Source organism: Agrococcus lahaulensis DSM 17612 (genome assembly GCF_000425105.1).
In the GTDB taxonomy this organism is placed as follows: Bacteria; Actinomycetota; Actinomycetes; order Actinomycetales; family Microbacteriaceae; genus Agrococcus; species Agrococcus lahaulensis.
The window spans coordinates 1-55,276 of record NZ_AULD01000016.1 but is presented as its reverse complement, the minus strand read 5'-3'; the positions used below and the strand labels follow the sequence as shown (position 1 = coordinate 55,276).

Genomic DNA, 55,276 nt, shown 5'->3' with positions numbered 1-55,276 from the left:
CCTCGTCGTTCGTGATGAGCACGGCCTCGCTCACGAGGATCGGCTCCCCGAAGACCTCGAGGCCCTGGGCCCGCAGGGTCGCACCCGTCTCGACGACGTCGGCGACCGCATCCGCCACCCCGAGCCGCACGGCCGACTCGACCGCTCCGTCGAGGCGCACGAGCTCGGCCGTGACGCCGTGCTGCGCGAGGTGCTGCTCGACGAGGCCCGTGTACGAGGACGCGACGCGCTGGCCCTCGAGGTCGCGCGCGTCGCCGAAGCGGCCGGCGGGGCCTGCGAAGCGGAACGTCGAGCGGGCGAAGCCGAGGCCCTCGATCTCGAGCGCGGGCGAGCCGGAGTCGAGCAGCAGGTCGCGGCCGGTGATGCCGACGTCGAGCGCGCCCGAGCCGACGTACGTCGCGATGTCGCGCGGGCGGAGGAAGAAGAACTCGACCTCGTTGCGGGCGTCGACGACGATGAGCTCCTTGCCGTCGCGGCGGCCGCGGTAGCCGGCCTCGTCGAGCATCTGGGCGGCCGTCTCGGCGAGCGAGCCCTTGTTGGGCACGGCGATCTTCAGCATGGGTTCCTTGCATCGTCTGACGGTCGGGGGACGGCGCGTCAGAGATGTCGGTACACGTCCTGCAGCGAGATGCCCTTCGCGAGCATGAGCACCTGGAGGTGGTACAGCAGCTGCGAGATCTCGATCGCCGCGTCCTCATCGCTCTCGTGCTCGGCGGCCATCCAGACCTCGGCGGCCTCCTCGACGATCTTCTTGCCGATCGTGTGGACGCCCGCGTCGACGGCCGCGACGGTGCCGGAGCCCGGTCGGCGCTCGGCGAGCGTCTGCTCGAGCTCGGCGTACAGCTCGTCGAAGGTCTTCACCCCTCCAGGCTACCGGCGTCGCGGAGCGCGGCGATGCGCGCGGCCACGTCGTCGTGCCCGTAGACGGCGGAACCCGCCACGAAGACGTCGGCGCCGGCCGCCGCGGCGATCGGCAGCGTGTCGGCCGTGATGCCGCCGTCGACCTGCAGCGCGAGCCCGATGCCCGCCTCGTCGGCGCGGCCGCGGAGCTCGACGAGCTTCGGCATCATGTCGGCCATGAACGACTGACCGCCGAAGCCCGGCTCGACGGTCATGACGAGCACCATGTCGAACTCGGTGAGGTGCTCGAGCACCGCGTCGACCGCGGTGCCGGGCTTGAGCGCGATCGCCGCGCGCGTGCCGCGCGCCCGCAGCTCGCGCGCGAGCGCGACGCCGTCGTTCGTCGCCTCGGCGTGGAAGGTCACCGACTCGACCCCCCGGATCGCGTACTGCGGCGCCCACGTGTCGGGGTCGTCGATCATGAGGTGCACGTCGATCGGCAGCTCGGTCACCTCGGCGATGCGCTCGACCATCGGCAACCCGAACGTGAGGTTGGGCACGAAGTGGGCGTCCATCACGTCGACGTGCACGCCGTCGGCGTCCCGGATGCGCTCGAGGTCGCGCTCGAGGTTGACGAAGTCCGCCGACAGGATGCTGGGGTGGATCCTGACCATGCCCGCCACCCTATCCGGCTCGCGAGCGGCTGGGCGGGCGCTCGGGAGCGCTACCGGGCCGTCGTGAGCAGCTGGATGAACATCGCGTCGGTGCCGTTGCGGTGCGGCCACAGCTGCACGGCGTCGCCGGTCTCGCCGAGCGCGATGCCGGGCGAGAGCTCGGCGACGACCGCGCGCGTCGGGACCGGCTCGAGGCCGAGGACGGATGCGCGCTCCACGACCGCGCGCGTCTCGGCGAGGTGGGGCGAGCACGTGACGTAGGCGACGAGCCCGCCGGGGCGCACGGCGCGCGCCGCCGCCTCGAGCAGCTCGACCTGCAGGGCCGCGAGCTCGGGCACGTCGGTCGGCTGCTTGCGCCAGCGCGCCTCGGGGCGGCGGCGCAGGGCCCCGAGGCCCGTGCACGGGGCGTCGAGGAGCACGCGGTCGAAGGCGCCCGCGGTGTCGCCGCGACCGTAGCGGCGGCCGTCGCCGACGACGACCTCGGGGCGCGGCTCGATGGCGCGCACGGCGTCGCGCACGAGCCTCGCGCGGTGCGGCGCGACCTCGTTCGCCTCGAGCCGCGCGCCGTGCACGGCGGCCTCGGCCGCGAGCAGCGCGGCCTTGCCGCCGGGCCCCGCGCACAGGTCGAGCCAGCGCTCCCCCGCCGAGACCGGCCGCGCGCGCGTGAGGGCGAGCGCCGCGAGCTGGCTGCCGGCGTCCTGCACGCGCCACGAGCCGTCGCCGACCTGCGGCACCCGCGCGGGGTCGCCGCCCGGCGCGACGCGGCCGAGCGGGCTGGCGGTCGGCGCGAGGTCCAGCTCGGTCGGGTCGGCGAGCCCGGGCAGCGCGACGAGCTGCACCGCGGGCGGATCGTTGTCGGCATGGAGGAGCGCCTCGAGCTCGCCGGCGGCGCCCTCGCGGTCGAGCGTGCGCCGCAGGGCGCGGAGCACCCACGCGGGGTGCGACGACTCGAGCGCGAGCCGCTCGTCGGCGCTGAGCCGCTCGGCGATGCGCGCGAGCCGCTGCTCCCACGGCTCCTCCGAGAGCCGGCGCAGCACCGCGTTCGCGAAGCCGAGCCGGCCCTTGTTGCGACGCCCCAGGAGCGCGACGGTCTCGTGCACGGCGGCGTGCGCCGGCACGCGCATGCGGCTGAGCTGGTGCGAGCCGATGCGGAGGGTCGCGCGCGTCTCGGGGTCGATCTCGTCGACGCGGCGACCGGCGGCATCGGCGATGAGCGCGTCGTGCTGGCCCTGCCAGCGGAGCGTGCCGTAGGCGAGCTCGGTCGCGAAACCCGCGTCGGCGGGGCTCAGCCCCGCCTCCCGGATGCGCGCGGGCAGCAGCAGGTTGGCGTAGGCGTCGTCGCGGTCGACCGCGAGCACGACGTCGCGCGCGACGAGCCGGGCGCTCATCGGCCGGCCCCCGCGGGCTCGAGCTCGAAGACGGCCGCGCCGCCGCGGCCCCGCAGCCAGTCGACGCCCGGCATGGGCCGCTTTCCCGCGGGCTGCACCTCGACGAGCTCGAGCGGCGCGCTGCCGGTGCCGACGACCGCCGAGCGCCCCGCGATCGCCGCGTGGCCGGGCGGCAGCGGCTCGGCGCCCGAGCGGGCGAGCGCGAGGAGCTTGACCCGCTGGCCGTCGACGGTGCCGTGCGCGCCCGGCTCGGGCGTCACCCCCCGCCAGCGGCTCAGCACGGCGGGCGCCGGGCTCGTCAGGTCGAGCGCGCCGTCGGCGAGCGAGAGCTTCGGCGCGAGCGTCGGGTCCCCGACCTGCTCGGTGAACGTCGCGGTGCCCGCCTCGATCTCGCGCACGGCCTCGGCGAGCTCGCCCGCGCCGAGCACCGCGAGCTCCGCGAGGAGCTCGCCCGCGGTCGCGCCCTCCGGGATGGGCGCCTCGCGCACGCGCACGAGCGGCCCGGCGTCGAGCTCGGCGACGAGCCGGAACACGCTCACGCCCGTGGTGCTGCGACCGTCGATGAGCGCTCGCTGCACCGGCGCGGCGCCGCGGTAGTCGGGCAGCACCGAGAAGTGCAGGTTGATCCAGCCGTGCCGCGGGAGCGACAGCAGCGGCTCGCGCACGAGCCCGCCGTAGGCGACGACCGCGGCGAGCTCGGGCTCGAGCGCGGCGATCCGCTCGGTCGCGACGGCGTCGAGCCGGTTCGCCTCGATGACGTCGAGGCCGAGCTCGGCCGCACGCGCCGCGACCGGCGTGGGCGTGAGCACCCGCTTGCGCCCGTGGGGCGAGGCGGCGCGCGTGACGACCGCGGCGACCTCGTGCTCGGCGGCGAGGGCCTCGAGGCTCGGCACGGCGACGGCGGGACTGCCGGCGAAGACGATGCGCATGGCTGCTTCCTGACTCGGGACGGCGCTACAGGCCGTCGAAGGGCTCGTGATCATCCAACCGGATGCGCAGCCTCGCGGGCGCGCCGGGCCGCGAGGGGCGGCGCGCGGCGGCGAGCACGCGCGCGCGCACGACGCTCGCGACGCGCGCCCCGTCGGCGTAGGCGAAGCGCGCGATCGCGCGCTCGAGCTGCTCGCCGGGGCGCGCGTCGGCGACCGGCCCGCCCGTGACCGGCACAGGGCCGAGCACGTCGAGGTGCTCGATGCCGCCCAGCGCCTCGAGCGCCTCGGCGACGGCGTCGGGGTGCCCGACGACGGATGCGGTGCGCACGGCGGGCGGGAACCGGAGCGCTCGGCGCTCGGCGAGCTCCGCCTTCGCGAACGGCACGGTCGTCGCTCCGGTGATGGCGGCGGCCGCAGGCCCCATGACGCCGGCGAGCACGACGCTCGCCCCGTCGGCGGCGAGCGCCCGAGCGGTCGCCCACTGCCGCACGGCCTCCTCGGCGACGCGGAGGCCCTCCCGCGCGAGGAGCGAGTCGCCGTCGAGCAGCAGCACCGCGCGGTAGCCGCCCTCGGCGATCGGCTCGGCGCCGCGCGTCGCGACGACGATGCGCGGCCGCGCGTCGACCTCGAGCCGCTCGTGCTCCCCGTCGGCGACGGCGACCGGGATCCCCGGCACAGCGCGCCCGAGCTCCTCGGCGATGCGGCTCGAGCCGCGGCCCACCTCGCGCAGCCGCGTGCCGCTGCACGTCGGGCACGACCACGCGGCCGCGAGCCGGCCGCAGAGCCGGCACGCCGGGGCCGAGCCGCGCGAGCGGACGCCGAGCGGGCCGCCGCACGCGCGGCAACGGGCGCGCGCGCCGCAGTCGCCGCAGCGCAGTCCCGGCGCGTGGCCGGGCCGGGCGACCTGCACGAGCACGGGTCCGTGCTGGAGCCCCTCGCGCGCGGCCGCGAACGCCGCGGCGGGCACGCGGCGGCCGTCGTCGGCGAGCGCGGCGGGCAGCACGCGCACGCGGTGCTCGCCCACGCGCTCGTGCTCGAGGAAGCCGACCTCGACGAGCCGCTCGGCGTCGGTCGAGCGCGCGTGCCCGGCGAGCACGAGCGCGGATCCCGATTGCGCCTGCCGCACGAGCGCGGCGTCGCGCGCGTGGACGCCGGGGGCGAGCGGCTCGGCGAGCAGCGGGTCGCCGTCCTCCCACACCGCGAGCAGCCCGAGCCGCTTCGCGGGAGCGTAGACCGCCGAGCGGGGGCCGATGATCGCGAGCGGCTCGTCATCGAGGCAGCGGAGGAACCCGCGGTAGCGCTCGGGGTTCTTCTGCCGCGCGTCGAGCTCGACGATGCGCTCCTCGCCGACGGCGGTGGCGAGCGCGAGCCGCAGCTGCCGCTGCTCGCGGTGATCGGGCACGACGAGGATCGCCTGCTCGCCGCGCTCGAGCGCCTGCCGGGCGAGCGCGGCGAGCGCGATCGCCCACCGCCCGATCCACGCGGTGCCGTCGCCGTCGGCGACCTCGGCGACGCCGCCCGCGCACTCGAGCGCGACGCGCCGTCGGCTCTCGACGAGACCGGGCAGCACGGCGGATGCGTCGGCGAGCGCGGGCAGGGGCGCCGGGGCGGGGCGGGCGGACCCCTCGCGCGCGAGCCACGCCTTCTCGACCCGCGCCTGGCGGCCCGGGATCGCGACGCGCAGCACGTCGGCCGCTCCACCGGCGGCGCGGTCGGCGACCGCGCGCGCGAGCGCCCACACCTCGGGCTGCAGCACCGGCACGGTCGAGACGACGTGCGCGACGTCGGCGACCTCGCCCTCCCAGTCGCGCGCATCCGTCACCTCGACGACGTAGCCCGACGCCTCGCGCTCGTTGCGGAGCGGCACGCGCACGCGCACGCCCGGCGCGACGCCCGCGAGGCCGGGGGGCACGCGGTACTCGAAGAGCCGGTCGAGCTGCGGCAGCCGCGAGTCGACGACGACCCGCGCGAAGGCGCGCGCGGGGCTCAAGGCCTCACAGCCCCGCGGCGGCGCGCAGCGCGTCGACGCGGTCGAGCCGCTCCCACGTGAACCCGGACAGCTCGCGCCCGAAGTGGCCGTACGCGGCGGTCTGGCGGTACTTCGGCTCGCGCAGCTCGAGGTCGCGCACGATCGCGCCCGGCCGCAGATCGAAGACGTCCTGGATCGCCGCGCCGATCGCGAGGTCGTCGATGACGCCCGTGCCGAACGACTCGACGTAGAGGCCGACGGGCTGCGCCATGCCGATCGCGTAGGCGGCCTGCACCTCGAGCCGCTTCGCGAGGCCCGCCGCGACGGCGTTCTTCGCGACCCACCGCAGGGCGTAGGCGGCGGAGCGGTCGACCTTCGACGGGTCCTTGCCGCTGAACGCGCCGCCGCCGTGCCGAGCGGCGCCGCCGTAGGTGTCGACGATGATCTTGCGGCCCGTGAGGCCAGCGTCGCCCTTCGGCCCGCCGGTGAGGAAGGAGCCGGAGGGGTTGACGATCGCGCGCATGCCGCTCGCGTCGAGGCCGAGCTCGCCCACGACGGGGTCGATCACGTGCTCGATGACGGCGTCGCGGATCTCGTCGTTCGTGACGCCCGGCGCGTGCTGCGTCGAGACGAGCACGGTGTCGACCGAGACGGGCGAGAAGCCGTCGTAGCCGATCGTCACCTGCGTCTTGCCGTCGGGGCGGAGGAAGGGGATCTCGGCCGAGCGCCGGGCGGCGGCGAGCCGCTCGGCGAGCCGGTGCGCGGCCCACGCGGTCGCCGGCATGAGGCTCGGCGTCTCGTCGGTCGCGAAGCCGAACATGATGCCCTGGTCGCCGGCGCCGTCGCGGTCGAGCGGGTCGACGGAGCCGCCGCGCGCCTCGACGGCGGTGTCGACGCCCGTCGCGATCTCGGGGCTCTGCTCGCCGATCGAGACGGTCACGCCGCACGAGTTGCCGTCGAACGAGACCTCGCTCGAGTCGTAGCCGATGTCGACGATGACCTTCCGCACGACCGAGGCGATGTCGACGTAGCCCGTCGTGCGCACCTCGCCCGCGACGTGCACGAGGCCCGTCGTCACGAGCGTCTCGACCGCGACGCGCGCCTCCGGGTCCTGCGCGAGCATCGCGTCGAGGATCGCGTCGGAGATCTGGTCGGAGATCTTGTCGGGGTGACCCTCGGTCACCGACTCCGACGTGAACAGCCGGAGGCTGCCCGCACTGGGGCTCACCGCACTGGGGCTCACTGGACTGGGGCTCACTGGTGCTCCTCACCTGCGCTCGCGAGGCGCTGCGCGACGCACTCGATGATCACCCGGGCCACTGACGCCTTCTGGCCCGACGCATCCGCCACGACGCCATCGGCGTCGAGCACGCGCACGCGCGTGTCGACGGCGCCGAAGCCCTCGTCGTGGCCGACGCGGTTGAGCACGAGCAGGTCGGCGCCCTTCCGCGCGAGCTTCGCGCGCCCACGCTCGACGAGGGCGTCGTCGTCGGCCTCGGTCTCGGCGCCGAAGCCGACGAGCAGGCCCTCGCGCGGCAGCCCAGCGAGCTCGGCGAGGATGTCGGGGTTGAGCTCGAGCTCGATCGTCGGCGCCTCGCCCCACGACTCCTTCGAGCGCTTCTCGTCGACGGCGCCGCGCACGCGGTAGTCGGCGACCGCCGCGGCCATCACGACGACGTCGGCGCTCGCGCGCTCGAGCATCGCCTCGCGCAGCTGCGCGGTCGTCTCGACCTCGACGAGCTCGACGCCGGAGGGGACGGGCACGTGGAGGTTGGCGCCGACGAGCGTGACGCTCGCGCCCGCCGCGCGCGCCGCGCTCGCGAGGGCGACGCCCATCGCGCCGCTCGAGCGGTTGCCGAGGAAGCGCACGGGGTCGATCGGCTCGCGCGTGCCGCCGGCCGAGACGACGACCGAGCGGCCGGCGAGCGCGCCGGAGTGGCGGCCGGCGGCCTCGAGCGCCGCCGCGACGACATCGGCGGGCTCGGCCATGCGGCCGAAGCCCTCGTCGGCGCCCGTGAGCGCACCGGCGACCGGCCCGACGATCGTCGCGCCGCGCTCGGCGAGCGCGCGCACGTTCGCCTGCACGGCCGGCTGCTCCCACATCTCGGTGTGCATCGCGGGCGCGATCACGAGCGGAGCGCGCGAGGCGAGGACGGTCGTGCCGAGCAGGTCGTCGGCGAGGCCGTGCGCGAGCTTCGCGAGCGTGTTCGCGGTCGCGGGCAGGATGACGATCAGGTCGGCCGACTGGCCGAGCGCGACGTGGCGCACGGCGGCGACGTCGTCGAAGACCTCGTCGGTGACGGGGTTGCGGCTGAGCGCCTCGAGCGTCGGGCGCCCGATGAAGCGCAGCGCCGACGCCGTCGGCACGACGTGCACGTCGTGCCCCGCCTTCACGAGCTCGCGGATGGCGAGCGCGGCCTTGTAGGCGGCGATGCCGCCGGAGATCCCGACGACGACGCGCATCAGCCCTGCGCGGTCTCGTCCTTGGTCAGGACGAGCTTGTCCTGGTGGATCTCGTGCAGCGCGACCGAGAGCGGCTTGTCCTCGACCGTGGCGTCGACGAGCGGGCCGACGTTGTCGAACATCGATCCCTCGTGGATGTCGGTGTAGTAGTCGTTGATCTGGCGCGCGCGCTTCGCGGCGAAGATCACGAGCTGGTACTTCGAGTCGACCTTCTCGAGCACCTCGTCGATCGGCGGGTTGATGATGCCCTGCGTGGCCATGCGTGCCTCCTGCGGCTGTGGTCGGTGTCGGATGCGCGGGATCGGCCCGCGGAGCTCGTGGCGCCAGTGGCGCAAGCGACCATCCTATCGCGCCGTTGCCGCGCGTGCTCGTCAGCCTGCCGGGGGGCGTGGATCCCTCTCAGCGGGCCGCTGCGGGCGCGCGCTGCGCGAGGCGCGGACGATCGACCACGCGATGAGCCCGAGCACCTGCGCGAGCAGCATGCCGACGACGACCGCCATGACGATCTGCACCGCGATCGACACACCGGTCGAGCCCAGCTCCGAGAGCAGCTCCCGCATCCTTCTCCCCCGCACGCAATCCGGCCGTGGCCGCAGCGCGCCCCGGGGTCTGGAGGGCACGGACTTCCCGAGGCTCACTCTGCGGGAGCCGGCGGGCCGGTGTCAAGCGACGGCGGTCAGCCGACGACCCGGTCGGCCGACGGCCGGTCGCCCGCGATGGAGAGCGACCGCGCGACGACGCGCTCGGCGACGTCTCGCAGGTTCAGGTTGTGGCCGCGCGCGTGCTGGCGCAGCATGCGGAAGGCCTCGTCCATGTCGACGCCGGCCGACTCGCCGAGGATCCCCTTCGCCTGCTCGATCACGATGCGGCTCTCGAGCGCGCGCTGCAGCTGCTCGGCGAGCACCGTGCTCTCACGCGTCGTCCGCTCCTGCACGATCGCGATCGTCGCGAGCGCGGCGAGCGCCTGCGCGACCGCGGCGTCGGCACCCTCGAGCTCGCCGACGCGCCGGCGGAAGAGCCCGAGGCTGCCGATCGCCTCGCCCCGCAGTCGCAGCGGCACGGCGTAGGCGGAGCCGTAGCCGCGCTGCGCTGCAGCGAGGCGGAAGTGCTCCCAATCGGCCCCGACCGCGCGCACGTCCGGCACCGAGATGACACTGCCCGTGCGGAACGAGTGGATGCACGGGCCGTCACCCGCGTTGAGCTGCATCACCTCGACGAAGTCGGCGCCCTCGCTCGTCGACGCGACGAGCTCGAGCTCGCCGTCGGCATCGACGAGCAGCAGGCCCGCCGCGTCGACCACGAGCAGCTCCACGCACTCGAGCACGATCGCGTGCAGGACCTCCACGACGTCGTAGTCGGTCGTCAGCACGTCGGCGAAGCGGATGAACGCAGCGCTCAGGGTCGCGTCGCGCTCGGCAACGCTCACGTCCGGGTCCTCCGCATGCGCGGAAGCCTACTGCCGCGGCGCGCCCTCCGCCTCCGCTGCGAGGATGCGCTCGACGACCTCGCGGGCCGCCTCTGCGACGTCGGAGTTGACGATCGTCGCGTCGAACTCGGGCTGGCTCGCAAGCTCGACCTTCGCGGTCTCGAGCCGCTTCGCCCGCTCCGCGGGCGTCTCGGTGCCCCGGCCGACGAGCCGGCGCACGAGCTCGTCCCACGACGGCGGCGCGAGGAAGAGCAGCACGGCGTCGGGGAACGACTCCCGCACCTGCCGCGCGCCCTGGAGGTCGATCTCGAGCAGCACCGACGAGCCCTCGTCGAGCGCCGCCTGCACGCTCGAGCGCGGCGTGCCGTAGCGCGAGAGGTTGTGCACCGTCGCCCACTCGAGGAACTCGCCGTCCTCGATCATGCGGTCGAAGTCGGCGTCGGAGACGAACGCGTAGTGCACGCCGTCGATCTCTCCCGGCCGCGGCGCCCTGGTCGTGGCGCTCACGGAGTGGCGGATCTGCGGGAAGTGCTCGCGCACGTACTGCGCGACGGTGCCCTTCCCGACCGCCGTCGGTCCCGCGAGCACGATGAGGCGGGGGCGGCGCGAGGGATCCACGCGGTCCAGCCAAGCGCGAACGCGCTCGCGCTGCAAACCGCCGAGCCCACCGAGCCGCTTGGAGGACGCGATCGCGAGCTCGCGCATGAGCGCCTCGACCCGCGCCGGCCCGAGCCCGCGCAGGCTGCCGAGGTACTCGGCGACGCGCAGCCGCCCCTGCGGGCTGCCCGGCTCCTGCCACGCGCGCTCGGCGACGTCGCGGGGACCGCGCTCACCGGTCGCGAGCGCGCGCTTGACCGCGGCTCGCGCGCGCCGCGCCTCGATCGCCGCCCGCCCGGCGGCACCGGGGTCGGGGATCGCCGGGCGGCTCACGGCAGCTCCCACCCGGCGGCGTCGATCGCGGCGGCGATCCCCGCCGGACCGGCCTGCAGGATGCTGCGGCTCGCGCTCGCGACCACGAGCGCATCGGCCGGGAAGAGGCGGTGCAGGTCGGCGAGCCGAGCGCCCTGCGCGCCGAAGCCCGGCGCGAGCACGGGCGTGGATGCGTCGGGCGAGAGCCCGTACGCGGCACGGTCGAGCGTCGCGCCGATCACGAGGCCGTGGCCGGCGCCCGTCGCGGCGTTGCGCGCCGCGACCTCGTCGGCGACCGCCGCCGCGACGGTGCGCCCGTCGTCGAGCCGCGCGCGCTGGATGCTCGCGCCCTCCGGGTTGGAGGTCGCGGCGAGCACGAACACGCCCTTGCCGCCGCGCTCGGCGGCCTCGAAGAGCCCGTCGAGCGCGCCGACGCCGAGATAGGGGCTCGCGGTGAGCGCGTCCGCCTCGAGCGGCGCGCCCGGCTCGAGCCACGCGGCCGCGTAGCCGAGCGTCGTCGAGCCGATGTCGCCGCGCTTCGCGTCCGCGATCGTCACGAGGCCCGCGGCGCGCGCGTCGGCGAGCACGCGCTCGAGCGCACCGAGCCCCGCGGGGCCGAGCGCCTCGAAGAGCGCCACTTGCGGCTTGACGACGCCCGCGCGCCCGGCCGCGGCCGCGACGACCGCGCGCCCGAAGCGCTCCGCGCCCGACGCATCCGCCCCGAGCCCCCACTGCGCGAGCAGCGCGGGGTGCGGGTCGATGCCGACGCACAGCGCGCCGCGCTCGGCGACCGCGGCGCGGAGGCGATCGAGGAAGGTCACGCCGACCGCCGCGCGTGGTACTCCTGCAGGCTCGTGACCTCGAACGGCTCGCGCGCCGCCTCGATCGCCGCGACCGCGGCACCGAGCTGCGCGACGGTCGTGAAGAGCGCCTTGTCGCCCGCGACCGTCGATGCCCGGATCTCGTAGCCGTCGGCGCGCGCGGTGCCGCCCGAGGGGGTGTTGACGATGATGTCGATCTCCCCCGCGTCGATGAGGTCGACGATCGACGGCTCGGCGCCGTCTCCCGCCGCCGCCTCGGAGTGCTTGCGCACGGTGCGCACGGCGATGCCGTTGCGGCCGAGCACCTCGGCGGTGCCGGTCGTCGCCACGAGGTCGAAGCCGAGCTGCTGCAGCCGGTGCATCGGCAGCACCGCCTGGCGCTTGTCGCGGTCGGAGAGCGAGACGAAGACGGTGCCGGAGGTCGGCAGCCCGCCGTAGGCGGCGGCCTGGCTCTTCGCGAACGCCGTCGGGAAGTCCCGGTCGATGCCCATCACCTCGCCCGTCGAGCGCATCTCGGGACCGAGCAGCGAGTCGACCATCCGGCCGTCGGCGGTGCGGAAGCGGCGGAACGGCAGCACGGCCTCCTTGACCGCGACCGGCGCGTCGGGGGGCAGCACGGTGCCGTCGCGCTCGGGCAGCAAGCCCTCGGCGCGGAGCTCGGCGATCGTCGCGCCCGCGAGCACGCGCGCGTTCGCCTTCGCGATCGGCGTGCCGAGCGCCTTCGCGACGAACGGCACCGTGCGGCTCGCGCGCGGGTTCGCCTCGATGACGTGGAGCACGCCCGCGCTGTACGCGAACTGCACGTTGATCGGCCCGCGCACGTCGAGGCCGGCGGCGATGCGGAGGGTCGCGCCGCGGATCTCCTCGAGCTGCGCACGGCCGAGCCCGACGGGCGGCAGCGTGCACGAGGAGTCGCCCGAGTGGATGCCGGCCTCCTCGATGTGCTCGAGGATGCCGCCGACGTAGAGCTCGTCGCCGTCGAAGATGGCGTCGACGTCGATCTCGATCGCGTCGTCGAGGAAGTGGTCGACGAGCAGCGGCGCCTGCGGGCCGACGATGCCGTGCGCCGCGATGCGCTCGAAGTAGCCGTGCAGGCCCGCCGTGTCGTAGACGATCTCCATGCCGCGGCCGCCGAGCACGAACGACGGGCGCACGAGCACGGGGTAGCCGATGCGCTCGGCGATCTCGATCGCCTCGGCCTCGGTCGTCGCGGTGCCGTTCCGGGGTGCGACGAGGCCCGCGCCGTCGAGGATCCGCTGGAACAGGCCGCGCTCCTCGGCCGCGTCGATCGCGTCGGGGGTCGTGCCGAGGATCGGCACGCCGGCCGCCTCGAGGCCGCGCGCGAGGCCGAGCGGCGTCTGCCCGCCGAGCTGCACGATGACGCCGACGAGCTCGCCCGCCGCCTGCTCGACGTGCACGATCTCGAGCACGTCCTCGAGCGTGAGCGGCTCGAAGTAGAGCCGGTCGCTCGTGTCGTAGTCGGTCGAGACCGTCTCGGGATTGCAGTTGACCATGATGGTCTCGAAGCCCGCGTCGGAGAGCGCGAACGACGCGTGCACGCACGAGTAGTCGAACTCGATGCCCTGCCCGATGCGGTTCGGGCCCGAGCCGAGGATGATGACCTTCCGGCGGTCGGAGGGCTCGACCTCCGTCTCGAGGTCGTAGCTCGAGTAGTGGTAGGGCGTCTCGGCCGGGAACTCCCCCGCGCACGTGTCGACGGTCTTGTAGACGGGGCGCACGCCGGCGGCCCAGCGCGCCTCGCGCACCTCGGCCTCGCCGATGCCGCGCAGCTGCGCGATCTGCGCGTCCGAGAAGCCGTGCTCCTTCGCGAGCCGCAGCCTGCCCTCGTCGAGGTCTCCGTCGCGGATGGCGTCGGCGACCTCGTTGATGAGCACGAGCTGGTCGAGGAACCACGGGTCGATGCCGGTCGCCTCGTGCGCCTGCTCGATCGTCGCGCCCGCGCGCAGCGCCTGCTGCAGGGTCACGATCCGGCCGTCGGTCGGCACGCTCGCCGCCTCGAGCAGCGCCGCCGCGTCGCCCGGCTCGCCCTCCCAGTGGAACGAGGAGCCGCGCTTCTCGAGCGACCGGAGGGCCTTCTGCAGGGCCTGCGCGTAGGTGCGCCCGATCGCCATGGCCTCGCCGACCGACTTCATGGTCGTCGTGAGGGTCGCATCCGCCGCCGGGAACTTCTCGAAGTTGAAGCGCGGCACCTTGACGACGACGTAGTCGAGCGCGGGCTCGAACGACGCGGGCGTCACCTTCGTGATGTCGTTCGGGATCTCGTCGAGGCGGTAGCCGAGCGCGAGCTTCGCCGCGATCTTCGCGATCGGGAAGCCCGTCGCCTTCGAGGCGAGCGCCGAGGAGCGCGAGACGCGCGGGTTCATCTCGATCACGATGATGCGGCCCGTCGCGGGGTCGACGGCGAACTGGATGTTGCAGCCGCCCGTGTCGACGCCGACGCGCCGGATGATGTCGATGCCGATGTCGCGCAGCCGCTGGAACTCGCGGTCGGTGAGCGTGAGGGCCGGGGCGACGGTGATCGAGTCGCCCGTGTGCACGCCGACGGCGTCGACGTTCTCGATCGAGCAGACGACGACCGTGTTGTCGGCCTGATCGCGCATGAGCTCGAGCTCGTACTCCTTCCACCCGAGGATCGACTCCTCGAGCAGCACCTCGCCGATCGTGGACGAGTGGATGCCGTCCCCGACGAAGCGGCGGAGCTCGGCCTCGTCGTGGGCGAAGCCCGAGCCGAGGCCGCCCATCGTGAACGACGGGCGCACGACGACCGGGTAGCCGTACTCCTCGGCGAACGCGATCGCGTCGTCGACCGAGCACGCGATCGCGCTCGAGGCGACGTCGGCGCCGGCCTCGAGCACGAGCTGCTTGAAGAGCTGCCGGTCCTCGCCGCGCTGGATCGCGTCGACCTTCGCGCCGATGAGCTCGACGCCGTGGCGCGCGAGGATGCCCTGCTCGTGCAGCGCGATCGCCGCGTTGAGGGCCGTCTGCCCGCCGAGCGTCGGCAGGATCGCGTCGGGGCGCTCCTTGACGATGATCGTCTCGATCACCTCGGGGGTGATCGGCTCAATGTAGGTCGCGTCGGCGAAGTCGGGGTCGGTCATGATCGTCGCCGGGTTGGAGTTGACGAGGATGACGCGCACGCCCTCCTCGCGCAGCACGCGGCACGCCTGGGTGCCGGAGTAGTCGAACTCGGCCGCCTGGCCGATGACGATCGGCCCGGAGCCGATGACGAGGACGGAGCGGATGTCGTCGCGCTTGGGCACTAGGCGTCCTTCTGGTCGGAGTCGGAGTCGTGGGAGGCGGCGGCGCGCACGTCGTCGGTCGCCGTGTCGGCGCCGGTCGGGCGCGCGCCGGCGCGGTGCGCGAGCACGAGCTCGCGGAAGCGGCTGAAGAGGTGGTGGGCGTCGTTGGGTCCCGCCGCGGCCTCGGGGTGGTACTGCACGCTGAAGGCAGGGATGTCGAGCGCCCGGAGACCCTCGACGACCTCGTCGTTGAGCGAGAAGTGGCTCACCTCGACGCGACCGAAGCCCGCGGGGCTCTCGAGCTGCTCGCGCAGCGGCGCGTCGACGGCGAAGCCGTGGTTTTGGCTCGTGATCTCCACCCGGCCGGTCGCGACGTCGAGCACGGGCTGGTTGATGCCGCGGTGGCCGAAGGGCAGCTTGTACGTGCCGAAGCCGAGCGCGCGGCCGAGCAGCTGGTTGCCGAAGCAGATGCCGAAGAACGGCAGGTCCTCGCGCAGCAGGCCCTGGAGCAGCTCGACCTGCGCGTCGCTCGCGGCGGGATCGCCCGGGCCGTTCGAGTAGAACGCCGCGATCGGCTCGTGCTCGAGCACCTGCTCGAGGCTCGCGCCCTGCGGCAGCACGACGAGGTCGAAGCCCTGCTGCTGCAGGTAGCGGAGCGTGGATGCCTTGACCCCGAGGTCGAGGACGGCGAGCGTGCCGATCGACTCGCCGATCGCGGGCAACCGGTACGCCTCCTCGGTCGACACGAGCTCCGCGAGGCTGCGGCCCGTCATCTCGGGGCTCTCGCGCACCGCCTCGAGCATCGCCTCGACGGACTCGAGCGCGTCGCCCGAGAAGACGCCGGCGCGCATCGCGCCCGCGTCGCGGAGGCGGCGCGTGACGGCGCGCGTGTCGACGCCGGCGATGCCGACGATGCCGTCCTCGGCGAGCTGCGCCTCGAGCGAGCCCTCGGCGCGCCAGCTCGAGACGACGCGGCTCGCGGCGCGCACGACGTAGCCTGCGGGCCACGCGCGTCGCGACTCGGCGTCCTCGGCGTTGACGCCGGTGTTGCCGATGTGCGGTGCGGTCTGCACGACGATCTGGCCGGCGTAGGAGGGGTCGGTGAGCGTCTCCTGGTAGCCGGTCATGCCGGTCGCGAAGACGGCCTCACCGAGCGCGCGGCCGGTCGCGCCGTAGGCGGTGCCGCGGTAGACGGTGCCGTCCTCGAGCACGAGGGCCGCGGGTGCGGGAGTGGTCATTGGGGTGCTCCTTCCCGGGCGAGGGCGCGCAGCGCCTCGAACGCCTCGGTGTCGTCGCCGATGATGCGGAGGTAGGTGTCGACGTCGGCGCCGAGCGAGTGGGCGATCACGATGATCCCCCCGGGCTCGACGACGCGGTCGATGGTCCAGGTGGCCCGCTCGACCGCGCGGATGCGGTCGGCGGGGATGCGCACCTCGCGCCGGTCGGCGACGAGCTGCACGCCGGTCGCGTCGATCGCGACCGTGGTGCGGCCGCGGAAGCCGAGGCCGTGGGCGAAGATGCGCTGGTAGGGATCGCCGGCGCGCGTCGTCGCGACGTAGAGCGCCTCGGCGACGAGGGTCGGCCGGGCGTCGATCCACGGCAGCGGCGGCTCGACGTCGCGCTGGCGTCGTCGGTGCGCGAGCACGCCGAGCACGGCGAGCAGCGCGATGAGCGCCACGACGCCCGCGCTCAGCAGCGCGAACGTCTCCTTCGTCATCGTCCGACCTCCTCGGTCACGATCTCCCCGGTCACGATCTCCCCGGCCGCGAGCGTGCGTCGGCCCCCGTGCCAGACGTGCAGCACGCGGCCGGGCAGCTCCCGGCCGAGGTAGGGCGAGTTGGCCGAGCGCCCCTTGAGGTGCCGCTCCTCGACGACGGCGCGCGCGGCGGGGTCGACGAGCACGACGTGCGCGGGCGAGCCGATCGCAAGCGGCGCGTCGTAGCCCGGCTCCCGGCCGATCTCGGCGGGCGCCGTCGACATCGCGCGCGCGACGCCGGCCCAGTCCATGAGCCCGGTCTCGACGCACGCCATCTGCACCACCTGCAGGGCCGTCTCGAGCCCGACCATGCCGAACGACGCATCCGCGAACGCCGCGAGCTTGGCCTCGGGCGCGTGCGGCGCGTGGTCGGTCGCGACGATGTCGATCGTGCCGTCGGCGAGCGCCTCGCGGAGCGCGCGCACGTCGGCGTCGGTGCGCAGCGGCGGGTTGACCTTGAAGCGCGCATCGTAGGAGCGCACGAGCTCCTCGGTGAGCAGCAGGTGGTGGGGCGCGACCTCGGCGGTGATCCGCGCACCGCGCGCCTTCGCCGCCCGCACGACCTCGACGGTCTCGGCGGTCGAGACGTGGCACACGTGCAGCCGTGCGCCGGCGAGCTCGGCGAGCATCGCGTCGCGCGCGACGATCGACGCCTCCGCGACCGCGGGCCAGCCGCCGAGCCCGAGCTCGGCCGAGAGCGGGCCCTCGTGCATGACGGCGCCGCGCGTGAGCGCCGGGTCCTGCGCGTGCTGCGCGACGACCGCGTCGAGCGCCGCTGCGTGCTCGAGCGCGCGCCGCATGAGCTCGGCGTCGTGCACGCAGTGCCCGTCGTCGCTGAAGACGGTGACGCGAGCGGCGCTGCGGGCGAGCATCGTCATGTCGGCGAGCCGCTCCCCCGCGAGGCCGACGGTGACGGCGCCGATGGGCCGCACGGTCGCGAGCCCGGCCTCGAGGCCGAGCCGGTGCACCTGCTCGACGACGGCGGGCGTGTCGGCGACGGGGTTCGTGTTCGCCATCGCGAAGACGCACGTGAAGCCGCCCGCGGCGGCGGCGCGCACGCCGCTCGCGACGGTCTCGGCCTGCTCGCCCCCGGGCTGCCGGAGGTGGGTGTGGAGGTCGACGAGGCCCGGGAGGGCCACGAGGCCGGATGCGTCGATCACCTCGGCGCGGTCACGGTCGATCGCGCTCGGGTCGACGAGCACGCCGTCCTCGATCGCGAGGTCGCGCGGCTCGCCGCCGAGCACGGCGGCGCCGGTGAGCAGGGTCGTCATCGGGCGCCTCCGGAGACTGAGGATGCGTGGTCTGGCGCCGGGTGGTCGGACGCGAGGAGCGCGTAGAGCACGGCCATGCGCACCGAGACGCCGGCGGTCACCTGCTCGAGGATCGCGGAGCGGTCGGAGTCGGCCGCGCGGCTCGAGAGCTCGAGGCCGCGGTTCATCGGGCCGGGGTGCAGCAGGTGAGCGTCGCCCAGCCGAGCGAGGCGCTCGTCGGTGAGCGACCAGCCGGTGATGTACTCCGCGGCGCTCGGCGCGACCTTCCCCGCCTGCCGCTCGAGCTGCACGCGCAGCAGCATCATCGCGTCCGGCCGCTCGTCGATGACGCGGTCGAGGCTCGGTTCGGCGCGCACGCCGAGCCGAGTGCCGTCGCTCGCGGCGGGCGGCAGCAGCGGCGGCGGGCCGACGAGCGTGACCTCGGCGCCGAGCGCCGGCAGCAGCAGCGCGTTCGAGCGGGCGACGCGCGAGTGGGCGATGTCGCCGACGATCGCGACGCGCACGCCGTCGAGCGCCTTGCCGCGCGCGGCGTCGCCGTGGATCCGGCGGCGGAGCGCGAAGGCGTCGAGGAGCGCTTGGGTGGGGTGCTCGTGCGTGCCGTCGCCGGCGTTCACGACGGGCCTGCCGATCCAGTCGGCGAGCAGCGCGGGAGCGCCGGAGGCGCCCGAGCGCACGACGACGCCGTCGACGCCCATCGCGGCGATCGTGAGGCCCGTGTCGCGCAGCGACTCGCCCTTCGAGACGCTCGAGCCCTTGCCCGACACGTTGATGACGTCGGCCGAGAGCCACTTTCCGGCGATCTCGAACGACGAGCGGGTGCGCGTCGAGTCCTCGAAGAAGAGGTTCACGACCGTGCGACCGCGCAGGGCCGGGAGCTTCTTGAGCTCGCGGTCCTGGATCTGGTGCATGTCCTCGGCGAGGTCGAGCAGGGCCACGGCCTCGTCGCGCGGCATCGAGGCGGTGAGGAGGTGCCTCATGCGGCGCCGTCCTCGATCGTCACGGCGTCGGCGCCGTCGACCTCCTCGAGCAGGATCCGGACGTGCTCGCTGCGCGCGCTCGGGAGGTTCTTGCCGACGAAGTCCGCGCGGATCGGCAGCTCGCGGTGGCCGCGGTCGACGAGCGCGGCGAGCCGCACGGCGCGCGGGCGGCCGAGGTCGGCGAGGGCGTCGAGGGCGGCGCGGATCGTGCGGCCCGAGTAGAGCACGTCGTCGACGAGCACGACGACGCGGTCGTCGACGCCCGCGGCGGGCACGCGCGTCGGGTGCGGCGCGCGCGTCGGGCGGCCCCGCAGGTCGTCGCGGTGCATCGTGACGTCGAGCGCGCCGACCCGGTCGGCGAAGCCGATGCCGGTGATGTCGGCGAGGCGGTCGGCGAGCCGCTGGGCGAGGTGCACGCCGCGGGTCGGGATGCCGAGCAGGACGAGGTCGTCGGCGCCGTGGTTCGCCTCGAGGATCTCGTGGGCGATGCGGGTGAGGGCCCGGCCGATCTCGTCGGGCCCGAGCACGGTGCGCGCACCTGCACGCTGAGTCACAGCGACTCCCTTCTCCGCCTCACGGGACGGGCTTCAAGGTTGTCTGATGACTCCACTCTACCGGGTCGGCCTACCCCGTCGGGTGCTCCGGCCTGAGCCCCAGCCCGATGAGCCTGCCCAAAGGGTGCCGCAGCGCCGGCGCGCGCTGCAGCACGCGCAGCGGCAGCGGCACGGGCACGGCGGCGCCGGGCTCCGCGACGCGCACGAGCACCGTCTCGAGCCGGCGCTGCACGGCTTGCACGACGCGGGCCGACGGCTCGCGCCGCCGCTGGATGCGGTGCAGCAGCGCCTCGCTCGGCCGGGCGGCCCGGAGCCCCGGCGCGAGCGTTCGCCGCGGCGACCGCGTCCTGGATCGCGAGGTTGATGCCGACGCCGCCCGCTGGCGACATCGCGTGCGCCGCGTCGCCGATCGCGAGCAGCCCGTCGCGGGAGGGCGAGGAAGCGATCGAGCAGCCCGAGCTCGTGCAGCACCTGCTGCGTCGAGGGGTGGACGGTGTCGCCGCGGAAGTCGCGCAGGAAGTCGCCGTGGCGCTCGAGCACGGCGGTGCGCACGCCCGCGCGCGAGAGCAGGAGGCCGAGCACGAGGCCCGCGGGCCCGCCGCCCACCACGATGCAGTCGTGCGTCCGCTCGGCCATGCGGCCATCATCCGCGCTCGCGCGCCCGTGCGCGCGCGGCGGCTCAGGCGCGCTGCGCCGCGATCCGGCCGAGCACGCCGTTGATGAACGCGCCGGAGCGGTCGGTCGAGAGCTCGTTCGCGAGGTGCACGGCCTCCGACACCACGACGCTCGCGGGCGCCGTCTCGTGCTCGAGCTCCCACGCACCGACCCGCAGGATCGCGAGGTCGGTGCGGGGCATCCGGTCGAGGGTCCAGTGCTCGCTCGACGAGGCGATGAGCTCGTCGAGGCCCTCGAGCTCGTCCGCGACGCCCGCGACGATCTCGCGCGCGAACGCGAACCACGGGTGCTTCGCCCAGCCGAGCCGAGCGGCGGTGTCGCGCAGCACGGCCTCCGGTGCCTCGTCCCGCGCCTGCGCGGAGTAGAGCACCTCGACGGCGTGCTTGCGCGCCTTGCGGCGCGAGGGGTAGGTCTCCTGACCGCTCACGTCAGTTGACGCGGCCGAGGTAGCTGCCGTCGCGCGTGTCGACCTTGATGCGCGTGCCCTGCTCGACGAAGAGCGGCACCTGGATCTCGGCGCCCGTCTCGACGGTCGCCGGCTTCGTGCCGGCACTCGAGCGGTCGCCCTGCAGGCCGGGCTCGGTGTACGTGATCTCGAGCACGACGGATGCGGGCAGCTCGACCTGGAGCGCCTCCCCCTCGTGCATCGAGATGGTCGCGGTGCCGTTCTCGAGCAGGTACTTCGAGGCGTCGCCGACGATGTCGGCGGGGATCGGCAGCTGCTCGTACGTGTCGTTGTCCATGAACACGAAGTCGGTGCCGTCGTTGTAGAGGAACTGGTAGTCGCGGCGGTCGACGGTCGCGAAGTCGATCTTCGTGCCGGCGTTGAAGGTCTTGTCGACGACCTTCTGGCTGCGCGCGTTGCGGAGCTTCGTGCGGACGAAGGCGCCGCCCTTGCCCGGCTTGACGTGCTGGAACTCGATGACGCTCCAGAGCTGGCCGTCGAGGTTGAGGACCGCGCCGTTCTTGATGTCGTTCGTGGTTGCCATGGGGTTCCGTTCCGTGGTGCGTGCTGGGACCCCCGCGGGGCCGACGAACGAGTCTAGCGGCCGACGATCGCAGCCGCGGCCAGGCGGTAGCCCTCGAGCCCGAAGCCGGCGATGACGCCCGTCGCGACGCCCGAGATCACCGAGGTGTGGCGGAAGGTCTCGCGCGCGTGCGGATTCGAGATGTGCACCTCGACGAGCGGCGCGACGCCCTGCAGCTGCGCGCACGCGTCCCGCAGCGCGTACGAGTAGTGCGTGAACGCCGCCGGGTTCAGGATCACGGGCGTGCGCGCATCCACCGCCTCGTGGATCCAGCGAACGAGCTCTGCCTCGTCGTCGGTCTGCCGCACGTCGGCCTCGACGCGCCGCTCGAGCGAGCCGGCCGCCTCGACGAGCGGGGCGATGTCGGCGATCGTCGCGGTGCCGTACACCTCGGGCTCGCGCGTGCCGAGCCGGCCGAGGTTGGGCCCGTTGAGGACGAGGATGCGCATGCCCCCATCCTGCCCGACCCGCGCCGCCCCGCGAGCGCGAGTGGCGCCTCCCGCAGGTGAGTGGCGCCTCCCGCAGGTGAGTGGCGCCTCCCGCAGGTCAGTGGCGCCTCCCGCAGGTCAGTGGCGCCTCCCGCAGGTCAGTGGCGCCTCCCGCAGGTCAGTGGCGCCTCCCGCGAGTCACTGGCGCCTCCGCGACCGCAGCGCCGTGGCTGGCATCGTCGCTGCGCTCGCACGCGAGCCGCCACTCACCCACCGACGCCGCCACTCACCCACCGACGTCGCCACTCACCCACCGGGGGCGCCACTCACCCACCGCGGGCGCCGCTCACGCGCGGGAGTGACCGTTCAGTCGGCGAGGGACTGGTAGGCCATGAACAGCAGGCTGTCGTCCGGGCCCTCGAGGATGCGGGGCTTCGCGACATCGTCGAGCACGACGAAGCGCAGCATCGAGCCGCGCGCCTTCTTGTCCTTGCGCATCGTGCCGAGCAGCGTCTGCCAGCGCCCGACGGGGTAGGTCGTCGGCAGCTCGAGCGACTGCAGGATCGCGCGGTGCCGGTCGACCACGGCCTCGGGGAGGCGGCCGGCGAGCCGCGAGAGCTCGGCGGCGAACACGAGCCCGATCGAGACGGCCGCGCCGTGGCGCCAGCGGTAGCGCTCGGTGTGCTCGATCGCGTGGCCGAGCGTGTGGCCGTAGTTGAGGAACTCGCGCTCCCCGCGCTCGCGGAAGTCGTTCGCGACGACGCGCGCCTTCACCTCGATCGAGCGCGCGACGACCTCCTCGAACTCCGGCGCCGTCGGGTCGGTCGCCGCGTCGAACGAGCCCTCGAGCAGCTCGAGGATGCGCGGGTCGGCGATGAAGCCGGCCTTCACGATCTCGGCGAAGCCCGTCAGGAGCTCGTTGCGCGGCAGCGAGTCGACGAGCTCGAGGTCGGCGACCACGACCGCGGGGTGGTGGAAGGCGCCGACGAGGTTCTTGCCCTGCTCGGTGTTGATGCCCGTCTTGCCGCCGACCGCGGCGTCGACGATGCCGAGCACGCTCGTGGGCGCCTGCAGCACGCGCACGCCGCGCAGCCACGTCGCGGCGACGAAGCCCGCGAGGTCGGTGACGGCGCCGCCGCCGAGGCCGAGCACCGCATCCGTCCTCGTGAACTCCGCCTGCCCCATGATCTGCCACAGGAACTGCGCGACCTCGATGCGCTTCGCCGCCTCGGCGTCCGGCACCTCGGCGAGCAGCACCTCGACGCCGTCGAGCTCGGCCTTCAGGTGGTCGGCGACGCGGCTCATCGCCGGCTGGTGCACGACGAGCAGGCGCTGCGCGTCGCCGAGCGAGGCGCGGAGGCGCTCGACGAGCACGCCGCGGCCGACGTGCACCTCGTAGGGGGCATCGGTCTCGACGCGGATCGTGGTCATGGGGTCTCCTTCGCGGTCACAGCTCGCGGTCGGCGAGCCAGGCCTGCAGCTCGTCGAGCAGGCGGGCCATCGGGGTCCTGGATGTGTCGAGGGTCACGTCGGCGAGGGAGCGGTAGAGCGGCTCGCGCTCCGCCGCGATGCGACGCCACGCGTCGATGCCGTCCGCGACGAGCGGCCGGGCGCCGCCCGCGAGACGGCGCTCGGCGGCGCGCTCGTCGACCGTCACGAGCACGACCGTCGCCGAGCGCAGCAGCTCGCGCGAGCCCTCGTCGAGCACCGCGCCGCCGCCGAGCGCCACGACCGTGCCCGGCACGAGCGCGCGCTGCACCGCCTCGGCCTCCCAGCGGCGGAAGGCGGGCTCGCCGTGCTCGGCGAAGATCTCGGGGATCGGCCCGTGCTCGAGCACCACGAGGCGGTCGGTGTCGGCGAAGGTGCGGCCGATGCGGCTCGCGAGCTTGCGGCCGAGCGAGGTCTTGCCGGCGGCCATCGGCCCGATGAGCGCGATCGGCGGCCGGTCGCTCGCCTCGTCGCCGGGTCGCGGTGCCGCACCCGACGGGGCCGCGCCGCCGGTCACGGCAGCGTGCGGAGGCGCTCGGGGATCGCGGCGACGTACGCCTCGAGGTTCCGCCGGGTCTCGGCGACCGAGTCGCCGCCGAACTTCTCGAGCATCGCGTCGGCGAGCACGAGCGCGACCATCGCCTCGGCGACGACGCCAGAGGCGGGCACGGCACACACGTCGCTGCGCTGGTGGTGCGCCTGGGCGGCCTCGCCCGTCGCGACGTCGACCGTGCGCAGCGCGCGCGGCACGGTCGCGATCGGCTTCATGCCCGCGCGCACCCGGAGCGGGTCGCCGGTCGTCATGCCGCCCTCGATGCCGCCCGCGCGGCCGGTCTCGCGACGCACGCCGTCGTCGCCGACGAGCAGCTCGTCGTGCGCGACGCTCCCCCGCCGCCGGGTGGTCTCGAAGCCGTCGCCGACCTCGACGCCCTTGATGGCCTGGATGCTCATGAGCGCCTGCGCGAGCCGGCCGTCGAGGCGGCGGTCCCAGTGCACGTAGGAGCCGAGGCCCGGCGGCAGGCCGTAGGCGAGCACCTCGACGATCCCGCCGAGCGTGTCGCCCGAGCGACGGGCGTCCTCGACCTCGGCGAGCATCGCGGCGCTCGTCGCGGGGTCGTTGCAGCGCAGCTCGTCGGCGTCGAGCCGGTCGACGTCGTCGGGCACCGGGAGCGGCGCGCCGTCGGGCACGCGCACGGGGCCGATCGAGAGCGTGTGGCTCACGAGCCGGACGCCGAGCTCGGCGAGGAGCGCGCGCGCGACGGCGCCGAGCGCGACGCGCGCGGCCGTCTCGCGGGCGCTCGCGCGCTCGAGCACGGGGCGCGCCTCGTCGAAGCCGTGCTTCTGCATGCCGACGAGGTCGGCGTGGCCGGGCCGGGGCCGCGTGAGCTTCGCGGCCCGGGCGCCCGTGAGCTCGCCCTCGAGCGGCGCGGCGCTCATGACCTCCTGCCACTTCGGCCACTCGGTGTTGCCGATGCGCAGCGCGACCGGGCCGCCCTGGCTGAGCCCGTGGCGCACGCCGCCCGAGATCGAGAGCTCGTCCTGCTCGAACTTCATGCGCGCGCCGCGGCCCGCGCCGAGCTTGCGGCGCTGCAGGTCGGCCTGGATCGCCTCCGCCGTCACGGGCACGCCCGCGGGCAGCCCTTCGAGGAGGGCGAGCAGTTCGGGGCCGTGGGATTCCCCGGCGGTGAGCCAGCGCAGCATGCTCACGATTCTTCCAGACCCGTCGCGGCCGCGAGCGCCGACCGCATCGCGGCCACGACGCGCTCCTCGTCGGGCAGCTGCGACGCGACGTCGCCCGCCGTGAAGATCCGCGCCTGCAGCACGGCTTGCCCCAGCAGCATCTCGCGGCCGTCGACGAGCGCGCCGGCGGGCACCGCGCCGCGGTAGCGAGACCCGCCCGCGCGCGCGTAGTCGGCATCGAGGAGCCTCGAGGGCGGATGCGCGAAGGCAGGCACGACGTCGGCCGCGGCGGGGAGGGTGGAGACGGCCGCGTCGACGGCGGGCAGCGGGTCGCCGAGCGGCTGCAGGGCGACCTCGACGCCGAGCCGCTCGCCGAGCGCGACGAGCTCGGCGCCCTTCGCCGGGCTGCGGAGCGCGACGGCGATGCTGCCGGCGCCGAGCTCGGCGAGCGCGACGAGCGCCGACGCCGCGGTCGCCCCCGCCCCGACGATCGCTCCGGTCGCGGCCGCCTCGAGCCCCGCGCCGGCGAAGGCGCGCACGATGCCGCCGACGTCGGTGTTCCAGCCTCGCGCGCGGGCGCCGAGCAGGAGCGTGTTCGCGGCGCCGGTCAGCCGCGCCCGCTCGTCGAGCGAGCTCGCCAGCAGCGCCGCCTCGCGCTTGAGCGGCGCGGTGACGGAGAGCCCGAGCCATGCCGCGTCGAGCACGTCGACGAAGCCCGCGAGCTCGCCGCCCCGCACCGGGCGGCGCTCGTAGCGCCAGTCGAGCCCGAGCTCCCGGGCGGCCGCGCCGTGCAGCACGGGCGAGAGCGAGTGCTCGATGGGCCAGCCGACGACCGCGAGCCGGCGGCTCGCGGCGAGCGCGCCGGCCGCCACGTCACCCGCCCCAGCCGGGGTTGTCGCGCAGGAACTGCTGGAACTGCTGCACCGCGACGTTGTGCTCGGCGAGCGTCTCGGAGAAGACCGTCTCGCCCGTGTCGGGGTTCACCGTGACGAAGTAAAGCCAGTCGCCCTCGGTCGGCGAGAGCGCCGCCTGGATCGCGACGTCGCCGGGCGCGCCGATCGGCCCGACGGGCAGGCCCGGCCGCGCGTAGGTGTTGTAGGGGTTGTCGGCGTCCGCGCGCTCCTCGGCCGTCGTCGTGACGACGTGGAGGTTGCCGGTGCCATAGGCGACGGTCGCGTCGGACTGCAGGCGCATGCCGATGTCGAGCCGGTTCTGGAACACCCGGGCGACGCGCCCGAAGTCCTCCGGCAGCCGCGCCTCGCGCTGCACGAGCGACGCGAAGGTCAGCACGCGCTGGCGGTCGGCCTCCGCGACGCCGGCCGCGTCGAGCGCCTGCACCTGGCGCGCGATCATCGCCTCGAGCACGCCCTCGGCGGTGACGCCCTCGTCGAACGTGTAGGTCGCCGGGAAGAGCCAGCCCTCGAGCGTGACGGCATCGGCCGGCAGGTCGAAGCGCGCGAGGTCGCTCTCGAGCTGCAGGAACTCGGCCTGCGGGATGCCGAGGTCGCGCTCGAGCCGCTCGTACACCTGCGGGAGCGTGAAGCCCTCGGGCACCGTGACGCGCAGCTCGGCCTTGTTCGCCGGGTCGAGGATCGCGTCGAGCGCGCCCTGCGCCGACATCTCGAGCTGCACGCGGTAGGCGCCGGGGTGCAGCTGGATCGACGGGTCGGCGATGAGGATGTCGGTGAACGCCTCGGTGCTCGCGATCACGCCCTGCTCGTACAGGGTCTGGGCGACGGCGTAGCCGTTGTCGCCCGGCTGCACCTGCACGACGACCTCGCCCGTGCCGGGGCCGGCGAAGTCCTCGGGCCCGCTGAAGCGGTCGGCGAGCCGCGGGACGATGACCGCGGCCGCGACCGCGATGCCGATGACGGCGACGAGCGCGATGCTCCAGCCGATGATGCGGCGCCGCTTGCGCGCCTGCCGCGCGCGGGCTCGACGTCCTGCCATGTCAGTCCTCCGTGGCGGCAGCGCCGCCGTCGCCGAGCAGCTCGCCGGGCGCTCGCCCGGCCGATCGCTCGCTGTCGAGTGCGTGCTGCAGGATCACGACCGCTGCAGCCTGGTCGATGCTCGCGCGCTGCTGGCGCGACGAGCGGCCGGCGGCTCGCATGCCGGCGGATGCCGTGACGGTCGAGAGCCGCTCGTCGACGAGCCGCACCGGCATCGCCGTCGCGAGGGCCGCGGCGATGTCGCGCGCGTCCTGCGTGCTCGGGGTGTCGCCGCCCGAGAGCGAGATCGGGAGGCCGACGACGGCCTCGATCGCGCCGAGCTCGGCCGCGATCGCGGCGAGCCGCGCGACGACGTCGACGTCGGCGCGCTGGATCGTCTCGACGGGCGTCGCGAGGAGCCCGTCGGGATCGCAGCGGGCGACGCCGACGCGGGCGCGGCCCACGTCGACGCCGATCCGGATGCCCCGTCGCACGGTCGTCGCGCCGCTCAGCGGCCGAGCCCCTCGCGCACGGCCTCGAGCGCTCGCGGCATCGCGCTCGCGTCCTGCCCGCCGCCCTGGGCCATGTCGGGCTTGCCGCCGCCGCCGCCGCCGAGCACCGCGGCCGCCGCCTTCGCGAGCGGTCCGGCCGCGGCGCCGCCGCGGCGGGCCGCGTCGTTCGTCGCCACGACGATCGCGGGCTTGCCGTCGACGGCGCCGCCGATCGCGACGACCGCGGCCTCGGCGCCGAGGCGCTCCCGCACCTGGCCTGCGAGCGAGCGCAGGTCGTCCTGCGAGCCGACCGCGCCGAGGTCGACGGCGGCGAGCAGCACGTCGCCGACGCGCGTCGCGGCATCGGCGATCGGCTGCACGCGCGACGCGAGCTGCTTCGACTCGAACTCGGCGATGCGCTTCTCGGCCGCCTTGAGCGAGAGCACGAGCTCCTCGATGCGTCCGGGCAGCTGCTCGCGCGGGGTCTTGAGCATGCCGGTGAGCTCGCTCACGAGCGTGCGCTCCGCGACCAGCTGGCGGAACGCATCCGCCCCCACCGCCGCCTCGACGCGACGGCTCGTCGAGCCGACGCTCGCCTCGCTCGTGATCGAGATGAGGCCGATCTGGCTCGACGCGTCGACGTGCGTGCCGCCGCACAGCTCGCGGGACCACGGGCCGCCGATGTCGACCATGCGCACCGTGTCGCCGTACTTCTCGCCGAAGAGCGCCATCGCGCCGAGCGCCTTCGCCTCGTCGAGCGGCATGAGCCGCGTCTCGACGGGCAGGTCGTCGCGGATCGCCGAGTTGGCGATGCCCTCGAGCTCCTGCCGCATGTCGTGCGAGAGCGCGCTCGACCACGAGAAGTCGAGCCGCATGTAGCCGGCCTTGTTGTAGGACCCCGACTGCGCCGCGTCGGGGCCGAGCAGCTGGCGGAGCGCCGCGTGCACGACGTGGGTCGCGGAGTGCGCCTGGTTGGCGCCGCGCCGGTAGCGCTCGTCGACGACGGAGCGCGCGACGTCGCCGACGGCGATCTCGCCCGAGGTGACGCGCACCATGTGGCTCGTGAGGCCCGCGACCGGGCGCTGCACGTCGAGCACGTCGGCCTCGAAGCCCGCGCCGATGAGCCGGCCCTGGTCGCTGTCCTGGCCGCCCGCCTCGGCGTAGAGCGACGTCGCGGTCAGCACGACCTCGACCTCCTGGCCGACGCCCGCGGTCTGCGCCGACGCGCCGTCGGCGATGATGCCGATGACCTCGCCGTCGGCCTCGAGCTCGTCGTAGCCGAGGAACGCCGTCTCGCCCTTCGCGCGCAGGTCGGCGTAGACCGACAGGTCGGCGAGCTGCCGGCGGCGCGACTTCGCGTCGGCCTTCGCGCGCGTGCGCTGCTCGCTCATGAGCGTCTCGAAGGTCGAGCGGTCGACCTCGAGGCCCGCCTCCTCTGCGATCTCCATCGTCAGGTCGATCGGGAAGCCGTACGTGTCGTGCAGCAGGAAGGCGGTCTTGCCGGGCACGACGTGGCCCGCGTCGGAGCGGACGCCCTGGATCGCGAGGTCGAGCACGGTCGAGCCGGCCTCGAGGGTCTTGAGGAAGGTCTCCTCCTCGGCGATCGCCATCCGCTCGATGCGGCCGAACGACTGCTCGAGCTCGGGGTAGGCGGTCGACATCGCGTCGAAGCTCGCGCGGAAGAGGGTCGGGAAGGTCGCCTCGTGCACGCCGAGCAGGCGCATCGAGCGGATCGAGCGGCGCATGAGGCGGCGCAGGATGTAGCCGCGGCCGTCGTTGCCGGGCGTGACGCCGTCGCCCATGAGCATGAGCGACGAGCGCACGTGGTCGGCGACCACGCGCATCCGCACGTCGTCCTCGGCGTCGGCGCCGTAGCGGCGGCCCGAGAGCTCGCTCGCGAGGTCGAGCACGGGCCGCACCTGATCGATCTCGTACATGTTCTGCACGCCCTGCTTGAGGAAGGCGACGCGCTCGAGGCCCATACCGGTGTCGATGTTCTTGCGCGGCAGCTCGCGCACGATCGTGAACTCGGTCTTCGAGCGCACGTCGGCGATCTCGTCCTGCATGAAGACGAGGTTCCAGATCTCGACGTAGCGGTCGCTGCCGGTCGCGGGCCCGCCGTCGGGGCCGTGCTCGGGGCCGAGGTCGAAGAAGATCTCGGAGTCGGGGCCTGCGGGGCCCGGCTGCCCGGTCATCCAGTAGTTGTCCTCGAGGCCGAGGCGCTGGATGCGCGCGGGGTCGACGTCGGTCGACTCGATCCAGAGCCGCTCCGCCTCGTCGTCGGTCTCGAAGACCGTGACCCACAGGTCGTCGGGGCTGAAGCCGTAGCCGCCGTCGGCCTCGGAGCCGGTCAGCAGCTCCCACGCCCAGACGATCGCCTCGCGCTTGAAGTAGTCGCCGAACGACCAGTTGCCGGCCATCTGGAAGAAGGTGCCGTGCCGCGGCGTGCGGCCGACCTCCTCGATGTCGTTCGTGCGGATGCACTTCTGCACGTCCGCGACGCGCGGCCACGGCGCGGGCACGCGGCCCGAGAGGTAGGGGATGAACGGCACCATGCCGGCGATCGTGAACATGATCGCCGGGTCGTCGCTCACGAGCGGCGCCGACGGCACGATCTGGTGGTCGCGGCGCTCGAAGTGCTCCAGGAAGCGGCGGTGGATCTCTGCGGTCTGCATTCGGTCAGGTCTCTCCGGCCCCAGCGGGGCATGACGAGCCCGGGCGCGGCGCGCCCGGGCTCGGATCGGGTGCGGTCACTCGCCTCGCAGCTCGCGGTCGCGAGCCTGGTAGCCGTCCTTGACGGCATCCGTGAACTCGCGGCTGCGGGCGTCGACGCTGTCGAGGAACGCCTTGCCCTTCTCGGTCTCCTCGATGCGGCGCGCGGCGAAGACGCCGATGACGACGCCGATGGCCAGGAACAGGAGCTTCTTCACAGCGGGTCCCCCTCGGGTGTCTGGGTGCGCCCGACGCCGGTCGCGGCCGGGGCGCAGTCAGTCTAACGACGAGAGGGGCCGCCTTCCGGCGACCCCTCTCGATGCATCGCTCGGATCAGCGAGCGGCGTAGTACTCGACGACGAGCTGGACCTCGGCCACGACGGGGACCTCGGCGCGCGCCGGGCGGCGCACGAGGCGCGCCTGCAGGCGGTCGAGCTGCACGTCGAGGTACGGCGGCACCGGGGGCAGCACGCCGGCGTGACCGCCGGCCGCGGCGACCTGGAAGGGCTCCATGCCCTCGCTGCGCTCGTGCACGTGGATGAGCTGGCCCGGCTTCACGCGGAACGACGGGCGGTCGACGCGCTGGCCGTCGACCATGATGTGGCGGTGCACGACGAGCTGGCGGGCCTGTGCGATGGTGCGGGCGAAGCCGGCGCGCAGCACGAGCGCGTCGAGGCGCATCTCGAGCAGCTCGACGAGGTTCTCACCCGTCAGGCCGGCCTGGCGGCGCGCCTCGTTGAACGTCGTGCGCAGCTGCGCCTCGCGGATGCCGTACTGGGCGCGCAGGCGCTGCTTCTCGCGGAGGCGGACGGCGTAGTCGCTGTCGGCCTTGCGCTTGGTGCGGCCGTGCTGGCCGGGGCCGTAGGGGCGCTTCTCGAGGTAGCGCGCGGCCTTGGGGGTGAGGGCGACGCCGAGGGCGCGCGAGAGGCGCACCTTCGAACGGGTACGGGACTTCGTGGACATGACTTCCTTCGCTGATTCGCTGCCGCGCGAGCGGCTGTCGCGGCCGAGTGCCGAGACCTAAGGAGGGTTGCGGGTCCGGATGCGTCGGCATGGCTGCCGTTGGACCGTCGACCAGGCTACCAGATCAGCGCTCGCCGGCGAGGATCCGCCGGATGCGCTCGAGCCGAGCGGCGACGTCGCGCTCGAACCCGTGCGCGCCGGGCTCGTAGTAGCGGCGCCCCACGAGCGGGTCGGGCAGGTGCTGCTGCGTCGCGACGCCGTGCGGCGCGTCGTGCGCGTAGCGGTAGCCCTTGCCGTGCCCGAGGCGCTTCGCGCCGGGGTAGTGCGCGTCGCGGAGGTGCGTGGGCACCCGGCCGAAGTCGCCGCGGCGCACGTCGGCGATCGCGCGGTCGATGCCGAGGTAGGAGCGGTTCGACTTCGGGGCGGTCGCGAGGTACACGACGGCCTCGGCGAGCGGGATGCGGCCCTCGGGCATGCCGATGAGCTGCACGGCCTGCGCGGCGGCGGTCGCGATGACGAGCCCCTGCGGGTCGGCCATCCCGATGTCCTCGCTCGCGAGCACGATGATGCGGCGGGCGATGAAGCGGGGGTCCTCCCCCGCCTCGATCATGCGCGCGAGGTAGTGGAGCGCCGCGTCGGGGTCGGAGCCGCGCACCGACTTGATGAACGCGGAGATGACGTCGTAGTGCTCGTCGCCCTGCCGGTCGTAGCGCAGCAGCGCCCGGTCGACCGCGCTCGCGAGCGCTTCGGCCGTCACGGTGACCGGCGCATCCGCTTCCGCTCCGGCCGGCTCGTCCCCGGCCGGATCTTCTCCGGCCGACTCGCCGCTGGCCGCCTCGAGCGCGTGCGCGCCCGCGGCCTCGAGCGCCGTGAGCGCGCGCCGGGCGTCGCCCGAGGAGAGCCGCACGAGCTGGGCGCGCGCGTCGTCGTCGAGCGCGATGCGCCCGCCGAAGCCGCGGGGGTCGGCGATCGCCCGCTCGACGAGCATGACGATGTCGTCGTCGTCGAGCGGCTCGAGCGTCAGCAGCAGCGAGCGCGACAGGAGCGGGCTGATGACGCTGAACGAGGGGTTCTCGGTCGTCGCCGCGATGAGCGTCACCCAGCCCTGCTCGACGCCGGGCAGCAGCGCGTCCTGCTGCGCCTTCGTGAACCGGTGGATCTCGTCGAGGAAGAGCACCGTCGAGCGCTGGTAGAGGTCGCGGTCGGTCAGCGCCGCCTCCATCACCTGCCGCACGTCCTTCACGCCGGCCGTCACCGCGCTCAGCTCGACGAACCGGCGGTCGGAGGAGTGCGCGATGGACTGCGCGAGCGTCGTCTTGCCGGTCCCGGGCGGCCCCCACAGGATGACGCTCTGCCCGCTCGCGGCGCCGCCGGTCTGGCTCGACGCGGCGAGGCGACGCAGCGGCGAGCCGGGGCCCAGCAGGTGCCGCTGGCCGACCACCTCGTCGAGGCTCGTCGGGCGCATCCGCACCGCGAGCGGCGCCGTCGTCCCCATGGCCATGGATCCAGCCTAGGCGCGGCCGCCCACACGGGCCCGCCGCGCCGAGCTCGGTCCCGCCCACGCGGTAGCCTGAACGCCGCATCGCGCGGGCGCGCGGAGCGAGAGGAGAGCCGAGTGGTCACGAAGCAGGAGCAGGAGCGCCGGGTGCGCGACTACCGCGCGCGGCAGGCGGTGCACGAGCGCCGCAAGCGCCGGCAGCGCCGCGACTCCCTCATCGGCGGCGGCCTCGCGCTCGTCGTGCTCCTCGGCGGCACCGCGCTCATCGCGCTCCAGCAGCCGGGCGATGCGGCCGACCCCGCCGACACGGCGGCGCCGGCGGCGAGCGAGAGCGCCGGCGAGTCGCTCGTGCCCGACCCCTCGCTCGCCGAGGGCCGCTCGTGGACCGGGACCATGACGCTGAACGGCGTCGAGCTCGGCGTCGAGCTCGACGGCGCAGCGGCGCCGCAAGCGGTCTCGGCCGTGCTCTTCGACACGCAGCGCGACTACTACGACGGCTCGACGTGCCATCGCCTGACGACGAGCGAGGGCTTCTCGGTGCTGCAGTGCGGCTCGATCGACGGGCAGGGCGGCGGCGACCCGTCGTTCATGTACGGGCCGATCGAGAACGCTCCCGCCGACGACCTGTACGCCGAGGGCACGATCGCCATGGCGCGCCAGAGCGGCAACGCCGAGTCGAACGGCCACCAGTTCTTCATCGTCTACGGCGACACGACGATCCCCTCCGACAGCGCCGGCGGCTACTCCGTCATCGGCCGCGTCACCTCGGGGCTCGATGCCCTGCGCGAGCAGGTCATCGCGAAGGGCACGCAGGGCGGCGTGCCCGACGGCCCGCCGGCCGAGCCCGTCACGATCGACGACTTCACGCTCGAGTAGCCCGCGCCGCGCATCGCGGTACGCTCGATGCGCCCCTCCCCTCGTCTGAGAGATCCCGTCATGACCGACTCCACCCAGCCCACCGACTCCGCCCCGGCGGAGGAGACCGCCCTCGCCGACGAGAGCGCCGTCGCGGAGCAGCCGACCGCTGCCCCGGAGCCGCTCGACGACGCGCAGCCCGAGGGCGAGGCGAGCGCCGCCGAGATGGCCGCGGCCGCCGACGCCGCGACCGGGATCCCGGTCGAGCAGGCCGTCGCCGAGCTCTCGGCCGACGAGGCGCCGGTCGAGGCCGCGTCCGCCGACGAGGCACCCGCGGTCGATGCCGACGAGGCCCCGGCCGACCAGCCTGCCGCCGCCGAAGCGGGCGCCGAGCCCGCGGCGAGCGACGCCGACGCGACCGCGGCCGAGCCCGCGATGGGTGAGCCCGTCATCGAGCGCGGCCTCGGCCGCGTCGACGCGACCGGCACCGTCGCGGTGCAGGAGGGCGAGCGCTGGCGCGTCGTCGGCCAGTTCCCCGACGTCGAGGCCGAGGAGGCGCTCGCGTACTTCGAGCGCAAGTTCGCCGACCTCGAGGGCCAGGTGCGCCTGCTCGAGCAGCGCATCCGCGGCGGGGCGAGCGCGCGCGACGTCGCGAAGGCCGCCTCGCACCTCTACAGCACGGTGCAGGACGCGAGCGCCGTCGGCGACATCCCCTCGCTCCTCACGCGGCTCGACGCCTTGCGCGGCGAGCTCGGCGAGCTCGAGGCGCAGCAGCAGGCCGCGAGCCGCGCCGAGGTCGAGGCCGCGCTCGCCGAGCGCACGAAGGTCGTCGAATCGATCGAGCAGCTCGCGAGCGGCGACCTCGCCAACGTGCAGTGGAAGCAGACGATGCAGAAGGTCGACGCGCTCTTCGCCGACTGGCAGCGGCTGCAGAAGGACGGCCCGCGGCTGTCGAAGAGCCAGGCGGATGCGCTCTGGAAGCGCTTCCGCGACGCTCGCGCGACGCTCGAGTCGGCGCGCCGCAAGTTCTTCGCCGAGCTCGACGCCTCCCACAAGGACGTGCGCGCCCGCAAGCAGGCGCTCGTCGAGCAGGCGCAGGCGCTCGCGTCGAAGGGCTCGGACGGCATCCCCGCCTACCGCGCGCTCCTCGACCAGTGGAAGGCCGCCGGCCGCGCGGGCCGCAAGGTCGACGACGCGCTGTGGGCTCAGTTCAAGGAGGCCGGCGACGTGCTCTTCGCGGCCAAGGCCGAGCAGGCGACGATCGACGACGAGCAGTACGCCGGCAACCTCGCCGCGAAGCGGGCCCTGCTCGACGAGGCCGCCCCGATCCTCGAGATGCAGGATCGCGCGAAGGCCCGCGAGGCGCTGCTCGGCATCCAGCGCCGCTGGGACGAGATCGGCCGCGTGCCGCGCGAGGCGCTCCGCGAGGTCGAGGACCGCATGCGGAAGATCGAGACGCACGTGCGCGAGCTCGATGAGCGGCACTGGAAGGCGTCGAACCCGGAGCGGAAGGCGCGCTCCGAGGGCCTCGCGGGGCAGCTCGAGGAGGCGATCGAGAAGCTCGAGGCCGAGATCGCCGAGACGACCGACGCGTCGAAGAAGGCCGAGCTCGAGGCCGAGCTGCAGACGAAGCGCTCGTGGCTCGAGGTCGTCGCCGCCGCCGGCTGACCTGACGACTCGAGGGCCGGGATCGCGAGATCCCGGCCCTCCGTCGTCGGCCGCGACGTACGGGCTCAGCCCTGCCCGAAGGCCGCGTCGAAGCGCGCCGCCGAGGGGTCGAGGTCGAAGCGCCGCAGCGACGCGAGCGCCTCGGGCGCGCCCTGCAGGCGATCCATGCCCGCGTCCTCCCACTCGATCGAGATCGGCCCGTCGTAGCCGATCGCGGTGAGCGTGCGGAACGCGTCGCCCCACGGCACGTCGCCGCGCCCCGCCGACACGAAGTCCCAGCCGCGCCGCGGGTGCCCCCACGGGAGGTGCGACGAGAGGATGCCGTTCCGCCCGTCGCCCATCCGCATCCTCGTGTCCTTGCAGTCGACGTGGTAGATGCGGTCGGCGAAGTCAGAGAGGAACGACACCGGGTCGATCCCCTGCCACAGCATGTGGCTCGGGTCCCAGTTGAGGCCGAAGGATGCGCGGTGCCCGATGGCCTCGAGCGCGCGCACCGTCGACCAGTGGTCGTAGGCGATCTCGCTCGGGTGCACCTCGTGGGCGAAGCGCACGCCGCACTCCTCGAAGACGTCGAGGATGGGGTGCCAGCGCTCGGCGAAGTCCTCGTAGCCGCGCTCGAAGACGGTGTCGGGCACGGGCGGGAACTGCGCGACGTACTGCCAGATCGACGAGCCGGTGAAGCCGACGACGGTCTGCACGCCGAGCGCGCGCGCCATCCGCGCGGTGTCCATGAGCTCGGCGGCGGCGCGCTGCCGCACGCCCTCCGGGTCGCCGTCGCCCCACACGCGCGGCCGAACGATCGCCTCGTGGCGGAAGTCGATCGGGTCGTCGCACACCGCTTGGCCGTGCAGGTGGTTCGAGATCGCCCAGACGCCGAGCCCGTTGCGCTCGAGGATCTCGCGGCGCCCGGCGACGTAGTCGGCATCGTCCCAGCGGGAGGCGTCGAGGTGGTCGCCCCAGCAGGCGATCTCGAGCCCGTCGAAGCCCCACGAGCCCGCGAGCCGCGCGACCTCCTCGAACGGCAGGTCGGCCCACTGGCTGGTGAACAGGGTGAAGGGTCGCGTCATCGCGTCGTCTCCGCTCGGTCGTCGTGGCCCTGGTCGGTCTCGCTCAGGTCGATCCTGGCACCGCCCGCCGCGTCGCTGCGCGCGACGGCGTCGAGCACGCGCTGCACCGCGAGGCCGTCGGCGAACGACGGCTCGGGCGGCGTGCCGGCGGCGATCGCGCGCAGCAGGTCGGCCGCTTGCGCGGTGAAGGTGCTGTCCCAGCCCAGCACGTGCCCGGGCGGCCACCACCCCTCGAGCAGCGGGTGGTGCGCCTCCGTCACGAGCACGCGCGCGGGCCAGCCGCCGCGGCCCGAGGTGACCGTGAGCTCGTTGAGCCGCTCGAGGTCGAACGCGATCGCGCCGTCGGTGCCGTGCACCTCGAGCTCGAGCGCGTTCTTCCTGCCCGCTGCGACGCGCGAGACCTCGAGCGACGCGGTCGCGCCGCGGGCGAGGTCGAGCAGCGCCCAGGCGGCGTCGTCGACGCTCACGCGGCGGGCGGCTCGCGGGAGCGGGCGAGGAGCTGCTCGCGGGCATCAGCGAGGTCGTCTACCGGCGATCGCTCCCGCTCGCGACCGAGCACCTGCGCATCGCGGCGAGCACGACGCAGGCGGATGCGGCGGTGCGGGGAGCGGTCGCGCTCGCGATCGAGCACGCCCTCTCCCCCGAGGTGCTCGACGCCGAGACCCGCGCGATGGCGTGAGCGCTCAGCCGGTCGTGATGCGGTAGACGTCGTAGACGCCGTCGATGCGGCGCACGGCGTTCAGCACGCTGTCGAGGTGCGTCACGTCGCCCATCTCGAACGCGAAGCGGCTGATCGCGAGGGCGTCGCTGCCGGTGTGCACGCTCGCCGAGAGGATGTTGACGTGGTGCTCGCTCAGCACGCGCGTGATGTCGCTCAGCAGCCCGGAGCGGTCGAGCGCCTCCACCTGGATGTTGACGAGGAAGAGGCCCTTCGACGTGGGAGCCCACTCGACCTCGATCATGCGCTCCGGCTCCTGCAGCAGCCCCTGCACGTTCGGGCATGAGCGCTGGTGCACGCTCACGCCCTGGCCGCGCGTGACGAAGCCGACGATGTCGTCTCCCGGCACGGGCGCGCAGCACTTCGAGAGCTTCACGAGGATGTCGTCGGCGCCGCGCACGAGCACGCCCGAGGCGCTCGACGCCGGCCGGGGCGCGCGCGTCGGGATCATCGGGATCGGCTGGTCGTCCTCGTCGGCCGACTCCTCCGCCCGCACCGCCGCGACGACCTTCTCGAGCACCGATTGCGTCGAGACCTGGCCCTCGCCGACGGCCGCGTAGAGCCCCGTGACGTCGTCGTACTTGAGCTGCGCGGCCACCTGGGCGAACGCATCCCGCCCCATGAGCTTCTGCAGCGGCAGGTCGTGGCGGCGCATCGCCTTCGCGATCGCCTCCTTGCCGACCTCGACCGCCTCGTCGCGCCGCTCGCGCTGGAACCACTGGCGGATCTTGCTGCGCGCGCGCTGCGAGGTCACGAAGCCCTGCCAGTCCTGGCTCGGCCCCGCGTCGGGGCTCTTCGACGTGAGCACCTCGACGACGTCGCCGGTCGCGAGCTTCGTGTCGAGCGGCACGAGCCGGCCGTTGACCTTCGCGCCCATCGTGCGGTGGCCGACCTCGGTGTGCACGGCGTAGGCGAAATCGACGGGCGTCGCGCCCGCGGGCAGCCCGATGACCTTCCCCTTGGGCGTGAAGACGTAGAGCTCCTTCGCGCCGATCTCGAAGCGCAGCGACTCGAGGAACTCGCCGGGGTCGGTCGTCTCCTCCTGCCAGTCGTTGATGTGCTGCAGCCACGCCATGTCGGTCGGCGACATCGCGCCGCCGCCCTGCTTGTACTTCCAGTGCGCCGCGACGCCGTACTCGGCGCGGCGGTGCATCTCCTCGGTGCGGATCTGGATCTCGACGTGGTGGCCGCGCGGGCCGATGACGGTCGTGTGGAGCGATTGGTAGAGGTTGAACTTCGGGGTGGCGATGTAGTCCTTGAGGCGCCCCGGCATGGGCTGCCAGCGGGCGTGGATCGCCCCGAGCACGGCGTAGCAGTCGCGCACGGTCGGCACGATGACGCGCACGCCGACGAGGTCGTAGATGTCGGCGAAGTCGTGGCCGCGCAGCCGCATCTTGTTGTAGATCGAGTAGTACTGCTTCGGCCGGCCCGCGATGCGGCCGCGGATCCGCTGCGCCCGCATGTCCTCCGTGAGGCCCGCGACGACCTCGTCGAGGTAGCGCTCGCGCTCGGGGGCGCGGGCCTCGACGAGGTTCTTGATCTCGAGGTAGACCTTCGGCTGCAGCACCGCGAACGAGAGGTCCTCGAGCTCGACCTTGATCGTCTGGATGCCGAGCCGGTGCGCGAGCGGCGCGTAGATCTCGATCGTCTCGCGCGCCTTGCGCTGCGCCGACTCGTCCGAGACGAAGCCCCACGTGCGCGCGTTGTGGAGGCGGTCGGCGAGCTTGATGACGAGCACGCGGATGTCCTTCGACATCGCGACGACCATCTTGCGCACGGTCTCCGCCTGGGCGGATTCGCCGTACTTGAGCTTGTCGAGCTTCGTGACCCCGTCGACGAGCATCGCGATCTCGTCGCCGAAGTCCGCGCGGCACTGCTCGAGGGTGTAGCTCGTGTCCTCGACCGTGTCGTGCAGCAGCGCCGCCGCGACCGTGATCGCGCCGATGCCGAGGTCGGCGAGGATCTGCGCGACGGCGACCGGGTGGGTGATGTAGGGCTCGCCCGACTTGCGGTACTGCCCCCGGTGCGCCTCCTCGGCGACGATGTACGCGCGCTGGATGAGGCCCGTGTCGGCCTTCGGGTGCTGCGCCTTGACCGTGCGGATGAGCTCGTCGACGGCGCCCGCGCGGTGCGAGCGCGAGAAGAGGAAGGGCAGGAGCGTGCGGAAGCCGCCCGAGGACTGCTGGGTGTCGCTCATCGCCCTTCCCCCTCCCTGCTAGACGACCGCCCCGCGCTCGCTCGCCGCGGGCTTGGCCTTCGCCTCGGCGATCGTGTCGCCCTGCCGCAGCTGCGCGTAGACGGGAGCGGCGACGAAGATCGACGACCAGGTGCCGACGATCGTGCCGATGAAGAGCGCGAGCGAGATGTCGCGCAGCGTGCCGGCGCCCAGCAGCAGCGCGCCGATGAAGAGCACCGACGCGATCGGCAGGGTCGCGACGATCGAGGTGTTGATCGATCGCACGATCGTCTGGTTGACCGCGAGGTTGATGTTGTCGAGCAGCCCGCCGCTCGTGCCGGGCGCGGTGTTCTCGCGCACCTTGTCGAACACGACGACCGTGTCGTAGAGCGAGTAGCCGAGGATCGTCAGGAAGCCGATCACGGCGGCCGGCGTCACCTCGAAGCCGACGATGCCGTAGACGCCCGCGGTCACGAGCAGGTCGAACGCGAGCGAGGCGAGCGCCGCGACGGCCATCTTCCAGGTGCGGAAGTAGACGGCGAGCACGATCGAGACGAGCACGAGGAAGACGACGAGCGCGCGGAGCGCCTGCTGCGAGACGTCGGCGCCCCACGACGGGCCGATGAAGGAGAACGCGACCTCGCCGCTCTCGACCCCGTAGAGGTCGGCGAGCGCTGCGCGCATCTCGGCCGCCTGCTCCTCGGTCACGGCGTCGGTCTGCACCCGCACGGTGTCGGAGCCGAGCGTGACGGCGCGCGCCTCGGCCTCGGGCGCGACCGACTCGACGGCCTCGGCGGCCCCCTCGGCGGACGCCGACGAGAGCCCCGTGACGCGGAACTCGCTGCCGCCGGTGAACTCGATGCCGAAGACGAAGCCGCCGCGGATCACGGTGCCGAGCGCGAGCAGGATGAGCACGCCGACGGCGACGGCCATCCAGAGCTTGCGCTTGCCGACGACCGGGAGCGATCGCTCGCCCGTGTAGAGCTCGTTGCCGATCGTGGTGAGCGAAGCCATCAGTCCTCCTTGGCCGTCGCGTCGGCCATGGCGGCCTTCCGCTCGGCGATCGTCTGGCGGCGCTGCGCCTCACCGGCCGAGCGCACGCCCTTGCCGGCGGCCACGGGCTCGCGGAACTTCGCGCGGCCGCGGTAGACGGCGCCGAGCGCTTGCGGGTCGAGGCCGGAGAGCCGGTGCCCCTGCGAGAAGAAGCGCGTGCGCGAGAGCAGTCGCAGCAGCGGATGCGTGAAGAGCGCGACGACCACGATGTCGATGAACGTCGTGATGCCGAGCGTGTAGGCGAACCCGCGCACGTTGCCGACCGAGAGCAGGAACAGGATCACGGCGGCGAGGAAGCTCACCGCATCCGAGACGAGGATCGTCCGGAACGCGCGCTTCCAGCCCGTCTCGAGCGCGCTCGAGAGGTGCTTGCCCTCGCGCAGCTCGTCTCGGATGCGCTCGAAGTACACGATGAACGAGTCGGCGGTGATGCCGATCGAGATCACGAGTCCCGCGATGCCCGCGAGCGAGAGCCGGTAGCCCTCGGTGCTCGAGAGGAACGTCACGACGAGGTAGGTGAGCACCGCCGCGATCGCGAGCGAGAGCACGACCACGAGCCCGAGCGCGCGGTACTGGAAGACCGAGTAGACGACGACGAGCACGAGGCCGATGAGGCCAGCGAGCAGGCCCGCGCGCAGCTGGTCGGCGCCGAGCGTCGCCGAGATCGTCTCGTTCGACTGCACCTGGAAGCCGATCGGCAGCGCGCCGAAGCGCAGCTGATCGGCGAGGCTCTGCGCCGCCTCCTGCGTGAAGTTGCCGAAGATCTGCGCGTTGCCGTCGGTGATGATGACGTTCGACGTGATCGGCATGAGCACGGTCTGGTCGAGCACGACCGCGAACTGGTTCTGCGGCTCGGGCAGGTTCGTGATGCCGCGCGTGGTCGCCTCGAAGCCGGCGGGGCCCTCGCCGTCGAGCTCGAGGTTCACGGCCCAGCCGCCTGTCGCCTGGCCCTGCGAGTTGGTCGCCGGGGCCACTTGCGCGTCGGCGATGTCGGCGCCCTCGACCGTCACCGGTCCGAGGATGAAGCGCGCGGTGCCGTCGGTGGAGCACGTGATGAACGGCTGATCGGCGGGCGCGACCGTCGTCGTGTCGACGGCGTCGCACTGGAACGCCTCGAACTCCGCGAAGAGCTCCGGCGTGATCCACGCCTGGTCCCACGCGCTCTCGGGCGTCGCGGTCGGCTCGCTCGGCGCGGGGGTCTCGGCGGGCGCGGGCGTCGTGCCGGGCGCGTTCGCGGGCGCCGAGGCGAGCACCGGGCGGAACTCCATCTTCGCGCTCGCCTGGATGCGCTGCATCGTCGCCTGGTCGGGCTCGCCCGGGAGGGCGACGACGATGTTGCGGCCGCCCTGGGTGGTGATCTCGGCCTCGGAGACACCCGAGGCGTCGACGCGCTGGCGGATGATCGCCACGGCCTGGTCGAGCTGCTCCTGCGAGACGGACGCGCCCTCGGCGACGACGGGCTCGAGCACGATCTGCGTGCCGCCCTCTAGGTCGAGCGCGAGCTCCGGGGTCCAGGAGCCGCCGCCCCACTGCACGGCGCCGAAGTTGACGCCGATGAGGCCCGCGATGAGCACCACGAGCCAGATGAGGGCGCGCGCCCCCTTCGATCGAGCCTTCGCCACTGATCAGGCGCGGTCGCGCGGCTCGCCGGCGTCGCCGGCGTCCTCGATCGAGCTGTCGGAGGCCTCCTCGACGTGGTCGTCGACCACGCGGGCGAGCGTCTGGCGGTGCACGCGCACGATCGTGCCGGGCGAGACCTCGATGAACGCCTCGTTGCGCTCCTCGTCGATCGAGCGCAGCTCGCCGAACAGGCCGAAGTTCGTCATGACCTCGGAGCCGGGCACCATCTTCGACTGGAGCTCCTCAGCCTGCGCCTTGCGCTTCTTGTTGCTGCGGAACATGAAGAAGATCATCGCCGCGAGGACGACGAGCATCAGCACTGTCAGCGGGTCGAAGGGCATCCCGGACTGGGCATTGGTCGTCGTCTGCAGGAACAGCATCGTCGTGAAGGGACCTCTCGGGGTGGTTCGCCGGGCGCGGCTGCGCGCTCGACCAAGGGCCCATCATACCCCGTCGAGCGTCGCGTCCAGGTGCTGGGCGCCCGCGTGCCGCATGCCCGCGGGGGTCGCGACGCGGCCGCGCGGCGTGCGGCCGATGAGGCCCTCGCGCACGAGGAACGGCTCGACGACCGACTCGATCGTGTCGGCCTCCTCCCCGATCGCCGCCGCGAGCGTCGAGAGGCCGACGGGCCCGCCGCGGAAGCGGTGCGCGATCGCGTGCAGCACCGCGCGGTCGATGCGGTCGAGCCCCGCCTCGTCGACGTCGTAGAGCTCGAGCGCCGCGCGCACGCCGTCGAGGTCGCTCGAGCCGGCGTGGACGAGCAGCCAGTCGCGCACGCGCCGCAGCAGCCGGTTGGCGATCCGGGGCGTGCCGCGCGAGCGTCGCGCGAGCTCGGCGAGCGCGGCGCGCTCGATCTCGACGTCGAGCAGCCGTGCCGAGCGGGCGAGCACGCGCTCGAGGTCATCGGGCTCGTAGAACTCGAGGTGGGCGGTGAAGCCGAAGCGGTCGCGGAGCGGCGCGGGCAGCATGCCCGACCGGGTCGTCGCCCCGACGAGCGTGAAGGGCGCGAGCTCGAGCGGGATCGAGGCGGCGCCGGCGCCCTTGCCGACCATGATGTCGATGCGGAAGTCCTCCATCGCGAGGTAGAGCATCTCCTCGGCGGAGCGCGCCATGCGGTGGATCTCGTCGACGAAGAGCACCTCGCCGGGCACGAGCGCCGAGAGCACCGCGGCGAGGTCGCCCGCGTGCTGGATGGCCGGGCCGGACGAGTAGCGGATGGGCCTGCCGGTCTCGGCGCCGATGATCGTCGCGAGAGTGGTCTTGCCGAGCCCTGGCGGACCGGCGAGCAGGATGTGGTCGGGGGTGCGCTCCTGCAGCCGCGCCGCCTGCAGCAGCACCTCGAGCTGACCGCGCACCTTCGGCTGGCCGACGAACTCGGCGAGGCTCGTGGGGCGCAGCGCGCCCTCGAACGCGAGCTCGTCGGGCGTCGCGGCCGGATTCGTGAGCGGGTCGGTCACGGCCTAGCTCCCGGCCCGAGGATCGCGAGCGAGGCGCGCAGCAGCGAGCCGGTCGAGGCGGCGGCCTCCGGCGCGGCGACGGCTGCGCGCTCGATCGCGTCGGCGGCGGTGTGCTCCGGCCACCCGAGCCCGGTGAGCGCCGTGAGGACGTCGGCCCGCGCATCCGCACCGGGAGCGACGGGCTGGGGCGCCGCGGGCGCGGCGAGCTTGCCCGTGAGCTGCAGGATGATGAGCTTCGCCGTCTTCGGGCCGATGCCGCTCACGGCCTTGAAGGCCTTCTCGTCCTCCGCCGCGACGGCTCGCGCGAGCTCGTCGGGCGAGAGGTGCGCGAGCACGCCGAGCGCCGACTTCGGGCCGACGCCCGAGACGGCGATGAGCAGCTCGAAGGCGTCGAGCTCAGCCTCCGTCTCGAAGCCGTAGAGCGAGAGCTCGTCGTCGCGCACGACGAGGTGCGTGCGCAGCGACACCGACGCACCGACGCGCGCGGCGAGCGACGTCTGCGGGGTGACCGCGACGGCGAGGCCCACGCCGCCGACGCCGACGACGAGGCGCTGACCGCGCGCGGCGAGCACCGTGCCGTCGAGGGAGGAGATCACCCGATCAGCCTATGCCGGGCCCCTCCGATGACGGCGCCGGCCGCGCCGCGCGCTGATAGCCTTGCAGCGCCCGTTGCCGGTCCCGACCCGAGAGATCCCATGCGCTACATCCAGTTCCTGCTGCTCATGATCGTCATGATCGGATCCTTCGTCGTCATGGGCTCGGCCGCGCAGTTCGAGGGCTTCGAGGGCATCGTCTTCTCCGCGGGGCTGCTCGCCTTCTGCCTCGTCGTGCTCATCGCGGTCGAGATCGGCCGCCGCGGCCTGCGCCAGCGCTAGCGCCGAGCGCGCGCCTCGGCCGCGGCCCACGCGCGCTGCGCCGGGGTCGCCGAGCTGCTCGTGATCCCGCCCGCTGGCACGCGCGTGCGCCAGCCTTCCGCGATCGCGATCGCGAGGGCATCCGCCGCGTCCGCCGGCCTCGGTGCGGCCTCGAGCCGCAGGAGCCGGCGCACCATCTCCCCCACCTGCCGCTTGTCGGCGGCGCCGTAGCCCGTCACCGACGACTTCACCTCGGTGGGCGTGAGCAGCGAGATCGGGATGCCTCGCTCGGCCGCCGCGCGGAGCACGACGCCCGAGATCTGCGCGACCCCCATGACGCTGCGGAGGTTCGCCTGCGCGAACACGCGCTCGAGCGCGATCGCGTCGGGCCGGTGCTCGTCGATCGCCGCCTCGACGCCGCGCGCGATGCGCAGCAGGCGCTGCTCGATCGCCTCGTCGGCGCTCGAGCGCACGACCTCGACGTGCACGAGCGTCGGCGTGCGCCGGTCGACGTCGACGACGCCCACGCCGCAGCGCGTCAGTCCGGGATCGACCCCGAGCACGCGCACGGCGCCGGGGCGCACGGCCTACTCCTCCTCGTCGAGCTGCGCCTGCACCTCGGCCGGGATGTCGTAGTTGGCGTAGATGCTCTGCACGTCGTCGAGCTCGTCGAGCGCGTCGACGAGCCGCAGCACCTTGCGCGCCGTCTCGAGGTCGACCTCGACCTTGAGGTTCGGCACGAACTCGGCCTCGGCGGAGTCGTAGTCGATGCCCGCCTCTTGGAGCGCGGTGCGCACCTGCACGAGGTCGCTCGGCTCCGAGAGCACCTCGAAGCCCCCGCCCTGGTCGACGACCTCCTCGGCGCCCGCATCGAGCACGGCCTCGAGGATCGTGTCCTCGTCGACGCCGTCGGTCTTCTCGATCGAGACGACGCCCTTGCGCGTGAAGTTGTAGGCGACCGAGCCGGGGTCGGCCATCGTGCCCCCGTTGCGGCTCATCGCGACGCGCACCTCGGCGGCTGCGCGGTTCTTGTTGTCGGTGAGGCACTCGATCATGAGCGCGACGCCGCCGCTCGCGTAGCCCTCGTAGATGATGGTCGTGTAGTCGACCGACTCGCCCGTGAGCCCCGCGCCGCGCTTGATCGCGCGGTCGATGTTGTCGTTCGGGACGCTCGTCTTCTTCGCCTTCTGCACGGCGTCGACGAGCGTCGGGTTGCCCGAGAGGTCGGCGCCGCCGATCTTCGCGGCGACCTCGATGTTCTTGATGAGCTTCGCGAACGACTTCGCGCGCCGGGCGTCGATGACGGCCTTCTTGTGCTTGGTCGTGGCCCACTTGGAGTGTCCGGACATGCTGCTTCCTGATCGCGGGAGGGGGGTGTCCATCCTACGACCGCCCGGCCGGACGGTCGCGCCGGCGCGCTCACGCTGTGGGCGCGCGCACCCCGGCGCTCCGCAGCTCGAGCGCGGCGAGCGCGCCGAGCGCCGCCTCGTCGCCCGAGCGCAGCGCCGCGACGGGGTCGTCGACCGCCCGCAGGAGCCGCGACGTCGGCTGCCCGACGATCGCGCGCATCGCGAGCAGGTCGCGACCGGCGCGCGTCGCCGCGAGCCGGCGGCTCGAGCGGGCGCGGAAGACGAACCGGAGGCGCGGCACGAGCCAGATGAGCACGACGAGCAGCGTCGGCAGCAGCCACAGCGCCGTGCCGACCGCGGCGGCGAGCGCCTCGACGCCGCTCGAGAGCGCGACACCCGCAGCCGCGAGATCGTCGGCCGAGCCGGAGGCGTCGCGGAAGGGCGCCGCGATCCCCTCGCCCACGAACGGCACCTGCTCGAGCGCCGTCCCCGCGTCGGCGAGGGTCGTCGAGAAGCCGCTCCCCGCATCCTCGATCTGCCTGCCGAAGCCCCCGAGCGCGCGGATGGCCTCCGCCACCTGCTGCGAGATCCAGACGGCGACGACGACGGTCGCGATGGCGGCGAGGTCGGCGACGACCTGCCAGAGCGCGGCTGAGGGACGGCTGGAGTAGAGCTGCACGGCTCGATCGAACCATGCGCCCGGCCTCACACGGCCGCGGCGCGCGCCTTCGGTCGCTGCCCGACGAGCACGCCGGCGCCGATCACGACCGCCGCGCCGACGATCTCCCACACGCCGAGCCGCTCGCCGAGCACGAGCACGCCGAGCGCGACGGCCACGACCGGGATGAGGTAGGTCACGGTCGCGGCGACGGTCGGGCCGACGGCGCGCACGACCTCGAACTGCAGCACGTAGGCGAGGCCGGTGCCGAGCACGCCGAGCGCGATCGTCGCGACGAGCGCGACAGGCAGCGCCTCGGGCGCGTGCGAGCCGATGGGCGACCAGCCCTCGATCGCGCTCCAGGCGAGCAGCGCGACGAGCACCATCGGCAGGCCCGTGACCATGAGCGCCGTCGGGTGCGCGATGCCCGGCACCTCGCGGTGCGCGAGGAGGCGCCGGTTGAGCGTCCACCCGACGCCGTAGGACGCCGCGCCGCCGACGGCGATGAGGAAGCCGAGGACGTCGGGGCCCGAGTGCGCCGTCCAAGGCTGCGCGATGAGCACGACGCCGACGAGCCCGAGCAGCACGGCGCCGAGCTTCCGCGGCGTGAGCCGGTCGCTCGGCAGCAGCAGGAGCGCGAAGAGCACCGTCGCGATCGGCGTCGCGGCGTTCGCGAGCCCCGTGAGGCTCGACGAGATGCGCGTCTCGGCGACGACGAAGAGCGTGAACGGCAGCGCGGTGAGGAAGAACGAGCACACCGCGAGCAGCCCCCATGTGCGCGCGTCGCTCGGCAGCCGCACGCGCATCGCGAGGGCGAGGGCCACGAGCGTGATGGCGGCGATGCCGATGCGGAGCGCCGCGATCTGCATCGGGTGGAGCGCGTCGAGGCCGAGCTTCATGAGCAGGAAGGAGGAGCCCCAGATGAGGGCGAGCGAGATCCACAGCGCTTGCCACGGCAGGCGGGCGAGGCCGCGCGGCGGCGCGTCGAGCTCGGTGACGGTCACCGGCGCATCCGATCACGCACCGCTGACACGCTCGACCCGATCGAGGAGGCGGCGGTGGAATCGCGGCTCGCCGCCCACTTCGGGGTGGAAGGCGATGCCTGTGACGGCGCCCTGCTCGACCGCCACGATCCGCTCCCCCACGGCCGCGAGCACCTCGACGCCCTCGCCGACGCGCTCGACGACGGGGGCGCGGATGAAGGTCGCGTGCACGGGCTCCGCGCCGAGCGCTGGCACCTCGAGCTCGGTCTCGAACGAGTCGACCTGGCTGCCGAAGGCGTTCCGGCGCACGTCGACGTCGAGGCCGCCGAAGGGCAGCTGGGTCGGCAGCCCGTCGAGGATGCGCTCGGCGAGCAGGATGAGGCCGGCGCACGTGCCGAGCACGGGCATGCCGGCCGAGATCCGTTCGCGGATCGGCTCGCGCAGCTCGAGCTGCCGCGCGAGCTTGTCGATGACGCTCGACTCGCCGCCCGGCAGCACGAGGCCGTCGACGGCCGCGAGCTGGGCCGGCGAGCGGACGAGCGACACCTCCGCGCCGAGCGACTCGAGCATCGCCGCGTGCTCGCGGACGTCGCCCTGGAGGGCGAGCACGCCGACGCGCGGCGCGCCGGCGCTCACCAGCCGCGCTCGGCGAGGCGGTGCGGCGCGGGCAGGTCGGCCACGTTGATGCCGACCATCGCCTCGCCGAGGCCCCGCGACGCATCCGCGATCGCCTTGGGGTCGTCGAACGCGGCCGTCGCCTTGACGATCGCGGCCGCGCGGCGCTCGGGGCTGCCGGACTTGAAGATGCCGGAGCCGACGAAGACGCCGTCGGCGCCGAGCTGCATCATCATCGCCGCGTCGGCGGGCGTCGCGACGCCGCCGGCGGTGAAGAGCACGACGGGGAGCGCACCGCGCTCGGCGACCTCGGCGACGAGGTCGAACGGCGCCTGCAGCTCCTTCGCCGCGACGTAGAGCTCGTCCTTCGAGAGGCCCTGGAGGTGCCGGATCTCGCCCTTGATGGTGCGGATGTGCTTGGTCGCCTCCGAGACGTCGCCCGTGCCGGCCTCGCCCTTCGAGCGGATCATCGCCGCGCCCTCGGTGATGCGGCGGAGCGCCTCGCCGAGGTTCGTCGCGCCGCACACGAACGGCACCGTGAAGGGCCACTTGTCGATGTGGTTGACGTAGTCGGCGGGGCTCAGCACCTCCGACTCGTCGATGTAGTCGACCTCGAGCGCCTCGAGCACCTGCGCCTCGACGAAGTGGCCGATGCGCGCCTTCGCCATCACCGGGATCGAGACTTCGGCCTTGATCGCGTCGATGAGGTCGGGGTCGGACATGCGGGCGACGCCGCCCTGCGCGCGGATGTCGGCGGGCACGCGCTCGAGCGCCATGACGGCGACGGCGCCCGCGTCCTCGGCGATGCGCGCCTGCTCGGGGGTGACGACGTCCATGATGACGCCGCCCTTCAGCATCTCGGCGAGGCCGCGCTTGACGCGCGCGGAGCCGGTGGCGGAGGTGCTGGTGCTGGGGTTCTCGATCACGTCTGCTGATGCTACGCCCGTGCGGGGCTCGCGACGCGCACGCGGCGCGTCACCGGGCGTCACGGTTCGTCACACCGGCCAGGCGGCCTGGATGTCCTGGCGCATGTCCTCGAGCAGGATCGGCAGCGCCTTCGTCTTCGCGATGATGGGGAAGAAGTTCGAGTCGAGCGACCAGCGCGGCACGATGTGCTGGTGCAGGTGGTCGGCGATGCCGGCGCCGGCGATGCGGCCCTGGTTCATGCCGATGTTGAAGCCCTGGCAGCGCGTGACCTGCGAGAGCACGCGCATCGCGGTCTGCGTGAGCACCGCCATCTCGGCGACCTCCTCGGTCGTCGCCTGGTCGTACATGCCGACGTGCCGGTAGGGGCACACCATCATGTGCCCCGTGTTGTACGGGTAGAGGTTCAGCAGCACGAAGCACGTCTCGCCGCGGTGGACGATGAGGCCCTGGTCGTCGGCGAGCTCGGGCGCGCGGCAGAACGGGCATGCGTGTTCGTCGGGCATCTGGCCGTTCTGGATGTAGACCATGCGGTACGGGGTCCAGAGGCGCTGGAAGTGGTCGGGCACGCCCGGCAGCTCGCTCGACATCTGGGTCGGTGCGCCCCACGCGTGCTCGGCGACGAGCGGCTCCTCGGGCGGCTCGGCCGGGTCGAACGCCGGGAGCGCATCGCGGTGGAGCGCGGCGCGCTCGGCCGGCTCGTCACGGTCCCGGTCGCCGAGGTGCCGCTCGTCGGTCATACGTGCGCCTTCGTCTCGATCGCCTCGACGATCCGGCGGATCGCCTCGTCGACCGGCACGCCGTTGTCCTGCGTGCCGTCGCGGAAGCGGAACGAGACGCTGCCCGCATCGCGGTCCTTCTCCCCCGCGATGAGCTGGAACGGCACCTTCATGAGCGTGTGCGTGCGGATCTTCTTCTGCATCCGCTCATCGGAGCGGTCGACCTCGACGCGCACGCCCTTGCCGCGCAGCTGCGCCGCGATGTCCTCGAGGTAGTCGGCGTAGTCCTCGGCGACCGGCACGCCCACGACCTGCACGGGCGCGAGCCAGACCGGGAAGGCGCCTGCGTAGTGCTCGAGCAGGATCGCGAAGAAGCGCTCGATCGAGCCGAACAGCGCGCGGTGGATCATGATGGGCCGCTGCTTCGAGCCGTCGGCGGCCGTGTACTCGAGCTCGAAGCGCTCCGGCAGGTTGAAGTCGAGCTGCACCGTCGAGAGCTGCCACGAGCGGCCGATCGCGTCGGTCACCTTGAGGTCGATCTTCGGCCCGTAGAACGCGGCCTCGCCCGGCTCCTCCACGACGTCGAGCCCGGAGGCCTGCGCGACGCGCCGCAGCGCATCCGTCGCCGTCTCCCAGATGGCCTCGTCGCCGATCCACTTCTCCTTCTCGTCGTCGCGCATCGAGAGCTCGAGGCGGAAGTCGGTGAGGCCGAAGTCCTGCAGCAGCGACAGCACGAACTCGAGGACCTTCGTCGTCTCCTCCTCGAGCTGCTCGGGGGTGACGAAGAGGTGCGCGTCGTCCTGCGTGAACCCGCGCACGCGCGTGAGGCCGTGCAGGGCGCCCGAGAGCTCGTTGCGGTAGACGGTGCCGTTCTCGGCGAGCCGCAGCGGCAGGTCGCGGTAGCTGCGCGAGCGATCCTTGTAGATGAGGATGTGCATCGGGCAGTTCATGGGCTTGAGGTAGTAGTCGACGCCCTGCTTCGTGACGTTGCCCTCGTCGTCGCGCTCCTCGTCCATGTGGATCGGGGGCCACATCCCCTCGCCGTAGGTGACGAGGTGGTTGGAGGTGACGAAGAGGTCGCGCTTCGTGATGTGGGGCGTGTAGACGTAGCTGTAGCCCTGCTCGATGTGGCGGCGGCGGGCGTGCTGCTCCATCTCGCCGCGCGCGATCGCACCGCGCGGGTGCCACACCGACAGGCCGGAGCCGATCTCGTCGGGGAACGAGAAGAGGTCGAGCTCGCGACCGAGCTTGCGGTGGTCGCGCTTCGCGGCCTCCTCGAGGCGCTGCTGGTAGGCGCGCAGCTCGTCCTTCGAGGGCCACGCGGTGCCGTAGATGCGCTGCAGCTGCGGCAGGTCGGTCTTGCCGCGCCAGTAGGCGCCGGCGACGCGCGTGAGGGCGAAGCCGTTGCCGATGAGGCGCGTGCTCGGCAGGTGCGGGCCGCGGCAGAGGTCCTTCCAGGCGACCTCGCCGGTCTTCGGGTCGACGTTGTCGTAGATGGTGAGCTCGCCCGCGCCGACCTCGACCGAGGCGCCCTCGGCCGCCTTCTCCGCGCCGCCCTTGAGGCCGATGAGCTCGAGCTTGTAGGGCTCGTCGGCGAGCTCGGCGCGCGCCTCCTCGTCGGTGACGACGCGGCGCACGAAGCGCTGGCCGGCCTTGACGATGCGCTCCATCTCCTTCTGCAGCGCCTTGAGGTCGTCGCTCGAGAACGCCTCGGGGAGGTCGAAGTCGTAGTAGAAGCCGTCCTGCACGGGCGGGCCGATGCCGAGCCGTGCCTCGGGGTTGATGCGCTGCACGGCCTGGGCGAGCACGTGCGCGGCGGAGTGGCGCAGGATGTCGAGGCCGTCGGGGCTGTCGATCGTCACCGGCTCCGCGCTCGCGCCGTCGGGCACCTCGCGAGCGAGGTCCTGCAGCTCGCCGTCGACGCGCATGGCGACGATGGCACGGTCGGAGAAGAGATCGAATCCGGTGGTCACCGCTCCATCGTAGATCGCCGCTTGCGCGCGCTCGGTCAGCGTCAGTGGCCGGTGATGGGATGCGTCCATGAAGGACGACGAGACGGATGCGGTGGTCGAGCCCGACCTGCACGACGGCTGGGCGACGAGCACCGACCTGTTCCAGCTGGACGTCTGGATGGCGCGGCACGCCGACGTGGGGAGCGAGCCGCTCGACGAGTAGGCGTCCCCGTCACGTGCCGCAGTAGGTGCGGTAGGAGCGGAAGTCGGGCTCCGGCCCGGGCTCCGCGTAGCGCTCGAGCCCCGGGCGCTCGTCGAAGGGCCGGCGCACGGTGTCGAGCAGCCGCTCGAGCGGCGCGAGGTCGCCCTCGGTCGCCGCCGCGAGGGCCTCCTCGACGAGGTGGTTGCGCGGCACGTAGACGGGGTTCACGCGATCCATCGCCTCGGCATCGGGGCGTATCGCGAGCCAGCGCTCCGCCCACGCGTCGAAGGCCGCCCGGTGCACGAACCGGTCCCTCGTCGCGTCAGCCCGGCCGCGCGCGACGTCGCTCAAGCCGCGGAAGAAGGTCGTGAGGTCGACCCGGCTCGACTCGAGCAGCGCGAGCAGCTCGTCGACGAGCAGCGCCGCAGCCTCATCGTCGGCGCCCTCGCCAAGGCCGAGCTTCTCGCGCATGCCCGCGACCCACGCGGCGCGGTACTGCGGCGCGAACCCCTTGAGCGCGTCGACAGCGAGGGCGAGCGCCTCCTCCTGGTCATCGGCGAGCAGCGGCAGCAGCGCCTCGCCGAGCCGCGCGAGGTTCCACTCGGCGATCGCCGGCTGGTTGCCGTAGGCGTAGCGGCCGCGGTGGTCGATCGAGCTGAAGACCGTCGCCGGGTCGTACGCCTCCATGAACGCGCAGGGCCCGTAGTCGATGGTCTCGCCGGAGATCGTCATGTTGTCGGTGTTCATGACGCCGTGCACGAATCCCACGAGCATCCATCGCGCGATGAGCGCCGCTTGCGCCGCGATCACGGCGCGGTAGAGCTCGAGGTACGGGGCACTGCTCTCGGCGGCCGCAGGCGCGTGGCGGCCGATCGCGTGGTCGGCGAGGCGGCGGAGCAGGTCGACGTCGCCCGTGGAGGCGGCGAACTGGAAGGTGCCGACGCGCAGGTGGCTGCTCGCGACCCGCGCGAGCACGGCGCCCGGCAGCCACTCCTCGCGGCGCACGAAGCGCCCGGTCGCGACGACGGCGAGCGAGCGGGTCGTCGGGATCCCGAGGGCGTGCATCGCCTCGCTCACGACGTGCTCGCGCAGCATCGGCCCGACGGCGGCGAGGCCGTCGCCGCCGCGCGCGAATCGCGTCGGACCCGAGCCCTTGAGGTGGAGGTCGCGCAGCCGCCCCTCGGAGTCGACGAGCTCGCCGAGCAGGAGCGCGCGGCCGTCGCCGAGCACGGGTGAGTAGGCGCCGAACTGATGCCCGGCGTAGGCCTGCGCGACGGGCGTCGCTCCCTCGGGCAGCGCGGTGCCGACGAGCAGGCGCACGCCGTCGTCGCTGCGCAGGAAGTCGGGGTCGAGGCCGAGCTCGGCCGCGAGCGCGTCGTTGAGCACGAGCAGCTTCGGCTCCGGCGGCTCGACGGCCTGCCACGGCATCGCGAGCTCCGGGAGCTCGCGAGCGAATCGCGCGTCGAGCGCGACGGCCGTGCCGGGGAGTGCGATCACGCGGCGAGGCTAGCCCCGCATCCTGATCGCGCGCCGGGCCGGCGCCGTCGATCCGATCCGCATCGCTCGCGCTGCCGGTCGCCACGAGCCACGCGTGGCTCGACCGAGCGGGCATAGGCTCCGGACATGAGCCACCCCACGCAGCACACCGTCTACTCCGCTGCAGACATCGCCGCGGTGCTCGACGAGCTCCGCGAGTGCGGACCCGATCCGCTCGCGCTCCGCCGCTGGGCGGCGCGTCGCGAGGTGCGCACGGCGCTCGTGCGCGCGAGCAGGCTCGTGAGCTCCGTCCGGCTGCCCGGCAAGACGCCCGGCGGCGGATGGGTCGAGTTCTCGCTCATCGACGGCGCCTGGTCGCGCACCCGGTAGTCGACCGGGATCGCGCCCCCGCGCATCCGCCCCGAGGAACACGAAGACCCCCAGGCGAGCCGGGGGTCTGATGGTGGGCGATACTGGGTTCGAACCAGTGACCTCTTCCGTGTCAGGGAAGCGCGCTACCGCTGCGCCAATCGCCCTAGGAGGGGAATCGAGGTGGAGACGGGATTCGAACCCGCGTAGACGGCTTTGCAGGCCGCTGCCTCACCACTCGGCCACCCCACCAGGTGGTGTGAGATTCGCTCTCATGAGATTGCTCTCGAGCGGATGACGAGATTCGAACTCGCGACCCTCACCTTGGCAAGGTGATGCGCTACCACTGCGCCACATCCGCGGGGCTCATCGCTGAGCGCCTTGGACGAATATACCCATGCCTCCGGCGCGATGCAAAATCGGCCCGCCCCGTGTCGTCGGATCGGCGTCGTGGTCATGCGCGGTGCGCCAGATGTGGCACACTGGATCGGTCCGCACGCGCCTCGCGCGCCGAGCGGCACGGGCGATTGGCGCAGTTGGTAGCGCGCTTCCTTCACACGGAAGAGGTCATCAGTTCGAGTCTGGTATCGCCCACCGGCAGGGCCCGCACCATCACGGTGCGGGCCCTCACTCGTCCCGGGCCGCGCTACGCGGCGGCCATCTCGCAGTGCTCGGCGCAGCGCTCGCACGCGTCCGCGCACTCGCGGCAGTGGTCGGCGTCGTGGCGGCGGCACTCCGCCGCGCACGCCCGGCACATCGAGGCGCACGCCGCGAGCAGCGCGCTGACCGTCTCCTGCGGCAGCGCGGCGCCGCGCCGCAGGATGCCCGCGACGGCGGTGCAGAGCTCGGCGCACGCCTCGCACATCGCGGCGCAGTCGAGCATCCCCTCGCGCGTGTCGGCGGCGGCGCACTCCCGGCACGCCGTCGCGCAGCGCTCGAGCTCGGCGATGTGCGGGCCGTGGTCGCCGCCCTGGCCGCTCGCTCCCCCGGCGCCAGCTCCCCCGGCGTGCTCCTCCTCGTGACCGTGGTGCATCGTCCCTCCTCTCGGCGGGCCGGCGCCCGCGCATCGGTTGCCCGCGACCGTACGCCCGGTTGCTGTGCACCCGGTGCGCGCTAGCGTCGAGCCATGGATCTCCAGCTCTCAGACCGGGTCGTGCTCGTCGTCGGCGGCACGGGCTTCATCGGCAGCGCCGTCGTCGACACCCTCCGCGCCGAGGGCGCGACCGTCGTCTCGGCAGCGCGCGGGGATGCGGCCGACGTCGTCCTCGACGCGTCCGATGACGCATCCATCGCCCGGGCGCTCGAGCGCGTGCGCTCGGAGCACGGACGATTGGATGCCGTGGTCGTCACCGCCGCCCCGGCCGCGCAGACGCTCGACCAGTCGCGCCTGAGCGATCCCGTGCAGGTCGCCGAGGCGGTCGAGGGCAAGGCGATGGCGTTCCTGCGTGTCGCGAACGCCGTCATCCCGGGCATGCGCGAGGCGGGCTTCGGCCGCGTCGTCGGCGTGAGCGGGCAGAACGCGCTCCTGACGGGCAACATCACCGGCTCGGTGCGGAACGCCGCGCTGCTCATCGCGGCGAAGAACCTCGCCGACGAGCTCGCCGGCACGGGCGTCGCGGTCAACGTCGTCAACCCCGGCCCCGTGACGGAGTCGCCGAGCTCCGAGGTCTCAGCGGGCAAGCCCGGCGAGTCGTCGCCGCAGCAGATCGCCGACCTCGTCGCGTTCCTCGTCTCGCCGCGCTCGAGCCTGTCGGGCGAGTCGATCGCGACCGGCCACAAGGTGCGCGGCGCCGTCTTCCTCTGACCCGCCTCCTTGCTGGGTGAGCCGGTGCGCGCCCCCTCCGCCGCTGGCTGAGCCGCTGCGCGCCGCAGGCGCACAGCGTGTCGAAGCCGACCTCCATCAGGCATCTGACAGGTCGAAACGCGTTCTCCACACCCTCCTCGCGCGGCCGCCCGCGTGTCAGTGGCCCATGGTGGAATGCCCGCATGGATGAGTGGTCGGGCATCGATGCGGAGGAGTACATCGCGTCGATCCGTGCGGGCGCGATCGACCCGCACGGCCGCACCGCCGAGGAGCTCGAGGACGAGCTCGCCGCCCACGACCGCGACTGGGCCGAGCGGCTCGCGCTGCTGAGCGACGCGGAGGTCGAGGAGGTCATCGCCGGCCGCATGGAGGTGCCGCCGCTGCCGGGCACGGTGCCGGCCGCCGAGCGTCCCGAGTCGGTGCGCCGGCAGGAGGCGCTGGCCGGCCGGATCCGCGCGATCGAGCAGCGCCGGGCGCGGCTCGAGGCCGAGCACCGCGAGGTCCTCGCGGCCGAGCTGCAGCACTTGCGCGACGCGGGCGGCGACGTCGGCATGGCCGTCAAGGAGAGCGCGTCGATCCTTGCCGCGGAGCTGCGGCTCTCGGACCGTGCCATGGAGCGCAGGCTCGTC

58 protein-coding genes, 4 tRNA genes and 1 pseudogene (1 of these 63 cut by a window edge) are annotated in these 55,276 nt (G+C 73.7%); 8 read left to right on the top strand and 55 right to left on the bottom strand.

Annotated elements, in window-relative coordinates:
- From hisG to H508_RS0108505, 34 genes and pseudogenes are all read right to left on the bottom strand, one after another.
- A protein-coding gene (gene hisG, locus H508_RS0108670; RefSeq protein ID WP_026373772.1) for an ATP phosphoribosyltransferase crosses the window boundary here: on the bottom strand, positions 1-559 show its 5' portion. Its footprint begins 296 nt before the window's first position; 559 of the gene's 855 nt are visible here — the first part of the coding sequence; the start codon lies at positions 557-559; its stop codon lies off the left edge, out of view.
- Between the two features lie 38 nt (positions 560-597).
- Positions 598-861: a phosphoribosyl-ATP diphosphatase gene (locus tag H508_RS0108665; RefSeq protein WP_026373771.1), complete on the bottom strand. Its 264-nt coding sequence runs from the start codon at positions 859-861 to the stop codon at positions 598-600.
- Complete coding sequence (rpe, locus tag H508_RS0108660; protein ID WP_035254587.1) at positions 858-1,514, bottom strand: ribulose-phosphate 3-epimerase; 657 nt, start codon at positions 1,512-1,514, stop codon at positions 858-860. Before rpe ends, H508_RS0108665 begins: the two co-directional genes overlap by 4 nt.
- A gap of 50 nt (positions 1,515-1,564) precedes the next feature.
- Entirely contained in the window at positions 1,565-2,902 is a 1,338-nt protein-coding gene (locus H508_RS0108655) for an RsmB/NOP family class I SAM-dependent RNA methyltransferase (protein WP_026373769.1), read from the bottom strand.
- Positions 2,899-3,831: a methionyl-tRNA formyltransferase gene (locus H508_RS0108650; RefSeq protein ID WP_026373768.1), complete on the bottom strand. Its 933-nt coding sequence runs from the start codon at positions 3,829-3,831 to the stop codon at positions 2,899-2,901. The genes H508_RS0108655 and H508_RS0108650 overlap by 4 nt, the downstream gene beginning before the upstream one ends.
- 25 nt (positions 3,832-3,856) lie before the next feature.
- Positions 3,857-5,821, bottom strand: a complete 1,965-nt coding sequence (locus H508_RS0108645) for a primosomal protein N' family DNA-binding protein (protein ID WP_026373767.1) — start codon at positions 5,819-5,821, stop codon at positions 3,857-3,859.
- Between the two features lie 4 nt (positions 5,822-5,825).
- Positions 5,826-7,058, bottom strand: a complete 1,233-nt coding sequence (gene metK, locus H508_RS0108640) for a methionine adenosyltransferase (protein WP_245569488.1) — start codon at positions 7,056-7,058, stop codon at positions 5,826-5,828.
- A complete protein-coding gene (coaBC, locus tag H508_RS15435; protein WP_035254585.1) occupies positions 7,055-8,263 on the bottom strand; it encodes a bifunctional phosphopantothenoylcysteine decarboxylase/phosphopantothenate--cysteine ligase CoaBC in 1,209 nt (402 codons plus the stop codon). Before coaBC ends, metK begins: the two co-directional genes overlap by 4 nt.
- Positions 8,263-8,523 (bottom strand): DNA-directed RNA polymerase subunit omega, encoded by a 261-nt coding sequence (gene rpoZ, locus H508_RS0108630; protein ID WP_026373765.1) that lies wholly within the window; start codon positions 8,521-8,523, stop codon positions 8,263-8,265. The genes coaBC and rpoZ overlap by 1 nt, the downstream gene beginning before the upstream one ends.
- A gap of 111 nt (positions 8,524-8,634) precedes the next feature.
- Positions 8,635-8,823, bottom strand: coding sequence for a hypothetical protein (locus tag H508_RS0108625; protein WP_026373764.1), 189 nt, complete (start codon positions 8,821-8,823; stop codon positions 8,635-8,637).
- A gap of 116 nt (positions 8,824-8,939) precedes the next feature.
- Positions 8,940-9,689, bottom strand: coding sequence for a GAF and ANTAR domain-containing protein (locus H508_RS0108620; RefSeq protein ID WP_026373763.1), 750 nt, complete (start codon positions 9,687-9,689; stop codon positions 8,940-8,942).
- Between the two features lie 27 nt (positions 9,690-9,716).
- Positions 9,717-10,619 carry a guanylate kinase gene (gmk, locus tag H508_RS0108615; RefSeq protein WP_026373762.1) on the bottom strand — a complete coding sequence of 301 codons (903 nt, stop codon included), beginning with the start codon at positions 10,617-10,619 and terminating at the stop codon, positions 9,717-9,719.
- Positions 10,616-11,419 (bottom strand): orotidine-5'-phosphate decarboxylase, encoded by an 804-nt coding sequence (pyrF, locus tag H508_RS0108610; RefSeq protein WP_026373761.1) that lies wholly within the window; start codon positions 11,417-11,419, stop codon positions 10,616-10,618. Before pyrF ends, gmk begins: the two co-directional genes overlap by 4 nt.
- The gene (carB, locus tag H508_RS0108605) at positions 11,416-14,700 is read right to left on the bottom strand and encodes a carbamoyl-phosphate synthase large subunit (RefSeq protein WP_026373760.1); all 3,285 of its coding nucleotides are present in this window, start codon (positions 14,698-14,700) and stop codon (positions 11,416-11,418) included. The genes pyrF and carB overlap by 4 nt, the downstream gene beginning before the upstream one ends.
- Positions 14,700-15,917, bottom strand: a complete 1,218-nt coding sequence (carA, locus tag H508_RS15430; RefSeq protein WP_035254582.1) for a glutamine-hydrolyzing carbamoyl-phosphate synthase small subunit — start codon at positions 15,915-15,917, stop codon at positions 14,700-14,702. The genes carB and carA overlap by 1 nt, the downstream gene beginning before the upstream one ends.
- On the bottom strand, positions 15,914-16,396 hold the full coding sequence (locus H508_RS15425) for a PH-like domain-containing protein (RefSeq protein WP_051223082.1): 483 nt from the start codon (positions 16,394-16,396) through the stop codon (positions 15,914-15,916). The genes carA and H508_RS15425 overlap by 4 nt, the downstream gene beginning before the upstream one ends.
- Positions 16,393-17,706, bottom strand: coding sequence for a dihydroorotase (locus H508_RS0108590; RefSeq protein WP_026373759.1), 1,314 nt, complete (start codon positions 17,704-17,706; stop codon positions 16,393-16,395). The genes H508_RS15425 and H508_RS0108590 overlap by 4 nt, the downstream gene beginning before the upstream one ends.
- Positions 17,703-18,683, bottom strand: a complete 981-nt coding sequence (locus H508_RS15420; protein WP_051223080.1) for an aspartate carbamoyltransferase catalytic subunit — start codon at positions 18,681-18,683, stop codon at positions 17,703-17,705. The genes H508_RS0108590 and H508_RS15420 overlap by 4 nt, the downstream gene beginning before the upstream one ends.
- Positions 18,680-19,237 carry a bifunctional pyr operon transcriptional regulator/uracil phosphoribosyltransferase PyrR gene (pyrR, locus tag H508_RS0108580; protein ID WP_026373758.1) on the bottom strand — a complete coding sequence of 186 codons (558 nt, stop codon included), beginning with the start codon at positions 19,235-19,237 and terminating at the stop codon, positions 18,680-18,682. Before pyrR ends, H508_RS15420 begins: the two co-directional genes overlap by 4 nt.
- 70 nt (positions 19,238-19,307) lie before the next feature.
- Complete coding sequence (locus H508_RS17990; RefSeq protein ID WP_342663267.1) at positions 19,308-19,478, bottom strand: hypothetical protein; 171 nt, start codon at positions 19,476-19,478, stop codon at positions 19,308-19,310.
- 268 nt (positions 19,479-19,746) lie between these two features.
- A pseudogene (locus H508_RS17985) lies at positions 19,747-19,873 on the bottom strand (FAD-dependent monooxygenase); the annotation flags it as partial.
- Positions 19,874-19,916: 43 nt separating this feature from the next.
- A complete protein-coding gene (gene nusB, locus H508_RS0108565) occupies positions 19,917-20,339 on the bottom strand; it encodes a transcription antitermination factor NusB (RefSeq protein WP_026373756.1) in 423 nt (140 codons plus the stop codon).
- Position 20,340: 1 nt separating this feature from the next.
- Entirely contained in the window at positions 20,341-20,901 is a 561-nt protein-coding gene (efp, locus tag H508_RS0108560) for an elongation factor P (protein ID WP_026373755.1), read from the bottom strand.
- Between the two features lie 53 nt (positions 20,902-20,954).
- Positions 20,955-21,389, bottom strand: a complete 435-nt coding sequence (gene aroQ / locus H508_RS0108555) for a type II 3-dehydroquinate dehydratase (protein ID WP_026373754.1) — start codon at positions 21,387-21,389, stop codon at positions 20,955-20,957.
- A gap of 345 nt (positions 21,390-21,734) precedes the next feature.
- The gene (gene aroB / locus H508_RS0108550; RefSeq protein WP_026373753.1) at positions 21,735-22,799 is read right to left on the bottom strand and encodes a 3-dehydroquinate synthase; all 1,065 of its coding nucleotides are present in this window, start codon (positions 22,797-22,799) and stop codon (positions 21,735-21,737) included.
- A gap of 16 nt (positions 22,800-22,815) precedes the next feature.
- A complete protein-coding gene (locus H508_RS0108545; RefSeq protein ID WP_342663266.1) occupies positions 22,816-23,373 on the bottom strand; it encodes a shikimate kinase in 558 nt (185 codons plus the stop codon).
- Positions 23,370-24,557, bottom strand: coding sequence for a chorismate synthase (gene aroC, locus H508_RS0108540; protein ID WP_026373751.1), 1,188 nt, complete (start codon positions 24,555-24,557; stop codon positions 23,370-23,372). Before aroC ends, H508_RS0108545 begins: the two co-directional genes overlap by 4 nt.
- A gap of 2 nt (positions 24,558-24,559) precedes the next feature.
- Positions 24,560-25,408: a hypothetical protein gene (locus H508_RS0108535; RefSeq protein ID WP_026373750.1), complete on the bottom strand. Its 849-nt coding sequence runs from the start codon at positions 25,406-25,408 to the stop codon at positions 24,560-24,562.
- Between the two features lies 1 nt (position 25,409).
- A complete protein-coding gene (gene mltG, locus H508_RS0108530; RefSeq protein WP_026373749.1) occupies positions 25,410-26,486 on the bottom strand; it encodes an endolytic transglycosylase MltG in 1,077 nt (358 codons plus the stop codon).
- 1 nt (position 26,487) lies between these two features.
- Entirely contained in the window at positions 26,488-26,958 is a 471-nt protein-coding gene (ruvX, locus tag H508_RS17420) for a Holliday junction resolvase RuvX (RefSeq protein ID WP_156906035.1), read from the bottom strand.
- A gap of 14 nt (positions 26,959-26,972) precedes the next feature.
- A complete protein-coding gene (gene alaS / locus H508_RS0108520; RefSeq protein ID WP_026373748.1) occupies positions 26,973-29,630 on the bottom strand; it encodes an alanine--tRNA ligase in 2,658 nt (885 codons plus the stop codon).
- A gap of 75 nt (positions 29,631-29,705) precedes the next feature.
- Positions 29,706-29,885: a hypothetical protein gene (locus tag H508_RS0108515; RefSeq protein WP_026373747.1), complete on the bottom strand. Its 180-nt coding sequence runs from the start codon at positions 29,883-29,885 to the stop codon at positions 29,706-29,708.
- Between the two features lie 115 nt (positions 29,886-30,000).
- A complete protein-coding gene (gene rpsD, locus H508_RS0108510; RefSeq protein ID WP_026373746.1) occupies positions 30,001-30,630 on the bottom strand; it encodes a 30S ribosomal protein S4 in 630 nt (209 codons plus the stop codon).
- A 124-nt stretch (positions 30,631-30,754) separates the two neighbouring features.
- Entirely contained in the window at positions 30,755-32,131 is a 1,377-nt protein-coding gene (locus tag H508_RS0108505; RefSeq protein WP_084155245.1) for a replication-associated recombination protein A, read from the bottom strand.
- A 114-nt stretch (positions 32,132-32,245) separates the two neighbouring features.
- Between H508_RS0108505 and H508_RS0108500 the strand changes: the two genes are divergently transcribed.
- On the top strand, positions 32,246-33,004 hold the full coding sequence (locus H508_RS0108500) for a peptidylprolyl isomerase (protein ID WP_026373744.1): 759 nt from the start codon (positions 32,246-32,248) through the stop codon (positions 33,002-33,004).
- A 60-nt stretch (positions 33,005-33,064) separates the two neighbouring features.
- Positions 33,065-34,651 (top strand): DUF349 domain-containing protein, encoded by a 1,587-nt coding sequence (locus H508_RS0108495; protein WP_245569487.1) that lies wholly within the window; start codon positions 33,065-33,067, stop codon positions 34,649-34,651.
- 65 nt (positions 34,652-34,716) lie between these two features.
- Here H508_RS0108495 and H508_RS0108490 read toward each other — a convergent pair whose 3' ends face one another.
- The 8 genes from H508_RS0108490 to ruvA form a co-directional block, all read right to left on the bottom strand.
- Positions 34,717-35,718, bottom strand: a complete 1,002-nt coding sequence (locus H508_RS0108490; protein ID WP_026373742.1) for a sugar phosphate isomerase/epimerase family protein — start codon at positions 35,716-35,718, stop codon at positions 34,717-34,719.
- On the bottom strand, positions 35,715-36,185 hold the full coding sequence (locus H508_RS0108485; RefSeq protein WP_026373741.1) for a Gfo/Idh/MocA family oxidoreductase: 471 nt from the start codon (positions 36,183-36,185) through the stop codon (positions 35,715-35,717). The genes H508_RS0108490 and H508_RS0108485 overlap by 4 nt, the downstream gene beginning before the upstream one ends.
- 216 nt (positions 36,186-36,401) lie before the next feature.
- The gene (locus tag H508_RS0108475; RefSeq protein WP_026373740.1) at positions 36,402-38,633 is read right to left on the bottom strand and encodes a RelA/SpoT family protein; all 2,232 of its coding nucleotides are present in this window, start codon (positions 38,631-38,633) and stop codon (positions 36,402-36,404) included.
- Between the two features lie 18 nt (positions 38,634-38,651).
- On the bottom strand, positions 38,652-39,626 hold the full coding sequence (gene secF / locus H508_RS0108470; RefSeq protein WP_026373739.1) for a protein translocase subunit SecF: 975 nt from the start codon (positions 39,624-39,626) through the stop codon (positions 38,652-38,654).
- Positions 39,626-41,287 carry a protein translocase subunit SecD gene (gene secD / locus H508_RS0108465; protein ID WP_026373738.1) on the bottom strand — a complete coding sequence of 554 codons (1,662 nt, stop codon included), beginning with the start codon at positions 41,285-41,287 and terminating at the stop codon, positions 39,626-39,628. The genes secF and secD overlap by 1 nt, the downstream gene beginning before the upstream one ends.
- Before the next feature lie 3 nt (positions 41,288-41,290).
- Positions 41,291-41,665 (bottom strand): preprotein translocase subunit YajC, encoded by a 375-nt coding sequence (locus H508_RS15405; protein ID WP_245569486.1) that lies wholly within the window; start codon positions 41,663-41,665, stop codon positions 41,291-41,293.
- Positions 41,666-41,728: 63 nt separating this feature from the next.
- The gene (ruvB, locus tag H508_RS15400; RefSeq protein ID WP_051223076.1) at positions 41,729-42,742 is read right to left on the bottom strand and encodes a Holliday junction branch migration DNA helicase RuvB; all 1,014 of its coding nucleotides are present in this window, start codon (positions 42,740-42,742) and stop codon (positions 41,729-41,731) included.
- Complete coding sequence (gene ruvA, locus H508_RS0108450; RefSeq protein ID WP_026373737.1) at positions 42,739-43,338, bottom strand: Holliday junction branch migration protein RuvA; 600 nt, start codon at positions 43,336-43,338, stop codon at positions 42,739-42,741. Before ruvA ends, ruvB begins: the two co-directional genes overlap by 4 nt.
- Positions 43,339-43,437: 99 nt before the next feature.
- Between ruvA and H508_RS0108445 the strand changes: the two genes are divergently transcribed.
- Positions 43,438-43,617: a hypothetical protein gene (locus H508_RS0108445; protein WP_026373736.1), complete on the top strand. Its 180-nt coding sequence runs from the start codon at positions 43,438-43,440 to the stop codon at positions 43,615-43,617.
- Here the strand turns inward: H508_RS0108445 and ruvC are convergent.
- The 8 genes from ruvC to thrS form a co-directional block, all read right to left on the bottom strand.
- Positions 43,614-44,180, bottom strand: a complete 567-nt coding sequence (ruvC, locus tag H508_RS0108440; RefSeq protein WP_035254578.1) for a crossover junction endodeoxyribonuclease RuvC — start codon at positions 44,178-44,180, stop codon at positions 43,614-43,616. The genes H508_RS0108445 and ruvC overlap by 4 nt on opposite strands.
- A 3-nt stretch (positions 44,181-44,183) precedes the next feature.
- Entirely contained in the window at positions 44,184-44,945 is a 762-nt protein-coding gene (locus H508_RS0108435) for a YebC/PmpR family DNA-binding transcriptional regulator (protein WP_026373734.1), read from the bottom strand.
- Between the two features lie 70 nt (positions 44,946-45,015).
- Positions 45,016-45,624, bottom strand: a complete 609-nt coding sequence (locus tag H508_RS0108430; RefSeq protein WP_026373733.1) for a hypothetical protein — start codon at positions 45,622-45,624, stop codon at positions 45,016-45,018.
- A gap of 26 nt (positions 45,625-45,650) precedes the next feature.
- Positions 45,651-46,607 carry a DMT family transporter gene (locus H508_RS15395; RefSeq protein WP_245569485.1) on the bottom strand — a complete coding sequence of 319 codons (957 nt, stop codon included), beginning with the start codon at positions 46,605-46,607 and terminating at the stop codon, positions 45,651-45,653.
- Positions 46,608-46,619: 12 nt separating this feature from the next.
- A complete protein-coding gene (pdxT, locus tag H508_RS0108420; protein ID WP_026373785.1) occupies positions 46,620-47,225 on the bottom strand; it encodes a pyridoxal 5'-phosphate synthase glutaminase subunit PdxT in 606 nt (201 codons plus the stop codon).
- On the bottom strand, positions 47,219-48,124 hold the full coding sequence (gene pdxS / locus H508_RS0108415) for a pyridoxal 5'-phosphate synthase lyase subunit PdxS (RefSeq protein ID WP_035254595.1): 906 nt from the start codon (positions 48,122-48,124) through the stop codon (positions 47,219-47,221). The genes pdxT and pdxS overlap by 7 nt, the downstream gene beginning before the upstream one ends.
- 72 nt (positions 48,125-48,196) lie before the next feature.
- Entirely contained in the window at positions 48,197-48,715 is a 519-nt protein-coding gene (locus H508_RS0108410) for an HIT family protein (RefSeq protein WP_026373731.1), read from the bottom strand.
- A gap of 146 nt (positions 48,716-48,861) precedes the next feature.
- Positions 48,862-50,772, bottom strand: coding sequence for a threonine--tRNA ligase (thrS, locus tag H508_RS0108405; protein ID WP_245569490.1), 1,911 nt, complete (start codon positions 50,770-50,772; stop codon positions 48,862-48,864).
- 112 nt (positions 50,773-50,884) lie between these two features.
- Between thrS and H508_RS17920 the strand changes: the two genes are divergently transcribed.
- Entirely contained in the window at positions 50,885-51,019 is a 135-nt protein-coding gene (locus tag H508_RS17920) for a hypothetical protein (RefSeq protein WP_281168373.1), read from the top strand.
- A gap of 9 nt (positions 51,020-51,028) precedes the next feature.
- Here the strand turns inward: H508_RS17920 and H508_RS0108395 are convergent, their stop codons facing one another.
- Positions 51,029-52,495, bottom strand: coding sequence for a protein adenylyltransferase SelO (locus tag H508_RS0108395; RefSeq protein ID WP_026373729.1), 1,467 nt, complete (start codon positions 52,493-52,495; stop codon positions 51,029-51,031).
- Between the two features lie 126 nt (positions 52,496-52,621).
- Here H508_RS0108395 and H508_RS0108390 point away from each other — a divergent pair, with 126 nt between their 5' ends.
- Positions 52,622-52,864 (top strand): hypothetical protein, encoded by a 243-nt coding sequence (locus H508_RS0108390; RefSeq protein ID WP_026373728.1) that lies wholly within the window; start codon positions 52,622-52,624, stop codon positions 52,862-52,864.
- Positions 52,865-52,935: 71 nt separating this feature from the next.
- On the opposite strand, the gene H508_RS0108385 is transcribed toward H508_RS0108390, so the two are convergent.
- The 3 genes from H508_RS0108385 to H508_RS0108375 all read right to left on the bottom strand — a co-directional run bounded on the left by H508_RS0108385 (position 52,936) and on the right by H508_RS0108375 (position 53,204).
- Positions 52,936-53,010, bottom strand: a tRNA-Val gene (locus H508_RS0108385).
- Positions 53,011-53,024: 14 nt separating this feature from the next.
- Positions 53,025-53,095: transfer RNA gene (locus H508_RS0108380), tRNA-Cys, on the bottom strand.
- 37 nt (positions 53,096-53,132) lie between these two features.
- Positions 53,133-53,204 (bottom strand) — tRNA-Gly (locus H508_RS0108375).
- A 160-nt stretch (positions 53,205-53,364) separates the two neighbouring features.
- On the opposite strand from H508_RS0108375, the gene H508_RS0108370 reads away from it, so the two are divergent.
- A tRNA-Val gene (locus tag H508_RS0108370) sits at positions 53,365-53,437 on the top strand.
- A 52-nt stretch (positions 53,438-53,489) separates the two neighbouring features.
- On the opposite strand, the gene H508_RS0108365 is transcribed toward H508_RS0108370, so the two are convergent.
- Positions 53,490-53,876 (bottom strand): four-helix bundle copper-binding protein, encoded by a 387-nt coding sequence (locus H508_RS0108365; RefSeq protein ID WP_051223074.1) that lies wholly within the window; start codon positions 53,874-53,876, stop codon positions 53,490-53,492.
- A 93-nt stretch (positions 53,877-53,969) separates the two neighbouring features.
- Here H508_RS0108365 and H508_RS0108360 point away from each other — a divergent pair, with 93 nt between their 5' ends.
- A complete protein-coding gene (locus tag H508_RS0108360) occupies positions 53,970-54,647 on the top strand; it encodes an SDR family NAD(P)-dependent oxidoreductase (RefSeq protein ID WP_026373726.1) in 678 nt (225 codons plus the stop codon).
- Positions 54,648-54,829: 182 nt separating this feature from the next.
- Positions 54,830-55,276, top strand: a 447-nt coding sequence (locus tag H508_RS15390) for a hypothetical protein (protein ID WP_035254576.1), incomplete at its 3' end; no start/stop codon positions are given.

Bases quoted from the DNA above. Each gene is read 5' to 3' on its own strand.
- mltG (WP_026373749.1), bottom strand. From the start codon at position 26,486: ATGGCAGGACGTCGAGCCCGCGCGCGGCAGGCGCGCAAGCGGCGCCGC.
- thrS (WP_245569490.1), bottom strand. From the start codon at position 50,772: ATGCGCGTCGACGGCGAGCTGCAGGACCTCGCTCGCGAGGTGCCCGAC.
- rpoZ (WP_026373765.1), bottom strand. From the start codon at position 8,523: ATGGCCACGCAGGGCATCATCAACCCGCCGATCGACGAGGTGCTCGAG.
- H508_RS0108495 (WP_245569487.1), top strand. From the start codon at position 33,065: ATGACCGACTCCACCCAGCCCACCGACTCCGCCCCGGCGGAGGAGACC.
- secF (WP_026373739.1), bottom strand. From the start codon at position 39,626: ATGGCTTCGCTCACCACGATCGGCAACGAGCTCTACACGGGCGAGCGA.
- H508_RS0108445 (WP_026373736.1), top strand. From the start codon at position 43,438: ATGCGCTACATCCAGTTCCTGCTGCTCATGATCGTCATGATCGGATCC.
- efp (WP_026373755.1), bottom strand. From the start codon at position 20,901: ATGGCAACCACGAACGACATCAAGAACGGCGCGGTCCTCAACCTCGAC.
- H508_RS0108655 (WP_026373769.1), bottom strand. From the start codon at position 2,902: ATGAGCGCCCGGCTCGTCGCGCGCGACGTCGTGCTCGCGGTCGACCGC.
- coaBC (WP_035254585.1), bottom strand. From the start codon at position 8,263: ATGCGCGTCGTCGTCGGGATCTCCGGCGGCATCGCCGCCTACAAGGCC.
- H508_RS0108360 (WP_026373726.1), top strand. From the start codon at position 53,970: ATGGATCTCCAGCTCTCAGACCGGGTCGTGCTCGTCGTCGGCGGCACG.
- H508_RS15420 (WP_051223080.1), bottom strand. From the start codon at position 18,683: ATGAGGCACCTCCTCACCGCCTCGATGCCGCGCGACGAGGCCGTGGCC.
- H508_RS0108490 (WP_026373742.1), bottom strand. From the start codon at position 35,718: ATGACGCGACCCTTCACCCTGTTCACCAGCCAGTGGGCCGACCTGCCG.
- H508_RS0108650 (WP_026373768.1), bottom strand. From the start codon at position 3,831: ATGCGCATCGTCTTCGCCGGCAGTCCCGCCGTCGCCGTGCCGAGCCTC.
- H508_RS17920 (WP_281168373.1), top strand. From the start codon at position 50,885: ATGAAGGACGACGAGACGGATGCGGTGGTCGAGCCCGACCTGCACGAC.
- H508_RS15405 (WP_245569486.1), bottom strand. From the start codon at position 41,665: ATGCTGTTCCTGCAGACGACGACCAATGCCCAGTCCGGGATGCCCTTC.
- carA (WP_035254582.1), bottom strand. From the start codon at position 15,917: ATGACCACTCCCGCACCCGCGGCCCTCGTGCTCGAGGACGGCACCGTC.
- aroC (WP_026373751.1), bottom strand. From the start codon at position 24,557: ATGCTGCGCTGGCTCACCGCCGGGGAATCCCACGGCCCCGAACTGCTC.
- H508_RS0108365 (WP_051223074.1), bottom strand. From the start codon at position 53,876: ATGCACCACGGTCACGAGGAGGAGCACGCCGGGGGAGCTGGCGCCGGG.
- aroB (WP_026373753.1), bottom strand. From the start codon at position 22,799: ATGACCACGATCCGCGTCGAGACCGATGCCCCCTACGAGGTGCACGTC.
- H508_RS0108625 (WP_026373764.1), bottom strand. From the start codon at position 8,823: ATGCGGGAGCTGCTCTCGGAGCTGGGCTCGACCGGTGTGTCGATCGCG.
- H508_RS0108435 (WP_026373734.1), bottom strand. From the start codon at position 44,945: ATGTCCGGACACTCCAAGTGGGCCACGACCAAGCACAAGAAGGCCGTC.
- rpsD (WP_026373746.1), bottom strand. From the start codon at position 30,630: ATGTCCACGAAGTCCCGTACCCGTTCGAAGGTGCGCCTCTCGCGCGCC.
- H508_RS0108505 (WP_084155245.1), bottom strand. From the start codon at position 32,131: ATGGCCATGGGGACGACGGCGCCGCTCGCGGTGCGGATGCGCCCGACG.
- H508_RS0108475 (WP_026373740.1), bottom strand. From the start codon at position 38,633: ATGAGCGACACCCAGCAGTCCTCGGGCGGCTTCCGCACGCTCCTGCCC.
- H508_RS0108590 (WP_026373759.1), bottom strand. From the start codon at position 17,706: ATGACGACCCTGCTCACCGGCGCCGCCGTGCTCGGCGGCGAGCCGCGC.
- aroQ (WP_026373754.1), bottom strand. From the start codon at position 21,389: ATGCGCATCCTCGTCCTCAACGGGCCCAACCTCGGCCGGCTCGGCACG.
- H508_RS0108390 (WP_026373728.1), top strand. From the start codon at position 52,622: ATGAGCCACCCCACGCAGCACACCGTCTACTCCGCTGCAGACATCGCC.
- rpe (WP_035254587.1), bottom strand. From the start codon at position 1,514: ATGGTCAGGATCCACCCCAGCATCCTGTCGGCGGACTTCGTCAACCTC.
- H508_RS15425 (WP_051223082.1), bottom strand. From the start codon at position 16,396: ATGACGAAGGAGACGTTCGCGCTGCTGAGCGCGGGCGTCGTGGCGCTC.
- H508_RS0108410 (WP_026373731.1), bottom strand. From the start codon at position 48,715: ATGTCGAGCGAGCTGCCGGGCGTGCCCGACCACTTCCAGCGCCTCTGG.
- alaS (WP_026373748.1), bottom strand. From the start codon at position 29,630: ATGCAGACCGCAGAGATCCACCGCCGCTTCCTGGAGCACTTCGAGCGC.